50 protein-coding genes (1 of these 50 running past the window's edge) are annotated in these 57,671 nt (G+C 58.2%); 24 read left to right on the forward strand and 26 right to left on the reverse strand.

Going from position 1 to position 57,671, the window contains the following annotated elements:
* Nucleotides 1-88: 88 nt before the first annotated feature.
* Genes G411_RS0111680 through ilvY form a run of 4 tightly spaced genes read right to left on the reverse strand, consistent with a single transcriptional unit; the run spans nt 89 to nt 3,506 of the window.
* The gene (locus tag G411_RS0111680) at nt 89-679 is read right to left on the reverse strand and encodes a protein-methionine-sulfoxide reductase heme-binding subunit MsrQ (RefSeq protein WP_022959393.1); all 591 of its coding nucleotides are present in this window, start codon (nt 677-679) and stop codon (nt 89-91) included.
* A gap of 16 nt (nt 680-695) precedes the next feature.
* A complete protein-coding gene (gene msrP, locus G411_RS0111685) occupies nt 696-1,667 on the reverse strand; it encodes a protein-methionine-sulfoxide reductase catalytic subunit MsrP (RefSeq protein WP_028968376.1) in 972 nt (323 codons plus the stop codon).
* Between the two features lie 51 nt (nt 1,668-1,718).
* Nucleotides 1,719-2,549, reverse strand: coding sequence for a CDP-diacylglycerol--serine O-phosphatidyltransferase (pssA, locus tag G411_RS0111690; protein ID WP_022959395.1), 831 nt, complete (start codon nt 2,547-2,549; stop codon nt 1,719-1,721).
* Between the two features lie 45 nt (nt 2,550-2,594).
* On the reverse strand, nt 2,595-3,506 hold the full coding sequence (gene ilvY / locus G411_RS0111695) for an HTH-type transcriptional activator IlvY (protein WP_022959396.1): 912 nt from the start codon (nt 3,504-3,506) through the stop codon (nt 2,595-2,597).
* A 150-nt stretch (nt 3,507-3,656) separates the two neighbouring features.
* Here ilvY and ilvC point away from each other — a divergent pair, with 150 nt between their 5' ends.
* A complete protein-coding gene (gene ilvC, locus G411_RS0111700) occupies nt 3,657-5,132 on the forward strand; it encodes a ketol-acid reductoisomerase (RefSeq protein ID WP_022959397.1) in 1,476 nt (491 codons plus the stop codon).
* A gap of 68 nt (nt 5,133-5,200) precedes the next feature.
* Here the strand turns inward: ilvC and G411_RS0111705 are convergent, their stop codons facing one another.
* The gene (locus tag G411_RS0111705; RefSeq protein ID WP_022959398.1) at nt 5,201-6,172 is read right to left on the reverse strand and encodes a helix-turn-helix transcriptional regulator; all 972 of its coding nucleotides are present in this window, start codon (nt 6,170-6,172) and stop codon (nt 5,201-5,203) included.
* Between the two features lie 209 nt (nt 6,173-6,381).
* Here G411_RS0111705 and G411_RS0111710 point away from each other — a divergent pair, with 209 nt between their 5' ends.
* Genes G411_RS0111710 through G411_RS21510 form a run of 4 tightly spaced genes read left to right on the forward strand, consistent with a single transcriptional unit; the run spans nt 6,382 to nt 10,975 of the window.
* On the forward strand, nt 6,382-8,571 hold the full coding sequence (locus G411_RS0111710) for a TonB-dependent receptor (protein WP_022959399.1): 2,190 nt from the start codon (nt 6,382-6,384) through the stop codon (nt 8,569-8,571).
* Between the two features lie 14 nt (nt 8,572-8,585).
* Nucleotides 8,586-9,335 (forward strand): SDR family NAD(P)-dependent oxidoreductase, encoded by a 750-nt coding sequence (locus G411_RS20275; RefSeq protein WP_022959400.1) that lies wholly within the window; start codon nt 8,586-8,588, stop codon nt 9,333-9,335.
* Nucleotides 9,336-9,359: 24 nt separating this feature from the next.
* Nucleotides 9,360-10,613, forward strand: coding sequence for an acetyl-CoA acetyltransferase (locus G411_RS0111720; RefSeq protein ID WP_022959401.1), 1,254 nt, complete (start codon nt 9,360-9,362; stop codon nt 10,611-10,613).
* Nucleotides 10,613-10,975: a nuclear transport factor 2 family protein gene (locus G411_RS21510; protein ID WP_022959402.1), complete on the forward strand. Its 363-nt coding sequence runs from the start codon at nt 10,613-10,615 to the stop codon at nt 10,973-10,975. The genes G411_RS0111720 and G411_RS21510 overlap by 1 nt, the downstream gene beginning before the upstream one ends.
* A 66-nt stretch (nt 10,976-11,041) precedes the next feature.
* On the opposite strand, the gene G411_RS0111730 is transcribed toward G411_RS21510, so the two are convergent.
* Nucleotides 11,042-13,195 carry a TonB-dependent siderophore receptor gene (locus G411_RS0111730; RefSeq protein ID WP_022959403.1) on the reverse strand — a complete coding sequence of 718 codons (2,154 nt, stop codon included), beginning with the start codon at nt 13,193-13,195 and terminating at the stop codon, nt 11,042-11,044.
* 215 nt (nt 13,196-13,410) lie between these two features.
* On the opposite strand from G411_RS0111730, the gene G411_RS0111735 reads away from it, so the two are divergent.
* The 3 genes from G411_RS0111735 (at nt 13,411) to G411_RS0111745 (ending at nt 15,770) form a co-directional block, all read left to right on the forward strand.
* Entirely contained in the window at nt 13,411-13,623 is a 213-nt protein-coding gene (locus tag G411_RS0111735) for a hypothetical protein (RefSeq protein WP_022959404.1), read from the forward strand.
* Between the two features lie 81 nt (nt 13,624-13,704).
* Nucleotides 13,705-14,478, forward strand: coding sequence for a ferredoxin--NADP reductase (locus G411_RS0111740; RefSeq protein WP_022959405.1), 774 nt, complete (start codon nt 13,705-13,707; stop codon nt 14,476-14,478).
* Between the two features lie 77 nt (nt 14,479-14,555).
* On the forward strand, nt 14,556-15,770 hold the full coding sequence (locus tag G411_RS0111745; RefSeq protein ID WP_022959406.1) for a BaiN/RdsA family NAD(P)/FAD-dependent oxidoreductase: 1,215 nt from the start codon (nt 14,556-14,558) through the stop codon (nt 15,768-15,770).
* Between the two features lie 4 nt (nt 15,771-15,774).
* On the opposite strand, the gene G411_RS0111750 is transcribed toward G411_RS0111745, so the two are convergent.
* Nucleotides 15,775-16,818: a zinc-dependent alcohol dehydrogenase family protein gene (locus tag G411_RS0111750; protein ID WP_022959407.1), complete on the reverse strand. Its 1,044-nt coding sequence runs from the start codon at nt 16,816-16,818 to the stop codon at nt 15,775-15,777.
* A gap of 146 nt (nt 16,819-16,964) precedes the next feature.
* On the opposite strand from G411_RS0111750, the gene G411_RS0111755 reads away from it, so the two are divergent.
* Together G411_RS0111755 and recQ are read left to right on the forward strand one after the other, a co-directional pair.
* Nucleotides 16,965-17,498: a DUF2058 domain-containing protein gene (locus G411_RS0111755; protein WP_022959408.1), complete on the forward strand. Its 534-nt coding sequence runs from the start codon at nt 16,965-16,967 to the stop codon at nt 17,496-17,498.
* Complete coding sequence (gene recQ, locus G411_RS0111760) at nt 17,498-19,615, forward strand: DNA helicase RecQ (protein WP_022959409.1); 2,118 nt, start codon at nt 17,498-17,500, stop codon at nt 19,613-19,615. Before G411_RS0111755 ends, recQ begins: the two co-directional genes overlap by 1 nt.
* Here the strand turns inward: recQ and G411_RS0111765 are convergent.
* The 9 genes from G411_RS0111765 to G411_RS0111805 form a co-directional block, all read right to left on the reverse strand.
* On the reverse strand, nt 19,605-20,867 hold the full coding sequence (locus tag G411_RS0111765) for a TIGR03862 family flavoprotein (RefSeq protein ID WP_022959410.1): 1,263 nt from the start codon (nt 20,865-20,867) through the stop codon (nt 19,605-19,607). The genes recQ and G411_RS0111765 overlap by 11 nt on opposite strands.
* Before the next feature lie 4 nt (nt 20,868-20,871).
* Nucleotides 20,872-21,270, reverse strand: a complete 399-nt coding sequence (locus tag G411_RS0111770) for a PaaI family thioesterase (RefSeq protein WP_022959411.1) — start codon at nt 21,268-21,270, stop codon at nt 20,872-20,874.
* Nucleotides 21,267-21,767 carry a PaaI family thioesterase gene (locus G411_RS20285; RefSeq protein ID WP_022959412.1) on the reverse strand — a complete coding sequence of 167 codons (501 nt, stop codon included), beginning with the start codon at nt 21,765-21,767 and terminating at the stop codon, nt 21,267-21,269. Before G411_RS20285 ends, G411_RS0111770 begins: the two co-directional genes overlap by 4 nt.
* A gap of 93 nt (nt 21,768-21,860) precedes the next feature.
* Nucleotides 21,861-22,493, reverse strand: coding sequence for a 3'-5' exonuclease (locus G411_RS20290; protein WP_022959413.1), 633 nt, complete (start codon nt 22,491-22,493; stop codon nt 21,861-21,863).
* Nucleotides 22,494-22,505: 12 nt separating this feature from the next.
* Nucleotides 22,506-24,350, reverse strand: a complete 1,845-nt coding sequence (locus tag G411_RS0111785; RefSeq protein ID WP_022959414.1) for a putative nucleotidyltransferase substrate binding domain-containing protein — start codon at nt 24,348-24,350, stop codon at nt 22,506-22,508.
* Nucleotides 24,351-24,384: 34 nt separating this feature from the next.
* A complete protein-coding gene (locus G411_RS0111790) occupies nt 24,385-24,903 on the reverse strand; it encodes a hypothetical protein (protein WP_022959415.1) in 519 nt (172 codons plus the stop codon).
* Nucleotides 24,904-25,048: 145 nt separating this feature from the next.
* On the reverse strand, nt 25,049-26,782 hold the full coding sequence (locus tag G411_RS0111795; protein WP_022959416.1) for a sodium:solute symporter family protein: 1,734 nt from the start codon (nt 26,780-26,782) through the stop codon (nt 25,049-25,051).
* Nucleotides 26,783-26,800: 18 nt separating this feature from the next.
* The gene (locus tag G411_RS0111800) at nt 26,801-27,070 is read right to left on the reverse strand and encodes a DUF4212 domain-containing protein (protein ID WP_022959417.1); all 270 of its coding nucleotides are present in this window, start codon (nt 27,068-27,070) and stop codon (nt 26,801-26,803) included.
* A gap of 74 nt (nt 27,071-27,144) precedes the next feature.
* Entirely contained in the window at nt 27,145-28,455 is a 1,311-nt protein-coding gene (locus G411_RS0111805; protein WP_022959418.1) for a DcaP family trimeric outer membrane transporter, read from the reverse strand.
* 204 nt (nt 28,456-28,659) lie between these two features.
* On the opposite strand from G411_RS0111805, the gene acs reads away from it, so the two are divergent.
* Nucleotides 28,660-30,621: an acetate--CoA ligase gene (acs, locus tag G411_RS0111810; RefSeq protein ID WP_022959419.1), complete on the forward strand. Its 1,962-nt coding sequence runs from the start codon at nt 28,660-28,662 to the stop codon at nt 30,619-30,621.
* 142 nt (nt 30,622-30,763) lie between these two features.
* On the forward strand, nt 30,764-31,417 hold the full coding sequence (locus tag G411_RS0111815) for a response regulator (protein ID WP_022959420.1): 654 nt from the start codon (nt 30,764-30,766) through the stop codon (nt 31,415-31,417).
* 75 nt (nt 31,418-31,492) lie between these two features.
* On the opposite strand, the gene G411_RS0111820 is transcribed toward G411_RS0111815, so the two are convergent.
* From G411_RS0111820 to G411_RS0111835, 3 genes are all read right to left on the reverse strand, one after another.
* Entirely contained in the window at nt 31,493-33,475 is a 1,983-nt protein-coding gene (locus G411_RS0111820) for a metallophosphoesterase family protein (RefSeq protein WP_022959421.1), read from the reverse strand.
* 389 nt (nt 33,476-33,864) lie between these two features.
* Nucleotides 33,865-34,278 carry a GreA/GreB family elongation factor gene (locus G411_RS0111830; RefSeq protein WP_022959423.1) on the reverse strand — a complete coding sequence of 138 codons (414 nt, stop codon included), beginning with the start codon at nt 34,276-34,278 and terminating at the stop codon, nt 33,865-33,867.
* 210 nt (nt 34,279-34,488) lie between these two features.
* Nucleotides 34,489-38,037 carry a PAS domain-containing hybrid sensor histidine kinase/response regulator gene (locus G411_RS0111835; RefSeq protein ID WP_022959424.1) on the reverse strand — a complete coding sequence of 1,183 codons (3,549 nt, stop codon included), beginning with the start codon at nt 38,035-38,037 and terminating at the stop codon, nt 34,489-34,491.
* A gap of 231 nt (nt 38,038-38,268) precedes the next feature.
* Between G411_RS0111835 and G411_RS0111840 the strand changes: the two genes are divergently transcribed.
* The gene (locus tag G411_RS0111840; protein WP_022959425.1) at nt 38,269-40,887 is read left to right on the forward strand and encodes a CehA/McbA family metallohydrolase; all 2,619 of its coding nucleotides are present in this window, start codon (nt 38,269-38,271) and stop codon (nt 40,885-40,887) included.
* A gap of 68 nt (nt 40,888-40,955) precedes the next feature.
* Here the strand turns inward: G411_RS0111840 and trpC are convergent, their stop codons facing one another.
* The 3 genes from trpC to G411_RS0111855 are packed head-to-tail and all read right to left on the reverse strand — an operon-like array spanning nt 40,956 to nt 43,380.
* On the reverse strand, nt 40,956-41,753 hold the full coding sequence (gene trpC, locus G411_RS0111845; protein ID WP_022959426.1) for an indole-3-glycerol phosphate synthase TrpC: 798 nt from the start codon (nt 41,751-41,753) through the stop codon (nt 40,956-40,958).
* Nucleotides 41,750-42,787, reverse strand: a complete 1,038-nt coding sequence (gene trpD / locus G411_RS0111850) for an anthranilate phosphoribosyltransferase (protein WP_028968383.1) — start codon at nt 42,785-42,787, stop codon at nt 41,750-41,752. Before trpD ends, trpC begins: the two co-directional genes overlap by 4 nt.
* Before the next feature lie 14 nt (nt 42,788-42,801).
* Nucleotides 42,802-43,380 (reverse strand): anthranilate synthase component II, encoded by a 579-nt coding sequence (locus G411_RS0111855; protein ID WP_022959428.1) that lies wholly within the window; start codon nt 43,378-43,380, stop codon nt 42,802-42,804.
* Nucleotides 43,381-43,513: 133 nt separating this feature from the next.
* Between G411_RS0111855 and G411_RS0111860 the strand changes: the two genes are divergently transcribed.
* The 5 genes from G411_RS0111860 (at nt 43,514) to G411_RS0111880 (ending at nt 48,069) form a co-directional block, all read left to right on the forward strand.
* Nucleotides 43,514-43,780 (forward strand): Trp family transcriptional regulator, encoded by a 267-nt coding sequence (locus G411_RS0111860; RefSeq protein ID WP_022959429.1) that lies wholly within the window; start codon nt 43,514-43,516, stop codon nt 43,778-43,780.
* Between the two features lie 8 nt (nt 43,781-43,788).
* Complete coding sequence (locus G411_RS0111865; RefSeq protein ID WP_022959430.1) at nt 43,789-45,195, forward strand: anthranilate synthase component I family protein; 1,407 nt, start codon at nt 43,789-43,791, stop codon at nt 45,193-45,195.
* Complete coding sequence (locus tag G411_RS0111870) at nt 45,192-45,851, forward strand: anthranilate synthase component II (RefSeq protein WP_022959431.1); 660 nt, start codon at nt 45,192-45,194, stop codon at nt 45,849-45,851. The genes G411_RS0111865 and G411_RS0111870 overlap by 4 nt, the downstream gene beginning before the upstream one ends.
* 127 nt (nt 45,852-45,978) lie before the next feature.
* Nucleotides 45,979-47,394 (forward strand): alkaline phosphatase PhoX, encoded by a 1,416-nt coding sequence (locus G411_RS0111875; RefSeq protein ID WP_022959432.1) that lies wholly within the window; start codon nt 45,979-45,981, stop codon nt 47,392-47,394.
* 87 nt (nt 47,395-47,481) lie between these two features.
* Nucleotides 47,482-48,069 carry a DUF488 domain-containing protein gene (locus tag G411_RS0111880; RefSeq protein WP_022959433.1) on the forward strand — a complete coding sequence of 196 codons (588 nt, stop codon included), beginning with the start codon at nt 47,482-47,484 and terminating at the stop codon, nt 48,067-48,069.
* 28 nt (nt 48,070-48,097) lie between these two features.
* Here the strand turns inward: G411_RS0111880 and G411_RS0111885 are convergent, their stop codons facing one another.
* Genes G411_RS0111885 through G411_RS20295 form a run of 4 tightly spaced genes read right to left on the reverse strand, consistent with a single transcriptional unit; the run spans nt 48,098 to nt 51,199 of the window.
* Complete coding sequence (locus G411_RS0111885; RefSeq protein WP_022959434.1) at nt 48,098-48,787, reverse strand: phosphoglycolate phosphatase; 690 nt, start codon at nt 48,785-48,787, stop codon at nt 48,098-48,100.
* A complete protein-coding gene (rpe, locus tag G411_RS0111890) occupies nt 48,784-49,452 on the reverse strand; it encodes a ribulose-phosphate 3-epimerase (RefSeq protein WP_022959435.1) in 669 nt (222 codons plus the stop codon). Before rpe ends, G411_RS0111885 begins: the two co-directional genes overlap by 4 nt.
* Nucleotides 49,453-49,496: 44 nt before the next feature.
* Complete coding sequence (gene murU / locus G411_RS0111895; protein WP_211218344.1) at nt 49,497-50,153, reverse strand: N-acetylmuramate alpha-1-phosphate uridylyltransferase MurU; 657 nt, start codon at nt 50,151-50,153, stop codon at nt 49,497-49,499.
* A 5-nt stretch (nt 50,154-50,158) separates the two neighbouring features.
* On the reverse strand, nt 50,159-51,199 hold the full coding sequence (locus G411_RS20295) for an aminoglycoside phosphotransferase family protein (RefSeq protein ID WP_022959437.1): 1,041 nt from the start codon (nt 51,197-51,199) through the stop codon (nt 50,159-50,161).
* Nucleotides 51,200-51,314: 115 nt separating this feature from the next.
* On the opposite strand from G411_RS20295, the gene G411_RS0111905 reads away from it, so the two are divergent.
* The 6 genes in view from G411_RS0111905 to G411_RS0111930 are tightly spaced (at most 12 nt apart) and all read left to right on the forward strand, a layout consistent with a single transcriptional unit that may run on beyond the window.
* Entirely contained in the window at nt 51,315-53,705 is a 2,391-nt protein-coding gene (locus G411_RS0111905; RefSeq protein WP_022959438.1) for an LPS-assembly protein LptD, read from the forward strand.
* Complete coding sequence (locus G411_RS0111910) at nt 53,698-54,963, forward strand: peptidylprolyl isomerase (RefSeq protein ID WP_022959439.1); 1,266 nt, start codon at nt 53,698-53,700, stop codon at nt 54,961-54,963. Before G411_RS0111905 ends, G411_RS0111910 begins: the two co-directional genes overlap by 8 nt.
* Nucleotides 54,963-55,961, forward strand: a complete 999-nt coding sequence (gene pdxA / locus G411_RS0111915; RefSeq protein ID WP_022959440.1) for a 4-hydroxythreonine-4-phosphate dehydrogenase PdxA — start codon at nt 54,963-54,965, stop codon at nt 55,959-55,961. The genes G411_RS0111910 and pdxA overlap by 1 nt, the downstream gene beginning before the upstream one ends.
* Nucleotides 55,958-56,746, forward strand: coding sequence for a 16S rRNA (adenine(1518)-N(6)/adenine(1519)-N(6))-dimethyltransferase RsmA (gene rsmA / locus G411_RS0111920; protein WP_022959441.1), 789 nt, complete (start codon nt 55,958-55,960; stop codon nt 56,744-56,746). The genes pdxA and rsmA overlap by 4 nt, the downstream gene beginning before the upstream one ends.
* 12 nt (nt 56,747-56,758) lie before the next feature.
* A complete protein-coding gene (apaG, locus tag G411_RS0111925; protein ID WP_022959442.1) occupies nt 56,759-57,136 on the forward strand; it encodes a Co2+/Mg2+ efflux protein ApaG in 378 nt (125 codons plus the stop codon).
* Between the two features lie 8 nt (nt 57,137-57,144).
* On the forward strand, nt 57,145-57,671 hold the 5' portion of the coding sequence (locus G411_RS0111930; protein WP_022959443.1) for a symmetrical bis(5'-nucleosyl)-tetraphosphatase. Its footprint extends 280 nt past the window's final position; only the first 527 of its 807 coding nucleotides appear in the window; the start codon lies at nt 57,145-57,147; its stop codon lies beyond the right edge, outside the window.

The raw sequence follows: 57,671 nt of genomic DNA on the forward strand, positions 1-57,671 counted from the left end.
GCTTGCGGGATATTTAGCGCTTCAACCGGTGGCTGAAGGCCTGTCTCTGCAAGCGAGGAGGCGCATTATAGAGACCCGACAAAGAGAGTCAACAGCTTTTTCGAAGTTTTTTAACTCTTTGAAGAAAAAGAGAAAAAATGATCAATCCGTATACAATTGCGTCGAAATAACTAGAGCGCACTTGCCAGGCAATGTGCAGCCAGGCGAGCAGCATGATGGGATACATGAGCATGTGGACACGCCGCCAGCTGCGGCGCAGGCGCCGAACGCTCCAATTGTTCGACGTAACCGCCATCGGCAGCATCAGCAGCCACGCAGAGACGCCCGCAATAATATAGGGCCGCTCCGAAAGCTCTTCTCCGACAACCGCCCAATCCCAGAAGAACAGATAGTTGCTGACCACCACGAGGTGGAGTGACACATAGAAGAAGGCCAGCAGCCCCAGCGTCCGCCTAAAACGCAGCAACCAAGCCGCGCCGAACCACGACCGGAGAGGGCTGACCGCGAAGCAGGCAAGCAACAGCCAAAGCGCCCACTCCCCGGTTTCAACAATCAAGGCCTTTACCGGGTCTGTACCCAGGCCATTGCTCAACGCCGCATAAATGAGTGCCGCCAAGGGCAACATGGCCGCCACTATCAGCAACGGCTTACCAAAACGCAGCAGCGCCTCTTTTGCCATGCTCACACCTTACTGATTAATAGTAACGACGCAGGTTCATATCTTTATATAAGCTTGCCACCTGCTCGGCATAGCCATTAAACATCTGCGTTTTTATTCGCTGAGGGGCAAAGAGGCTGCTGGGCAACCGACGTTCATAGCGCTGACTCCAGCGCGGGTGGTCGACCTCGGGGTTCACATTGGCATAAAAACCGTATTCGTCGGGCGCAATGCGTTGCCAGCTACTGCGAGGCTGCTTTTCAGTAAAGCGGATTTTGGTGATGGACTTGATGCTTTTGAAACCGTATTTCCAGGGAACCACTAAGCGGATAGGCGCGCCGTTCTGATTGGGCAGTACCTTGCCATACATCCCGACACTCATCAGCGTTAGCGGGTGCATCGCCTCATCCATACGCAGACCCTCGGTGTAAGGCCAGTCGATGGTGGAGAACGCCGAGCGCTGCCCGCGCATTTCTGACGGGCGGAATAGCGTTTCAAACTGCACATACTTCGCCTTAGACGTGGGCTCAAAGCGGGCCAGCAGGGTGGATAACGGAAAACCGAGCCAAGGAATAACCATCGACCACGCCTCAACACAGCGCAGACGGTAAACACGCTCTTCTATATCCATGCCTTTCAGCAGATCTTCCAGATGGTAGCGCCCGGGCTTACCCACCTCGCCCTCGACCTCGATTGACCAAGGGTCTGTTGTCAGTGCGGCTGCATATTGCGCGGGATCATCCTTAGCCGTGCCAAACTCATAGAAGTTGTTGTAGCTGGTCGCGTCCTTGAAAGGGGTCTGGGCTTCACCGGTGTAAAAAGGATTGTCTTCGGCAGTCTCTGCGGCGCGGTAGCTGAGCGCCTTCAACTCCGCCGCCGACACGCCACCCGGCAGAAGCGCAGCACCAGCCAAAGCGACAGCCCCCTTCATCAATCCCCGCCGTCGCAGGTAAACGGATTCGGGGGTAACTTCGCTACTGGGAATATCGGCTGGCTTGCGGATTAGCATCATTGCGCCCTCTGTTATCGATATAACTCAGATGCCGCCCCCGCGCTTTTGTTACACCGAGGGCGGTTTTTTGAGTCGTCGGTAGCTGGCCTGTACGGGACCAGAGAGCGCATAGACCAGCGCAATACCCAAGAGAATGCGCGCAGGATCGACGGAAATCAGGCCGAAGGCCAGCACCACCAGAATCATCACGACAAAAGGCACCCGCCCTTTAAAGTCGATTCCCTTGAAACTGTTGTAACGCACATTAACGATCATCAGCATGCCGATGACGGCCATCAGCAGCCCGGCTATTGCCGCCAACTCGATCGGTAATTCCTGAGCGACCCAACCTTCCTGCGCCGACACCCAAACAACCCCCGCCATCACCGCGGCGGCGGCCGGACTGGCCAATCCGGTGAAAAAGTTTTTATCGGCCGTATCGATCTGGGTGTTAAAGCGTGCGAGCCGCAGCGCTGCGCAAGACACATAAATGAAAGCCACCGCCCAGCCAAACTTGCCGAGTTCAGAGACGCCCCAGCTAAACACCACCAGCGCGGGCGCCACCCCAAACGACACCATATCGGCAAGACTGTCGTATTCCGCACCAAACTTGCTCTGGGCGTTCATCAACCGCGCCACGCGTCCGTCAAGACCGTCGAAGACCATCGACACAAAAATAGCAATGGCCGCCGCCTCAAACTGACCGTTCATGGCCGACACAATCGCGAAGAACCCAGAAAACAGCGCCGCCGTGGTGAACAGGTTCGGCAGTAGATAAATGCCCCGCTTGCGAACGGTCTTCCCGTTCTCCGAGATTTCCTCTTCGTGGTCATCGATCAGCAGCAGAGCCTCTTTTTCAAACTGCGGCATCGACTTCTTACCCGCTTGCTCATCAGCCATTTTTCAGCGTAGCTCCAGTAAGGAATGAAAGGCCCACATGATAAATTAATTGTCGCTGCGGTACGATGACTGCGCGCAATCCCAAAACGCACGCACCAGTACATCGGCCAGCCGCTGCCGTCGCACCACCACCCCAATGTCCATACTCGGCAGTTCCGGATCGAGCGTCACCACCCGCACCTTTTCACGCAGAAAGGACGTGTCTAACACCAGATCTGGCACCACGCCGATACCCAGCCCCAGCCCCACCGTCGACACAATAGCCTCATGACCGCTGACCTGCGCATAGACATTCGGCCGAAGCTGGCGATGGCGGAACCACTGCATAATCAAGTCCCGCGCCACACCACGCTCGGGAAGAATAAAAGGCAGACTCGCCAGCAAGGCTGCATCCACATCACCGCCGTGACGTGCAATCTGTTCGGAAACCAGGCAGGGAATATTCGGCACCAGCAACTGCAGCGCAGAACGACTCAACGGCAAGTAGTCCAGGCTCGACGGCAGCTGTGGCGGGCGCACAGTAATACCCACATCTTCCTTGCCCTCCGCGATACGATCCACGGCATCGGCCTGATCGCCGGTATGCAGTTTCAGGTCAATACCCGGATAACGCTGCCGAAACACTTCCAACACGGTATTTAATACACTGTACGAAGCGGTCACCGAGCAAAACAGGCTAATCTCCCCCTGCAAAGCCTCCCCTTGCTGATGCAGTCGCTGATTCAGCGACTGCCAGCTAAGCAAGGTCTGCTCAGCGTAACGCAACACCTCCCGCCCGGCAGCCGTCAAGCGAACCCGGCGGCGGTCCCGTTCGAACAACTTCACGCCCACCTCTTCCTCCAGGCGCTGAATCGCCCGACTCACTGCCGAGACACTCAAATGCATTGCCTCGCTGGTTTTGCCAAAATGCAGCGACTGGCTGAGATGGATAAAGACTTCCAGCTCTTTACTGTTCATTGGACGCCCACCTTTATCCCGATTTACTCAACACTCTATCGATTATATATCAATTTACGCAACACACTTCCCCTGCTAGAGTGCGCGACACTGGGAAAAGACTCCCACCCAATTTTTTTATCTCATCAATACCTAAGCAGGAGATCCCTCATGGGTCAGAACTACTTCAACAGCCTGCCGCTGCGCCTGCAGCTGGAAGAGCTGGGCAAATGCCGCTTTATGGATCGCAGCGAATTCGCTGATGGCTGCAACTACCTGAAAGGCAAAAAGATCGTCATCGTTGGCTGTGGCGCCCAAGGCCTTAACCAGGGTCTGAACCTGCGCGACTCTGGCCTGGACGTTTCCTATGCCCTGCGCGACAGCGCCATTGCCGAAAAGCGTCAAAGCTGGAAGAACGCTTCTGAGAACGGCTTCAACGTTGGCACCTACGAAGAACTGATCCCCACGGCCGACGTCGTAATGAACCTGACGCCCGACAAGCAGCACACCAGCGTAGTTAACGCGGTTATGCCGCTGATGAAAGATGGCGCCTGCCTGGACTACGCCCACGGCTTCAACCTGGTTGAAGAAGGCATGCAAATCCGTCCCGACATCACGGTTGTTATGTGCTGTCCGAAATGCCCCGGCACCGAAGTTCGTGAAGAGTACAAGCGCGGCTTTGGCGTTCCGACACTGATCGCCGTTCACCGCGAAAACGACCCCAAAGGTGAAGGCATGGCCATTGCCAAGGCATTGGCTTCCGGCACTGGTGGTGATCGCGCAGGCGTTCTGGAATCGTCTCCCATCGCGGAAGTAAAATCCGACCTGATGGGCGAGCAGACAATCCTCTGCGGCATGCTGCAAACCGGCGCCATCCTCTGCTTCGACAAGATGGTCGAAGAAGGTATCGAGCCCGGCTACGCCTCCAAGCTGATTCAGTACGGCTGGGAAACCGTCACCGAAGGTCTGAAGCACGGCGGCATCACCAATATGATGGATCGCCTGTCCAACCCGGCCAAGATCAAAGCATTCGAGCTGGCTGACGAGCTGAAAGACATCATGCGTCCGCTGTACGAGAAGCACCAGGATGACATTATCAGTGGTCACTTCTCCAAAACCATGATGGAAGACTGGGCCAACGACGACAAAAATCTGTTGGGCTGGCGCGCCGCCACCGCCGAAACTGCGTTTGAAAAGACGCCCGCTGGCGACATGGATATCAGCGAACAGGAATACTACGACCACGGCATTCTGCTGATTGCCATGTGTAAAGCCGGCGTTGAGCTGGCCTTTGAGTGCATGGTTGCTGCCGGTATGAAGCCCGAGTCTGCGTACTACGAGTCGCTGCACGAAACGCCGCTGATCGCCAACACCATCGCGCGCCGCAAGCTCTATGAAATGAACGTGGTTATCTCCGATACTGCTGAGTACGGCTGCTACCTGTTCGATCACGCCTGTCGTCCGCTGCTGAAAGACTTCATGAGCAAAGTCTCTACTGACGTTATCGGCAAAGGTATTGATGTGAAGGACTTGGGTGTCGACAACCAGGAGCTGATTGCCGTTAACGCCGAAATCCGCAACCACCCGGTTGAAGTGGTTGGTCGCCAGCTGCGTAGCTACATGACGGCCATGAAGAAGATCGTTTGATAATTCTTCCGTCGACAAAAAGGGCGCCAGTGGCGCCCTTTTTTATTGCATCCCGGTTTTTATCCCGGCTAGTGATCTGCCAACCCCGCCAATCGATACTCCCGAGGTGTTTGTGCATATTCCATCTTAAACTGGCGACTGAAATAACCACTGTCATTGAAGCCACTCATTAACGCAATATCGGTAATAGAAACGCCTCTGAAGTTCTCATCTTTCAAATAACGAGCAGCTTGCTCCAGGCGATGACGGCTAATCCAGCGCGACAGACTTTCCGTCTCAGCCGAGTAGATCTGATGAATGTATCGCTTACTGATGCCCAATGCCTGAGAAATACTTGCCACACAGAGGTCCGCGTCAAACAGGTTATTCCGTACGTAATCCTGAATTTCTATCAGCCACTGCTCCCGCCCTCGCTTCTTTTCTAGCTGAAACGCATTCCGCTTACTGATACTGGAGCAAGTCAGCTCAATGACCGGGTTGATAATAAACAGCTCATCACTGATGCAGGTCTTGTGCGCGTTTTTTCTCAGCGTCAACAGTATTGAGCGCAGAATATTGGAGATGGTTTCACTCTCATCAAGAACATAGAGTTTATCTTTGCAGACCAGCTTACCAACGTTAAAAGCCTGCCCGAGCGGAATGAAAATAGAGAGCTGCCGAACGGCCTGTGACGACTCAAAATATATCTGTTGAGACGTATTCCAAACAAACACATTCCCGCGTTTCATCGCGTAGCGATTACCGCAAACATCCAATTGATAGCCATCGCCATCCACCACATAGGAGATGGCCAGATAATTCGTCATCTCAAGCTTTCCTTCACGCCAGCCACTCATCGGCAAGGCCAGAATATCGGTGAGAAAGCTGCTGCCAAAACTGTATTTTTTAACGTAAGCGGGAAGAGCCTGATCCGATGTCACCCCGGCATCGACGCCATTAAAGCTCCAACCCTCATGAGCCTTACTGAGCGCATGGCTAAAATGAGAAAACACCGAGAACGTCGGTGACGCCTGCGCCGTCCATTCTATATCCGGTGTCATAACGCCTCCTTTTTTATGTTTATTTCAGCTCAGTGTTACCACTCTCTCTTCAACAGAGTCAAGAAAGTAATAAACCAGCGTTACGGCCCTTCCCTTTAGTCCTATTTTTGCTTCGCTATTGTGAAAGCAGCCCATTTCAGACGGCGATAGGCTTCATAACCACACTGCCAACACAGTTATAAAACCAATAATTTACGAGTGTAAGAACTATGAACCGTCTGCAAGCTTATTGGAAACCCAGCGCGCTTATCGCGAGCTTACTCAGCACACCGGGGCATTTGGCCTTCGCCGAGCCCAACCAGCACACCAGCCGTCAGGTTGAGGAAGTTGTCGTAACGGCAAGGAAAAAGTCGGAAAGTCTCCAGGATGTACCGATTTCCATCACCGCCTTCACAGGAGACAGCATCCGCGACCTCGGATTCAGCGACACCCTGAGCATCGACGAGAAAACGCCCAACCTGGAGATCAAAACCTTCGGCGGCCAACCCAATATTTTCATCCGCGGTGTTGGCAACAATGACTTCAACGCCACCACTATCAGCCCTGTCAGTATTTACGTCGATGACGTGGTCATGGGCCTCACAGGATCGCAAAGCGCTCAGCTCTTCGACGTGCAGCGGATCGAGGTACTGCGCGGCCCGCAGGGCACACTGTTCGGTCGAAACACCACCGGTGGCGCAATTGCCTTTCACTCGAACATGCCCACCGAAGAAACGGAGGCCGGTGTACGCCTGACGCTGGGTAGCCACAAGCAACGCGATGTCGAAGGCTACGTTGGCGGCAAGCTCAGCCAGCGACTAAATGGGCGTCTGGCGGTAATTTCCACCACCAATGACGGCGACCGACGAAATGACTACAACGGCAAGGATGCCAACGCCAAGGAAGTCCACGCGCTGCGCGGCCTGTTCGATTTCCAAGCGACGGACAGGCTGCAACTGCTGCTTAATCTTCATGGCGCCGTAGACCGCAGCGACTTCAATCAGGGCAAACCCAGAGGTACCAATGCCTTTGGCTACACCGACCCGCACCCCAACAACAGCGGCCGACTCAACTTCAACGGCAAATCGCAGCACTATGGCGATACTCACGGGTTTAGCCTGACAACCACATTCGATACCGATGGTTTCACCCTGAAGTCCATCACCGGCTTCGAAAAAGCCTCGACCGACTATTGCGGCGATATTGATCACAGTCCGAGCTCGCTGGACGAAATCTGCTTCCATACCGACGGCGAGCAAATCACGCAGGAAATCAACATCTCCGGGGATATCGGCGATAACACCAGTTTGGTTACCGGCCTGTTTTTGCTTCGCGAAGATCTTGAGAACCTCACCGAAGCCAATCTGTTCGGGGATGCCCCCGCAGGATCACAACTTCCCGTCGTCGGCTATTCGACACGGGATACAAGCACCTACGCGCTCTACTCCGAACTGAATTACCGCTTCAATCCACGCTGGCAACTGACGGCTGGCCTCCGCTACACCTACGAAGAGAAAGAGGCGCGCCTGAAAAGCGACATGATCCCCAACTACTACAATGACCAAGCCAATGGCGCACCCATTGCCCTGGTACCTGAACGGCACTTATCCGAGAGCTGGGATGCGGTTTCCGGCCGGTTTGTCGTCGATTACCAGCCCACCGACGACTGGATGTTCTACGCCAGCCTATCCCGCGGCTTTAAATCCGGTGGCTTTAATCTGGGCTCCTTCTTCGACCCCAATGAAGTCACTCAAGTGGACCCGGAGTACCTCACGGCGTTTGAAATCGGCTCTAAATCCACCTTGTTTGACCGCAGGCTGCGTCTGAACAGCTCCGTGTTCTACTACGACTACTCGGAGCTGCAGGTCTACACCTATGTATCGGGCAGCACCCCCACCACCCCCGTGGTATTTGCTCTGGAAAATGCCGCTGACGCGAAGATCTACGGCGTAGAGCTGGAAGTGAATGCCCTGATCAGCGAACGGCTTTCCATGAATCTCGGAGGGGGTTACCTGCGCACAGAGTACAAGGACTTTATTTCCAGCGTGGGCGGTGACCTGTCAGGCAATCCCATGCCGGGCTCCCCAAAGGTCAACCTCAGCGTCGAATTCAGCTACGACCTGGGCGATATCAAAGAGTGGCAGGTAGAGGCGAAGGTCGACTACTCCTACACTGACCACCGCTACTTCAACGCGTTTAAAGATGAAGACGTGAGTTCACTCGGCAGTCACGAGCTGATCGGTGCACGCCTGTCCTCAACGTCCCCCAATGGCAAATGGAATATCGCGCTGTGGGGACGCAACTTGACCGATGAAGAGTACATCGTGGACAGCACCGATCTGGAGGGTAATTTCGGGTTCATCTCCGAGTTCTATGGCGATCGCCGCAGCATTGGCATCGACCTCAGCTACACGTTTTAACAGGAGATACACCCATGACTTTCCATCATAAATCCGTGCTGGTTACCGGGGCGAGCGGCGGTATCGGCGCAGAGATTTGCCGCCAGCTCACGACTTCCGGTGCCACGGTGATCGCCGTCGACATCAATGAAGCAGCCCTGCTTTCGCTGAAACAGGAACTGGGGACACAACTCGAAATCGTCGTTTGCAACCTTCGGCACGAGGAGCAGATCAGCGATCTGGCCTCGAAACTGTCAGGGCGATGCATTGACATACTGGTTAACAATGCAGGCGTGGGACGGTTTGTTGATTACAACTTCACCACGGAGGACTTTGACTGGCATTTCCATATCAATACCCGCGCCCCCATGCTGCTGGTCAAGCACTTGATACCCAACCTGAAACACAGCGCGGCACCCGCCATTGTCAACATTGCCTCGGTGGCCGCCCGTATTGAGTGGGCCAACCACTTCCTCTATTCAACCACCAAAGCTGCGCTCGAAAAATTTACCCACCATCTGGTTAAAGACCTGCCTTGGCTGCGCGCCAACGCGGTGCTGCCGGGGGTTATCGACACCGCAATACTGGAAGGTCTGGACAATATGAATCTCGACGAACTACGCGCCTACCTCGCCCAGGAGATTCCCTGCAAACGCATCGGTGTCCCTGCCGACATTGCCAACGCCGTCCTCTTCCTCAGCTCAGACCATGCCTCGTACATCAATGGCGCATCGCTGGTCGTGGATGGCGGGGTGATGCATTCAAATACCTGGGTAGGCCTTTAATCTCTTTCTGACAGGAGTTCATTTATGTCAAACGCAGTATACGTTCTGGGCGGTGCACAATCTGACTTCGCCCGAGACATGCACAGTGAAGGCCTGAGCGTCTTCGATCTGTTCAAGGAAACATTAGCCGAAGCACTCGAGCAATGCGATTTACCCGCGGAAGACATTCAACGCGGGCATGTTGGCAACGCCTCCGGCGACGTATTGACCGGCTATGCGCAGATGGGTGGCTTTTTCGGCATGGCCGATCACCGCCTTGCCGGAATGCCAGCCGGGCGACACGAAGCCGCCTGCGCCTCGGGCAGCATGGCTCTGTTGGGCGCCATGGCCGATATCAGCGCGGGCTACTATGACGTGGTCTGCGCAGCCGGTGTAGAGGTAATGGGGGTCGACACCGCAAACCTGAAAGAGTTTGCCACCGTTGACCAAGCTATTGGCAGCCACGCCTGGCCCTCGGAACGCAAACAGGGCCACTGGGTCTGGCCCTATCTGTTCAGCCAGTTCCTGATCGACTACCGCGAGCGCTATGGCGTTGACTACCGCCACCTTGGGGAAATCACCCGACTGAACTTGGAGAATGCCCGGAAAAACCCCAATGCCCGAGGTCGCAGCTATGCCTCAACGCCAGCCTGCTTTATCGAAGACGACGTTGCCAATCCGAAATCCATGGATGAGTTTCGCAAGCACGATACCTGTCGCACGGCAGATGGCGCCGCCTTTGTGTTTCTAGCCAGTGAAGCCTATGCGCGCAGCTACGCACAGCGGCGCGGTATTCGCTTTGAAGAGATTCCACGCATCAAGGGCTTCGGCCACGCCACCATGCCAACCGAGCTGCAAACCAAGCGGGAAATCAATCAAAAATCGGGTAGCCCGTACTATATGCCGCACCTGCACAACACCATTCAACAGGCTCTTCAGCGTGCCAGCTTCTCAGCAGTCACCGACGTTGACCTCATGGAAGTTCACGACTGCTTCAATATCTCTGAGTACATGATTATTGACCACAGCGGGCTTGTGCAGCCCGGATGCGCCTGGCAGGCCATCGAAGATGGCAGCATCGCCCCCGGCGGTAGGTTGCCGGTCAATCCCAGCGGCGGCCTGCTGGGCGCAGGTCACCCCATCGGCTGTACCGGGGTGCGCATGGCACTGGATGCTTACAAACAGGTCACTGGCCAAGCAGGCGACTACCAAATCGGCGGTGCAAAAAACGCCATGACGGTGAATGTTGGCGGAACGCTCACCACCACGGCAGCCCTCATTATAGGATGTGACGACTAATGACCTCGACAGACACACTCAGCACCCAGCGCAGCACCGAAGAGGTTGTTCGCCATCACCTGGCGTCCCTGCTGGACGGCAACATCGACCGCATTCTGACCGACTACGATGACTGCACCACGGTCTTCACCCCGGACGGCCCGGTCCAAGGCCTGGAGCCTCTGCGCCAGTTGTTCCAGAACTTTCTGGGCCAGCTCCCGCCGGGCAGCTTGGAAAAACTGGAGGTGTCCCGCCAGGATATTCGGGGCGACAGCGCCTATCTGCTCTGGCGCATTCCGGGACTGTTTGCACTGGGCACCGACACGCTGGTCATTCGAGACGGCAAGATTCGCCTTCAATCTTTCGCCATTGCCGCCAACTGAAAAAGGCAAGCAATAACCACCCGTCCGTTTGCGGCCCCCGGGGCCGCCTTTTTATACAGATACCACTCAGAACTGATAGCTCAACGACAGCTTGTAGTTGCGGGGCTGGCCGTACTCAAGCTGGCTATAGAAGCCGATCTGGCTGTAATACGTCTCGTCCAGCGCATTCTCCATATTGAACTGTGCAGCCAATTGCTCAGTGAACTGATAACGCAGCATCATGTTCACCAGGCTGTAGGCCTTTTGCTCCAGCCGTTCCTGCTGGCTCGTCACCGGATTGTCGACATCGGTGTAATTGTCGCCCTGCCAGTTCACCCCACCTGCGACCGTCAGCTTGTTCAACACGCCACCAAAGCGATAGGTCGTGTAGAGCTTCAGCATTTCCCGAGGCTGATCGGTATTCACCTTTTCGCCACTCGCATCCTCCGCGGTGAAACGGGTATAGCTAAAGCTGACATCCCAGCCGTCGGCCAGCTGGCCGACCAGCTCCAACTCCACCCCCTGAGTTTCCGCGCCATCAGCCTCGTAATAGGCCTGACCGAGCCCCCCGGTGCCGGGCACGGTTTCCCCGGCATCCAGCTGCCCCAACTTATCTTGTTCAATGCGGAAGACACTGACCGTGGTATGCAGTGCGTCATTAAAAAAGCGGCTCTTCACCCCAAGCTCCTGGCTCTTGCCGAGAACCGGGTCGAGGAAACGCCCCGTTATGTCCTGGAAATTCTGCGGCTGAAAAATCTCGGTATAGCTGAGGTACAGCTTATGCCTTGAACTCAGGTCGTACAGCGCCCCCGCATAAGGCACCCACACCCCGGACTCAGAAAACGCCACCTTGGTATTGCCAAAGGTATAACCGTCGCGCTCCCAATCCGACACCCTGCCGCCGACAATCACCTTAAACGCGTCGCTGACGGACAGCCGCGTAGCGAGATAGATGCCGGACTGCCGGGTGTCCATATCGACATCTTTGCTGCTGGCACCCCAGCTAGGCTTAGGATAGCGACCATCCCAATCATAGAAACTGCCGACGGGGGGCACGGAATTGACCGCACTCACATAACCGACTTCATTCTGATGGCTGTCGAGTACACCGAGTGTTAATTCATGCTGGCGCGAAAACAGTGTGTACTCACCGCTTAGCTGGGCGCTCAGGCTGGTCATTTCACGCTCGGTATCGGAGCGGCGCGGTGACGCACCCAGGCCATTTCCGGTGGCCTTATCGACTACGCCATAGAGATACACCAGATCAAGGTCGGCCTCATTAACACTGTGGTTAACGTTCAATTTAAGTCGCCAGTTGTTGCTGAAGTCATGGACAACATCGAGATAGCTGTTCTCGACGGTTGATGCCCACGATGTCCAACTTGCCCCCGTCGATGTAGACCGCGCCCAATCGGTTCTGGACCCGTCGCTATACCACACCGGCAGCCCACCCCAAGTTGAGCCTTCCGGCAGATTGTCCTGACGACTGCCCCCCACTCTCAGCAAGGTCTGCTCGGAAATATCGGCATCGACGACCGCATACACCGCCCGCTTGCGTTCGCTGGCGAAATCACGAAAGGAATCCGCATCTTCATACACGACCACAGTGCGGCCACGCAGTGAACCGCTGCGATTCAGCGCACTGCCCAGGTCGACCTCCAGACGGCGTGAGTTCCAGCGTCCGAGCGTCACCGTGGCGTCGCCGCTGAACTCGCGAGCATTGGCATGCTTGCGCACCAGATTGATCGAAGCCGAGGGATTCCCCGCTCCGGTCAACAGCCCGGTGGCCCCCCTAACAATTTCAATGCGCTCATACAGCGCCATATCACTCTGCGTTTCGCCAGCATCGCCACCGGACTGCCAAGTCACCGGCACCCCGTCAATTTGATAGTTGTCGATATCAAAACCGCGCGCCGAAAAACGCTGACGAGAACTGTCCAGCCCCTTGGCAGAGACACCCGCCGCATTATTTACCACGTCGGTCAACGAACGCAGGTCCTGATCTTCAATGCGCTGAGAAGTCATTACACTCACCGACTGTGGCGTTTCATAGAGTGTCAGACCCAGTCCCGTTGCGGTGTCAATTTGCTCGTTGATTGTGTATTTCCCGGTAACCACAATCTCTTCCGGCTTCGCCGGCGATGTCTGATCTGCCGATGCGCTAGCCGCAAAAGCGCTACCACCGGCGAACAGGCCTAATCCCAGAACAATGCGGGAAATCGAATAGCCAAGTTTGGTCATGTGCGAGCCTTATCGAAGGAAAATTTCCCGCACATTAAAGATAAGGATTATCATTATCAATAATAAGATAGCGACCCGCTATTCTCATCGCCCACGTCCAGTAACGTATATCTCCCGATTCATCGGGCTTTCCGCGCGGTTCACATTATATTGCTTGCGCCTTATTAATTTTAATGATAATCATTATCATAAATTCAGCAAAGTGAGACTCCACCATGTTATGCATCGACGCTTGGCTTGAACGGAAAGATCCTCAACTGCGACTGCTCAACAGTGACACCGGACGCGAGCACTGCCGCCTCAGCGGCGAGAGTCTGGAAGAGCTGATCAGCAGTGGTGAACTCGACCCCGCAGAGCTTTCGACGCGACCACTCAATGACCCCGATATCATTGCCACAGTGCTTCGCAGTCAGTGGCGACAACAATAAACCACAAACGCAATTGATAGTCATTATCAACTAATGATACAATGGGCCTCATCGCGCAGCGTCACCCAGCGGAGGCCCCAAGTGTCCAAGTTTATTCAGGAAACCGTCACGCATATCCATCACTGGAACGACTCCCTGTTCAGTTTCCGCACTTCACGGCAGCAATCCCTGCGCTTTGAAAATGGCCACTTCATCATGATTGGCCTGGAGGTTGAGGGAAAACCGCTGATGCGCGCTTACAGTGTGGCCAGCGCCAACTATCAGCCCGAATTGGAGTTTTTCAGCATCAAAGTGCCAGACGGACCACTGACCTCGCGTCTGCAGAACATTCAGGTTGGCGACCGGGTCATCATGAGCACCAAGCCCACAGGCACGCTCATTGCCGGGAATCTGAAACCGGGCAAGCACCTCTATTTGCTGGGTACGGGTACCGGGCTGGCGCCCTTTCTGAGCATCATTCGCGATCCGGACATTTATGAGCGCTTCGAAAAAATTATTCTCGTCCACGGCGTTCGTCATGTCTCCGAGCTCGCGTATCAACAACTGATTGAAGAAGCCTTGCCACAGGACGAATACCTGGGCGACTGTGTTCGCGAACAACTGATTTACTACCCCACCGTCACTCGCGAGCCCTACAAGCATAACGGTCGCATTACTGACCTGATGACCAGCGGCAAGCTGTTTCTGGACATTGGTCTTCCCAAGCCGACAAGCGACGACGACCGCTTTATGCTCTGTGGCAGTCCGAGCATGTTGAAAGACCTTTGCCGCATTCTGGATGAGCGCGGCTTCACTGAATCCCGTCACGGTCATCTGGCCGACTACGTTATTGAGCGGGCATTTGTAGAGCAGTAACACCGACGCGCCGGTGAAGCGGCTGCGTCCAAACTCTGCGATAATAGGCGCCTTTCAGCAGGATTCCGTTACGCGCCATGTCCCAGCAGCACTATGACGTTATTATCCTCGGCGCGGGAGCGTCGGGGTTGTTCTGTGCCTTTACCGCCGCACAGCGCGGACGCCGGGTACTGGTGCTGGAACGCGCCAACAAAGTCGGCAAGAAAATCCTGATGTCCGGCGGCGGCCGCTGCAATTTCACTAACCACTTTGTCGAAGCTGATAATTTTATTTCCGGCAATCGACATTTCTGTAAAGCGGCCCTGACTCGCTTCAACCAATGGGATTTCATCGCCATGGTCGAGCGCTACAACATCGCCTATGAAGAGCGCAAACACAACCAGTTATTCTGCCTCGACTCCGCCAAAGACATTCTCAATATGCTGCTGGACGAATGCGCCAGCGCCGGTGCCGACATCCGCACCCACTGCGAACTGACTCAGGTAACCGCACAGAAAGAAGACGACTATCGCTACGAACTGGCCGTCAGCACGCCGCAGGGTGAGGAGCGCCTGCACTGCGAATCACTGGTAGTGGCCACCGGCGGCCTGTCGATACCCACACTGGGCGGCAGCGGTATTGGTTACGACCTCGCTCGACAGTTTGGCCTGCAGCTCACCCCACGCGACGCCGCGCTGGTGCCCTTTATGTTCAGTGATCAGATGAAAGGCCTTTGCGAGCGCCTGTCCGGGCTTGCCCTCGACGTGGAAGTCAGCGCGAATAATCGAACATTCCGCGAGGCCCTGTTGTTTACGCATCGAGGGATGAGTGGCCCGTCAATGCTGCAGATATCCAACTACTGGCATCCCGGCGACAGCATTAGCATTAATCTGTTACCCGATGACAATGCCGGTGACTGGCTGTTGACGGCCAAACAGCAACATCCCCGCAGCCTGCTGCGCAGCGTACTCGCTCAGAAATTGTCAAAGGGTCTGGTCGCGGAATTGCAGCCGCTGTGGTGGGCGCAACACAGTGAAACGCCGCTGGCCGAGTTCAGCGACAAAGCCCTGCGCAATATTGGCGAGCAGCTTAACCAGTGGCGTTTAAAACCCTCGGGCACAGAGGGCTATCGCACCGCAGAAGTTACCCGAGGCGGGGTAGATACCGACGGTATCAGCTCCAAAACGATGGAAGCCAAACAGCAGCCCGGTCTGTACTTCATCGGCGAAGTGCTGGACGTGACCGGCTGGCTGGGTGGCTTTAATTTCCAGTGGGCCTGGTCGTCCGGCTACAGTGCTGGACTCGCGGTATAACGCATCACTCGGCCGCGTCGCCATCCATGACTAATACCTTAGCCCCACGGACTTGACGGGTTTTCAGGGAGACCAGCGCGCGATTGGCATCGCGCAGTGAAAAACATTCGACCTCGGGGCGAATCCCGGCCTCCGCCGCCAGCCGCAGGAACTCGACAATATCTCGACGCGTAACATTGGCGACCGTCTTGATTTCCTTTTCTCGCCACAGGTCACGGGGATAGTCCAGCGATGTCAGCACCGTATTGTCGCGGTCTTCCTTGCGAATGGCGTTAATCACCAGACGGCCGCCGGGCAGCAGTTGCGACATGGCGGAGACCACCGGGAGCCACGCGGGCGTGGTGTCGATAATGGCATGCAGCGGCTGCGGCGCAGCATCGGTGGTATCCCCTGCCCAGTCCGCGCCCAGCGAACAGGCAAACTCGCGGCTTTGCTCATCGCGAGCAAAGACATATACCGGCGAATCCGGATACAGGTGGCGAGCCAGTGGCAAGACCAGATGCGCAGAGCCACCAAAGCCGGTCAACCCCAACCGCTGGCCGTTCTCAATCCCCGCCAGACTCAGCGAGCGGTAGCCAATGGCGCCTGCGCACAACATCGGCGCCGCCTGAATATCCTCTAGCCCCTCAGGCAACGGTACGGCATAGCGGGCATCCACCACCATATACTCGGCATAGCCGCCATCGATATCCAGACCGGTACCGCAAAAGTCAGCGCAAAGATTTTCCCGTCCGCTGCAGCAGTATTCACACTCACCGCAGGCACTGGCGATCCAGCCTACCCCGACCCGCTCGCCGGGGCGCCGTATGCTCACGCCGTCGCCGACCGAGGCAATGTGCCCAACGACCTGATGCCCCAATATTCGCGGCAGTTCCGCAGGCGACAACCGGCCCTCAATTTCGTCCAGTTCGGTGTGGCAAACACCGCAGGCCGCCACGTGTATGAGCACCTCACCCGGCGCCGCAGCGGGCGTTGGCAACCTTTTAAAAACCAGTGGTTCACTGTCGGCGCTGATGGCCCCCAGCGTTTCCAAACACATCGCATCCATTGCCTGACTCCGATCTTGGTCGTAAACAGCAGCCCAGTCTGTAAACCTACCGCGTCAATACCTCGCTGCAAACCGCTCAGGCGAATCGAAGCGCAGGGCAATCCGCGTTAGAATAGCGCGATCATCATCCACGACCGGAGCGGCACATGGCATCGCTGCAAGAACAACTGCTGAAGGCGGGACTCGCCGACGAGAAAAAGGCCAAGCAAATCAAGAAAGAGCAGCGTCAGGCCAAGAAAGCCAACAAGGGCAAACCCCAGGTCAATGAGTCGCGGCTGGCAGCGGAAAAGGCGCTGGCAGAAAAAGCCCAACGCGACCGCGAGCTGGGGCGTCAGCGCCAGGCCGAAGCTGACAAAAAAGCGATTTATGCGCAAATTGTGCAGTTGGTTAACACCAGCCGTATCGACCGCAAAGGCGGTGAGGTTGCCTACCAGTTCACCGATGGCAAAAAGATCAAAAAGCTCTATGTCACGTCCGCGCAGCAGAACCAGCTCACCAAGGGCATGATCGCGATTAGCAAACTGGGGGAAGAGTACGAACTGGTACCCGCTAATATCGCCGAGAAAATTGCCCAGCGCGATGCCTCGGTGATTCTTGTGCGCAACCAGCCCGGTGCCGATCAGGTCGATGAAGACGACCCCTACGCGGACTACCCGATTCCCGACGATTTGATGTGGTAATGCAAAGCGCGACCGACCACGCTGCACTGGACGTTCTGCGTTCCGTCTTTGGCTACGAAAATTTCCGCAACCATCAGGCCGACATCGTCCGCCAACTGATCGACGGTGGCGATGCGCTGGTACTGATGCCCACCGGCGGCGGCAAGTCCCTGTGCTTTCAAATCCCCGCGCTGGTACGCAGCGGTACGGCGATTGTTGTCTCGCCACTCATCGCCCTGATGCAGGATCAGGTCGACGCTCTGCGCCAGAACGGCGTGCGCGCCGCCTGCCTGAACTCCAGCCTGAGTGGACCGGAAGCCTGGGATGTCGAACAGGCCCTGCTCGCCGGGGAACTGGACTTACTCTACGTTGCTCCAGAGCGGCTGATGATGCCGCGTATGCTGGAACTGCTGGATCGCAGCCCGCTGTCGCTGTTTGCCATCGACGAGGCGCACTGCGTCTCCCAGTGGGGGCACGACTTCCGCCCCGAATATATCCAACTGTCGATTTTGCACGAACGCTTCCCGGCCGTGCCGCGTATTGCCCTCACCGCCACCGCCGATGAACGTACCCGCGAAGAGATTATTCAACGGCTGGCCTTGGAATCGGCGCAGGTCTTCAATAATGGCTTTGACCGCCCCAATATTCGCTACCGCATCGCGGAGAATAACGGCAATGCCCGTGAACAACTGCTGCGCTTTATCCGCAACGAACACGACGGCGATGCCGGGATCGTCTACTGCTTATCCCGCAAGCGCGTGGATGACACCGCCGCCTGGCTGCAAAGCAAAGGACTGAACGCCCTGCCCTATCACGCAGGCCTGCCCACGGAAACACGCCAGCAACATCAAAGCCGTTTCCTGCGCGAAGACGGTGTGATTATTGTCGCCACCATCGCCTTTGGCATGGGTATCGACAAACCCGATGTGCGCTTTGTCGCCCACCTCAATCTGCCCAAGAGCATCGAAGCCTATTATCAGGAAACCGGTCGTGCCGGGCGCGACGGATTGCCCTCCGACGCCTGGATGCTCTACGGCCTGCAAGATGTCATCACCCTGCGGCAAATGCAGGAAAGCTCCGAGGCCAACGAACAGTACAAGCGTGTTGAACGCCACAAGCTCGATGCCATGCTCGGTCTCTGCGAACTGGAAAGCTGCCGCCGTCAGGCGCTGCTGGCCTATTTCGGCGACCATCTCGACCAGCCCTGCGGCAATTGCGACAACTGCCTGACCCCACCTGAAACCTGGGACGCCACCGTAGCGGCCCAGAAAGCCCTGTCCTGTGTGTACCGCACCGGCCAGCGCTTCGGGGTGAACTATCTGGTGGATATTTTGCTGGGCAAAGACAGTGATCGCGCCCAGCAGTTCGGCCACCAGAAACTCGGCGTATTTGGCGTTGGCAAAGAGCTGAACAGCAGCCAGTGGCGCGGCCTCTTCCGACAGCTGATCGCCCGGCGCCTGTTGCAGGTCGACCTGGATGGTCACGGCAGCCTGCTGTTAAGCGAATCTGCCCGGCCAGTACTTCGCGGTGAGCAAGCGCTTACCCTGCGTAAACTCAGCAAGGTCAGCGGCGGCAAGCGCGAACGCCGCAGCTTTGCCGACACCGCTCACAGCCGCCTCTGGGAAGCGCTGCGCGCCCACCGCAAGCAACTGGCCGAAGAACAGGGCGTGCCCGCCTATGTAATTTTCCACGATGCCACCCTCGCCGAAATGGCCGAGCGCCAGCCCCAAACGCTGGACCAGCTCAGCCATATCTCCGGTATCGGTCAACGCAAACTGGATGCCTACGGCGACAGTTTTCTGGATGTGATTCTGGAGAATGCCGACACCCAGCCCAAAACCGATATCGCCGAACAGAGCGTGCAACTGCTCTGTCAGGGTATGAAGCCGCTGGAAATTGCCCATCGCCGCGAACTCACCCTGGCCACCGTATACCGGCATTTGGCCGCGGCAATCACCGCTGGCGAGCTGGAACTGGATGATGTCATCGAACTGGACGACGCCGCGCTGCAGGAAATTCGCTTCGCCTTTGAACACAGTGAAGACGGGCGCCTGAAGCCCGTGTACGAAGCCCTGGGCGGCGAATACGATTACGGCATATTGGAATGCGTGCGCGCCGCAGACGCGGTCAGCGCCTGAGCGGCTCATCAGCATGGTGTTGCGCGGCAATATAGGCCGCCGCCGCACGACCTGCCACCCGACCACTGGCAAAGCAGGCCGTCAGTAAATAGCCACCGGTTGGCGCATCCCAGTCCAGCATTTCTCCGGCGCAGAACACTCCGGGATGCGCGTTCAGCATCAAGCCCTCATTCAGAGCGGAGGACATAACGCCTCCCGCCGTGCTGATCGCCTCGTCAATCGGCCGCCAGCGACTCAGCCGCTGGGGCAACTGCTTTAACCGCGACGGCGTCTTATCGACAGCCTGCATCTCGGCTTTGCTCGTCAGTGCTTTGAGCAAGGCCAGCTTGCTGCCTTTGATACCGATTTTACGCAGGCGATTACTCAGCGACTCACTGCGGCGCTGCGCCCGCCATTTTTCCGTCAGCGCCTCGGCGGTCATATCCGGCAGCAGATCCCAGTGAATATCCGCGTGGCCGTCGCGCTGGATCAAACCCCGCAATGCCGCCGAGGCGGCGTATATCAAGCTGCCTTCCAGCCCATATTCGCTGATCAGCGCATCGCCTTTACGCGTCCAGCGCTGTCCCTCACAAGTAGTGAATGACAGGCCAATATTCTTCAGCGCCTCGCCGGCATGATCGCCGCGTAAAAACGCGGGCCAGGCAACCTCAAAGCCCATATTGCTGGGTTCAAAGGCCGCGCAAGCCACCCCGTGCTGCATCAACAACGGCAGCCACTGGCCGTCCGACCCCAATGCCGCCCAACTGCCGCCACCCAAGGCCAACACCACTACTGAGGCGCGAAGGTTTTTGCGACCTGCCGGCGTGTCGAAACAAAGTTCGCCGCGGTCATTCCAGCCCTGCCAGCGATGGCGAACATGAATATTCACTCCGCTGTTACGCAAGCGACGCAGCCAGGCACGCAGCAATGGCGCGGCCTTTTTCTGCACGGGAAAGACTCGCCCCGAGCTGCCCACAAAGGTTTCAATACCCAGCTCGCGGCTCCAGTCGCGCAGGGCCTCGGCATCGAAGTCATCAAGCCACGGTGCAAGCCATTCCCGCCCGCGGCTATAGCGCTGAATAAATGCTGCGGGCGCGTCGCTGTGAGTCAGATTAAGGCCGCCAATACCGGCGCGCAGAAATTTGCGCGCCACCGTGGCTTTGGCCTCGAAAACGTCTACCGGCACTCCCGCCTCGGCCAGTTGTTCGGCAGCCATCAGCCCTGCCGGGCCAGCTCCAATAACGACAGCGGGGAGTGCGGACGACGTGGTCACGCGTTCAGTCTTTTACCAGAAATTGTGCACGCGCTTTGGCAATCGGCTGGGCAGGATCCTCCTGCCAGGCACTGATGCTGACGTTAATCATCTTGCGGCCCAGATACACCATTTCACAGCGGGAATAGGTATCGGTGAAGCGTCCGGCCCGCACATAGTCGATAGAAAAATCGACGATCTTGGGGGTTTTCTGACTGCCGGTGTGGGCCAGCACATGCACAATCGCCGACATCTCCATAAAGCCCGCGATGGCACCGCCGTGCAGCGCAGGCAGGGTCGGATTGCCGATATTACTTTTCTTGGCAGGCAGCAGAAAACAGCCGTCAGTATCGAGGATTTCGACGCCCAGGGTCTTTGCGTAGGGAATGCGGTCAATACGAGCCTGAAATTCACGAGTGGTCATTGTGCTGCCCTCTTCGCCGCTTCCGAAGCGCGGAACTCCCGCCGCAAGTCTTCAAACAAGGCGGCCTCCATGCGAAAGAAATTTCCCACGGCCGAGGCCACCGGCCGAGACGTATCGCCGTGATGCGCCAAGGCGCGGGTAAAAATCACGCTGGAGCTGACCCGATAGACTTCGGCATCGGCATAAACGGTCTTACCGGGGGTTGCCGCGCGCATATAATCGATGCGCAGATCAATGGTCGGCGTCATGCCCAGATCATCCAGCGCGGTCGCCGCGGCGAAACCACAGCAGGTATCCAGCAAGGTTGTAATCGCGCCGCCATGCAACACCCCGGTATCCGGATCACCGATCAGCTGTTCGCCATACGCCATCGACATGCGGACACGGTGAAGGGCGACGTCTTCCACACGAATACCGAGCGTATTGAAGTGATCACCTTCATTTTGACTGAGCACCACATCAACGAAACGACGCAGCTCTTCCAAATCCAGTGCCATAGTGCTCCCACCCTCAACATCACTTTAGACTTGCGCGGCAGTAACGACGCGCCGTCGGGCAGTTTACCGGGGCGGCCCGCAAAAGGTAAGCAACTAACGACTGCGCATTGCCAGAAACAACTCGGCGGTGGCCAGTGCATCGCTGAGCGCATTGTGGGCGGGATAGGAAGGCAGACTATAGTGCTTGCGGCAGTCGGCCAGACGCAGTTCACCCGGCGTCAAAGCATCCTGGTGACGGAGACGACGGCGGCGTTCCTGTTGCAGGGTATCAACGTAGGGCAGTAGCAGGGGCGCGGCAAAGTAGCGGCGGCTGAGCTGATTCAGAAACGCCATGTCCAGCGTCCCGCCGTGGAATAACAGTGTCCTGCCCCTGGCCGCCAACAGCAGGTCTCGAATCACCGATTCCGCGTCTTCCCCACCCTCGCGATCACAGTCCCGCAGATGGTGAATCGTCGCGCTGTCACCGACGTCGCCCTTGGCCTGCAACAGCCGATGCGCAGCCGAAGACAGATCAATTTCCCCATGGCTCACTGCCACCCAGGCAGCACTGACCACTTCCCCCTCATCTGGCGACAGAGCCGTGGTTTCCAAATCAATCGCAAGGTAATCGGCATTCCGGTCTTGGGATGGGCGAAGTGGGCTGTGTTGCCAGCACTGCCGCAACGGCTCGGCGGCACGCTGACGATGAGACAGACGCTTGATGCGAAGGGCCAGCGCAGAGCACATCGCGTCCACCGCTCAGGCCCCGGCGCGATAGCGCAGCTTGACGATCTCTTCAGCCTGATGCACAACCCGAAACGCCTGCTTCAAATGGTGACGCTGCAAGCGACTGAGTTGGCGGGGATCGCAATAGTTGTCTGGCGTTTCACCCGCCGCAATTTGCGCGGCCTGCTGTTGCAGGCGAATACGATTGATCAGGGTGAAGGCATCTTCCAGATTCCGGCTGTCGAGCAAGGTCATGGCACCCGCTTTCACCAGCGCCTGTAAGCGTCGATGAGTATTCACTTCGCTGACGCCACAGGCCAGAGAATGCAGCCGCGCCAGCTCGATGATCGGCAAGACACCGCGCTTTTTCAGGTCCAGCCCCTGTCGATGCTCGCCACTGCGTTCCAGAATAAATCGTCCAAACAAACTGAGCGGCGGGGAGCTGGACAGGACATTTTCTGCCAAGGCAGCAAGGAAAATGGTATTGCGCTGGCTGTGCGTCAGCATGTGCTGCTGCAAGCGATCAGCGAATTCGCGTTTACCGGCAATGGCGCGCAGATCAAAAAAGATGCTGATGCGCATCACCGCATCGCTGCTGGGACTGCGCATCCAGGCATCGACAGTGGCCTCCCAGTCGCGGGCGCGCTGCCGCCACTGCGGGGATTTTGCCATCACATCGCCAGGACAGAAATCGTAACCGCATTGATCCAGCCCGCTACAAACAAAGTCCGCCAAGCTCGCAAACCAGTCCATATCGGCATCGCTGGCACTGTCGCAAATCAGCAAGCCGTTATCCTGATCGCCGCCCAGCAACTGTTCGCCTCGGGCCTGTGAGCCAAAACCCATCCAGCAGTAATCGCAGGGCGCAGGCCCCAGTTGCTGCTCGGCCAACTGGATGAGGCGACGGGTCAGCGCGTCACTCACAGCAGTGGTCAGCTGGGTAATTTGAACAGCCGGTGTATCGGCCTCCACCCATTGGCGAAACAGGCTGGGAAGTCTTGCCAACTGCGCCTGCAATGCCTCAACACTGTCGAGGCGGGAAAGGCGCTGTACGAAAAAGATCGGGTCGTCTTCCCGAGCCACATTCACATCTGACGTGGTTAACACCCCTTGAAGTTGACCGGCATCATCGACCACCGGCAAGTGGTGAACCCGATGCTCGGTCATGCTCAATACCGCATCAAACAGGCTGTTATCCGGACTCACACGATGGGGTTGGGCGGTCATGATCGTCGCAACAGGCTGCTCGGGACTCAGCTCTGTGGCGATGACCCGACTACGCAGATCGCGATCGGTGATAATGCCTCGCAGCTGCCCGCCCTCAGTGATAAAGGCCGACGACACACGCCGCTCGGTCATCGCCTTGGCCGCCGCTTTAATCGACGTGTCGGCACTGAGCTGCAAGGGGTCCGCACTCATCGTGGCAGTGACCGGCTGCATGAGAAACGACGGTTGTCCCCGGTAGCGGGCAGCCCGGCGCAAGCGGCGCTCAGCGCGGGCATGAAAGAAACGGTCAATATGGCGATGTTGGCGGCGCAGCGCCTGCAGGGCATTTTCCGGCAGGCGATAGACCAGGCAATCCTCGACGGCCAGGTAATAGCGCGAGTCCGCGTCGGCGTCTTTGACGACATTGGGCGAGAAGCTTTCACCGCTTTCCAGACGCTGCAGCAAACCACTCTCCTGCTGCTCGTCCACCATGCCACTGCGCAGGATAAACAAACCGTCGCCATCCGCCGGCCCAAAGCGGTGCTGGCGCCGAAAATAGGCAACTTTCAACTGTGGTGCCAATGCGGCCAGCACCTCATCATCCAGGCTGTCGAACGGCAGGCACTCGGCAATAAAATCCTGCACTAGCGCCAGTTCAGCCATATCGCTCATGATCGGCTCCTTATCGCTTCCGCGACCTCAGCCCTCAGGGCTTCTGATCGCGAAAATCCCGCTCGAAACTGGTTTCATAAACGGTGAAGGCCAAACCGGTTTCACCGTAGTAGAGGCTGTCATCTGCCATTGCCACCACTCTCAACAAAGGCGCGTCGCCTTTGGGCACGGAGCTGCGAATCTGCCAGCGTCGGCCATCATCCGAGATGGGCGTCATGGCCAGCGGTGGATACTCGGTATCGGCGTCGGGGGTAATGGCGATTTTGGCCGCCTGCAGAGGAAATTCCGATTCCAGTGTCAGCCCCAACACATGCTCGCTGCGCATGTCTGCCTGAAAATGCAGTTTGAAGTTGCCATTCTTGAAGGTGCAATGCCCACTCGAATATCGGCAGGACGAACTGGCCGCCAGCTCGTAGCTGCTGCCCGGTTCGGCCTGATGTGGCCGTTCGCTTACCGCCCGGTCAACACCAACGTAGGCAAGAATAGCGAGGATCGGTGTCACGATCATCGCGACAACAAAATGTTTATTCGTGAGTATGGATGTGGCGCTCATTGAAGTTCCCGCAATAGCGTGTCCGTCGTGGAAAACTCGCTGTCACACAGCGTTACAAGGCAAATTTCAGTGTAGCGGTTTTGTTCGGCAGGGTCGCCGAAAAGAAAAAAGGCGGGCAGTGGGGAGCTGCCCGCCGTTGCCACGATCAGTGATCGTGGGCTTCGTTGACACCCACCGGCACACGAATGTGCTCGACGAGTTCCTGCACCTCTGCCGGTGGCTCTTTGGTCACCGCGGAGACGGCAAAGGCAACAATGAAGTTCACCAGCGCGCCCACTGCACCGAATGCGTTGGGCTCGATGCCGAAGAACCAGTTCTCTTTCATGTCACCCAGAAAGGCGGTGCTGGCAACAAACATGATGCCCTTGTGCTGGAACACGTAGAGCAAGGTCACGCTGATACCGGCAATCATGCCCACAATGGCACCCTCTTTGTTGATGCGTGGGCTGAAGATACCCATCATCAGCGCGGGGAAGATGGAGGATGCGGCCAAACCAAAGGCCAGCGCCACCGTTCCCGCCGCAAAGTCAGGCGGATTGAAGCCGAGATAACCCGCACCACCGATCGCGGCCGCCATTGCCACCCGGCTTGCCATCAACTCCGACTTCTCGGAGATGCTTGGCATTAACACCCCTTTCAACAGGTCGTGGGAAATCGCCGAGGCAATCGCCAGCAACAGACCCGCTGCGGTCGACAGTGCGGCAGCCAGACCACCCGCAGCGACCAGCGCAATTACCCAGTTGGGCAGCTTGGCGATCTCGGGGTTAGCCAGCACCATAATGTCGCGGTCTACGGTAACCATTTCATTGGTCGCCGCATTGGCGGTGTACTGAATGCGACCGTCGCCGTTCTTGTCTTCAAACTCCAGCAGGCCGGTTTTCTCCCAGTTTTTAAACCACTGCGGACGCTCCTCGTAAGCCAGATTCTGATCGGCCGTCGGCGGTGCAATGGTGTCGTGGAGGTTCAGGCGAGCCATCGCGGCAACCGCAGGAGCGGTGGTGTAAAGAATCGCGATAAACACCAGTGCCCAACCTGCAGAGCTGCGGGCGTCTTTTACCTTGGGTACCGTGAAGAAACGGATAATTACGTGGGGCAGCCCCGCCGTACCGATCATCAGCGACAAGGTGTAGACGAACATGTTCAGCGTGCTGCCGCGAACATTGTTGGTGTAATCACTGAAGCCCAGCTCCGTAATGACCTGGTCCAGCCGGTCCAGCAGATACACATCCGTGCCACTGATCGTGCTGCCCAGACCCAGTTGCGGGAAAGGGTTGCCCGTCAGGTTGAAGGAGATGAAGATCGCCGGAATGGTGTAGGCCAGAATCAGTACGCAGTACTGGGCAATCTGGGTGTAGGTAATCCCTTTCATGCCACCGACAACAGCGTAGATAAACACGATCGCCATACCGACCAGCAGGCCAGTTTCGTAGCTCACTTCGAGGAAGCGCGAGAAGGCCACACCCACCCCTTTCATCTGGCCGATAACATAGGTCACCGAACAGATAATCAGGCAGATGACAGCGACGATCCTAGCGGTACGCGAGTAAAAGCGGTCGCCGATAAATTCCGGCACCGTGAACTTGCCGTACTTACGCAGATACGGCGCGAGGAACATCGCCAGCAGTACGAAGCCGCCGGTCCAGCCCATCAGGAAGACTGAACCGCCGTAGCCCATGTAGGCGATCAGACCCGCCATAGAGATGAAAGACGCGGCACTCATCCAGTCTGCGGCGGTTGCCATACCATTGGCCACGGGGTGAACACCGCCACCGGCCACGTAGAAGTCTTTGGTTGAACCGGCGCGCGCCCAGATGGCGATGCCGATGTAGATGGCGAAGGTAAACCCCACCACCAGATACGTTAACGTTTGAAGATCCATGATGGCTGCCTCTTAGAATTATGCGTCGTCATCCACGCCGTATTTGCGGTCGAGATCACCCATCTTTTTCGCGTAGATAAAGATGAGCACCACGAAGGTGTAGATAGAGCCCTGCTGGGCAAACCAGAAGCCGAGTTTGAAGCCGCCCAGGCGGATCGCATTCAGCGGTTCAACCAACAAAACGCCGCAGCCGTAGGACACGACAAACCACACCACAGACAACCACAGCATCAGGCGAAGGTTTTCCCGCCAGTAAGCCTGAGCCATCTCTTTCGATTCAAAAGCCATGCTTATTCTCCTTATTGTGACCAGTAGTGACGGCTACGCCATTCAGCAGCGGCCGTCACCGCCGAACGGAACTATCAGAAAACGTATTTGGCGCTGAATTGCAGGCGGTTGAGGTCGCCGCTGTCATCGCCGTTAATGGTGCCTTCAATCTCCTTCTCACCGTAAACCCATTCCCCACCCAGGGTTAACGCCGCAATCGGGGAGTACAGCAGGTTGGCGTGAACACTGCGATACGCTTTGGCGGTACCCGCCGGCGCATCGTTGGGGTTATCCGTTTCAGAAGCAGAAAGCACAAAGCTGCTGCGCCATTTGGGCGCCCAGAAATGGCGATACGCCACATAGCCGCCCACGGTATCCAGCAGCTCGATATCGCCGTTGCTTTCGATAAATCCGTCGCGATAGCTTTGCAGGCCAAGGTAGCGGCCGAGCGCGTTACCCGCGTTCAATTGGGCTTTCACATCGTCCTGACCCAGTTGCCATTTGGCGGCCAGACTGAGGGCATAGCCCATCTCGCTCTCATCACCCTCAATGGGCTGCGCGAGGTTGTTCGTGAAGTTTTCCTTGTAAGCGACTTCGCGCAGCATAAAGGCGGCGCTGTAGCTCATATTCCCGGCTTTACCGTTATAGCGGGCCACCAGATCAGGCAGGCTGTTGTTGTCAAAATCACCGCCGCCCGTCGCACCGCTGGCGCCGCCGTTCAAGCCGCTGGAGGGGTTTTCAATGGCCAACATCACCGAGTTGCCGTTGCCCACACCATGGGTCCAGCGTAGCTGCGCCTGACGCTCAAAGGCGGTGCCGACTGGGCCAACAAAATCCAGGGTCTCAGGGAGGGTGCCCACATTGAAGAAGGTGCTCCAGCTTTGACCCGCAAGCAGAGAGCTGTTGTCGTCGTATTGCCAGTTCACATAGGCGTGGCGAATACGGTTCACCGACGAGTTACTGATACGCTCGTCGCCAATCTGGTTAACACCGAAGTCCATCTCAATATGGGTAGAAATCACCCCGGCGTCGGTTTGCGTGGAGGTTTTAAACCAAATACGGGAATGCTTAGCCTGCATATCAAAGTGCGCATCACCGCTTTCACCGCCGACGGGAATCACCGACGGCACTAAAAAGTCATCGCCTACTGACGAGGTCGCGCGCTCACCGCCGCTGTATTGACTGACCATGGCATCCAGTTTGACGTAGCCACCAAAGCTGTATTGGGTATTTCCCTTGGTGCCGGTAACCGCAGCGGCTTCTTTTTCCGCCAGTGCCGTTTCCAGACGCGCAACGCGCTCCTCTAGGGTTTCTGCAGACACGGAGGCCGCCGCCACAGCAAGAGGCAGCACCGCCAATGACGGCAGCAGTCGAGACGATAAGCGATGATTATTATTGCTTTGCATGAGAGGTTCTCCCGGTTTGTTTTTATCGTGTTACCAGGAGTTATAGGCGTCATTGAAAAGCCTGAGTATTAGCCATTAGTCAAACATAGACTAAAGTCTATATTGGTCTGCGCTCGACCAAGGTCTAATGGCGCAATTCGGCATCGCGACCAATACTGTTCACCATCATAACAGTGCTTAGGACAACACGCCGAGGAACATGCCATGAGCGAGCAACGCTACCCGATCAAGGATTCCATCCGCAAGCAGGCGCATATTTCCGCCGAGCAATACCAAGCCATGTATCAGCGCTCCATCAATGAGCCAGACCAGTTTTGGTCGGAAATGGCCGAGCGCATTACCTGGCACAAGACACCGGAACAAATTAAAGATTGCAGCTTCGCACAGGACGATCTGCACATTAAGTGGTTTGAAGACGGCGTATTGAACGCCTCTGAGAACTGCCTGGATCGACACCTGGAGAGCCGTGGAGATAAAGCCGCGTTAATCTGGGAAGCCGATGAAGAAGGCCAAGCCTCACGACAGTTCACCTATAAAGAACTGCATCAGGAAGTCTGCAAGCTGGCCAATGGCCTGAAGTCACTGGGGGTGGGTAAAGGTGATGTTGTCACCCTGTATATGCCCATGGTGCCCGAAGCCATTTTCGCCATGCTTGCCTGCGCCCGTATCGGCGCTGTTCACTCTGTCGTATTCGCCGGCTTCTCGCCGGAAGCCCTGGCCGGACGGATCACCGACGGCAATTCGCCGCTGGTCATCACCGCTGACGAGGGTCGCCGCGGCGGGCGGACTGTTCCGCTCAAAAAGAACGTGGACGAAGCGTTGGAGCTCTGTGAACCTCAGTGCGTTAAGAAAGTACTGGTGCTCACGCACACCGGCGCCGACATTCACTGGCGCGGCAACCGCGACGTGGAGTACAACAGCCTGGTTGGCAGCCAGTCTCCGGTGTGTCCGCCGGAGCCGATGGGCGCCGAAGATCCGCTGTTCCTGCTGTACACCTCTGGGTCTACCGGCAAGCCCAAAGGCGCCGTGCATACGACCGGCGGCTATCTGGTCTATACCTCGCTGAGCCACTACACCGTTTTCGACTACAAAGAAGACGACATCTACTGGTGTATGGCCGACATCGGCTGGATTACAGGACACAGTTACGCGGTGTACGGCCCGCTGAGCAACGGCGCCACCTGCATTATGTATGAAGGGATTCCAAACTATCCCGACTGCGGCCGACTGGGACGTATCATCGACAAATACCAGGTCAACACGCTGTACACGGCCCCCACCGTGATTCGCGCGATGATGGCCCACCACGACGAAGCCATTGGCAGCAGCAGCCGCGAGTCGCTGCGCCTGCTCGGCACCGCCGGCGAGCCCATCAACCCCGAAGCCTGGGCGTGGTATCACGACGTCTATGGCGGCGGCCGCTGCCCCGTGCTCGACACCTGGTGGCAGACTGAAACCGGCGGCATGATGCTCACCCCCATGCCCGGTGCCACCGAGCTGAAGCCCGGCTCAGCCACCCAGCCGTTCTTCGGCGTGCAGCCCGCGCTGGTCGACAACGACGGCCATATTCTGGAAGGCGCCGCTGAGGGCAATCTGGTCATTATGGATAGCTGGCCCGCGCAAATGCGCACCATTTACGGTGACCACCAGCGCTATATCGACACCTACTTCTCGACCTTCAAGGGCTACTACTTCAGCAGCGACGGCGCCCGTCGCGACGCCGATGGCGATTACTGGATTACCGGCCGCGTCGACGATGTACTGAATGTCTCTGGCCACCGCATGGGCACCGCTGAGCTGGAAAGCGCCTTGATCGCTCACCCCAAAGTGGCCGAAGCCGCCGTGGTGGGTTTCCCCCACGACATCAAGGGCCAGGGTATTTACATCTACGTCACCCTCGGCGGCGACGAGCAGGGCTGCGAGGCGCTGCTGCAGGAGCTTAAGCAGTGGCTGCGCCGGGAAATCGGCCCCATCGCGTCGCCCGATGTGATTCAGTGGGCGGATGACCTGCCCAAAACCCGCAGCGGCAAAATCATGCGACGCATTCTTCGCAAGATTGCCGCCAATGAATACGACGCTCTCGGTGACATCTCAACGCTTGCCGACCCCAGTGTTGTGGCGCGACTCATCGAAACCCGCCGCGGCATCGACGATCGCGTCGCCTGATTCCACCCCTGTGGAAGGTGGTGTCGGCCCCGCTCTCCGCCGACGCCACGCCGGGAACCCCGGCTTTTCCTAAGCGCTTGCCCCGCGATGCGGGGCTTTTTTATACTGCTCGTGACTACAACAATAATGCCAACGAGGCCCCATGACTGCACAGCGATTCCTGATCGCCGACGATCACCCGCTTTTTAGATCGGCGCTTCGCGGCGCACTGATCACCGCCTTCCCCTCCGCCACGATCGATGAAGTCGGTGATATTGAGGCCTTACAACGCCAAGTGTCGGAAGATGCCGACATCGATCTGCTATTGCTGGATTTGAAAATGCCCGGCGCACAGGGGTTCAGCGCCCTGATCCACCTGCAAGCCCAACACCCCGAGATTCCGGTCATGGTGGTGTCAGCCTCGGAAAGCGACGATGTGATGTGCCGCGCCATCGACCACGGCGCGAGTGGCTTTCTTCCCAAAAGCAGTTCGCCGGAACAGATCAGCACCGCCATTGAACGGGTGCTGGCCGGGCAGCGCTGGCTCCCGGAGAATGTCAGTTATCAAGCCATGCGCAGCAATGAGGAAAAGACGATTGCCGACGTGGTTGCCAGCCTGACGCCACAGCAATTCCGGGTAGCCAGTTACCTCGTTCAGGGACTGCTCAACAAGCAGATTGCCTGGGAACTGAGCGTTACCGAAGCCACGGTCAAAGCCCACATCACCGAAATTTTCAGAAAACTCGGTGTGCACTCCCGTACGCAGGCCGTATTACAACTCAGTCAGCTGGATGTGAGCCCCGAAGTGCTTAACTGAAGGCTCGCCGAATCAATACCGCTCAACAAAAAAAGGCCGCGCAAACGCGCGGCCTTTTCGTCGTCAGGCGGGCAATTATCGCGTAATCAGTGCCAGCTCGACATCGCGGTCCAATACGGCCCACCAGGCGCGCTGCGACGCGTCATAGCCCAACAGTTTCTCGTCATCACAGCCATCGGCCAGACTCGGGGGCGCCGTATCGAGATAATCCTGACTCCATGCGCCGTCGACAATACAGGCCTCATCACTCAACGCCTGCCACTGATCTGCATCGCGCGTTGCAAGGATAACCCCGGTCGCCTCCATGCCCTCGGGCATCTGGAATTGAACCGCATAGCGATCCGCCGCGGCGTTAGCAATATTCCAGCTTTGTGTCGCCGTTGCTGGCAATAACTTCGGAGCCTTGGCACTGCCATCCGGCTGCGAGAACGCCAAGCCCGTATCGACATCCATCTGCTTGAGGCCGCCATAGGCGCCCTGATAGACACCGGTCTGATTCTGCATGCCGCTGATAATCAGGCGATCGCTGGCAGTGTCGGCAAGCGCCGGTTGCCAGCTCATGGTGACGTGCTCTTTCAAGTCGATGGTGGTTTCCGGAATGAGCAGAACATTTTCGTTTTCATCCGGCACCACGCGATAGAGGTTGTTCAGGTTCGGCGTCCAGCTCTCGTGGTACTGGTATAGCCACTGATATGCGAGCCGTGTCAGATCCATCAGGCTTTCCGCACGAGTGAACCCCGGTACAAATTCCATATCACGGGTCCGGCTGTCAGTACGGTTAAAGGTGTTATTCACCCCACCCACCAGCTGCGCACTCGACCCGTCATCAGCGAGACAAATGTCAGTGATATATTCCGGCTGGAAAACCAGAACCGACCGCGTCCCTTCCGGAATAGAGTTAGGATAAATCAGTGTTTCGCAGCGATTCTTGCCACGCGAGAATTTATCCATCAACTGCCAGTCAGCCGTGAATGCCTGATCAGGCGCATTGCTCGTAGCCTGATGCTCGGCGTAATAGGCGCGATAATCGACACGGTCTCCTTCAAACTGCAGCAATGCCGAGTTCACGTCGAAGTGGTCAGAACCGTTACCTTCGCTGAAGGTGGCGTTTTTCTGAGCCACGATGGCCTGCACCAGCTCGCGCTCGCCATAGCGGAACTCATAGCCTTTATAAGACGCGTTACCCGCCATAATCTGGGTGTACGCGCCCATTTGATAGTTGCCGCCTGACGGCGTTGAACTCGCAGGAAGCGTCGTCTGCATCGTGGTCGCAGAGACCAGCGAACGCTGGTACTGGTGCTCATGCCCCTGCACATAAATCACGTCGTGCTCAGAGAAAAACTCGCGGATATCTTTCTGAACACTGAAGACCCAATCGTCGCCTTTGGTTCCCTCAACGATTTGCTCGCGAGTTTGACCGTATTTCGCCCCGATAAGCCCATCGTGGCTGGCCACCACAATGTGATCAACACGGTCTGCCGTATCGGCCACAACATCTTTAATCCAGCTAATCGCCAGTGGCAGGTTGTAGTAGGCCAGACCGATAACCAACACATTATCGCGAACAACATAGTAGTTGACCCACTCGTAACCCGGCATATGCACGGCGTCGTCCGGAATGTAGTTGCGCATCGTGGCGATCCATTCCGTGGTGTAGGCATAGTTCATCTCGTGATTTCCCATCACCGGCATGAACTCAATACCCTGATCGCGATAGGTATCGGCAACGGATGTCCACTCAGCCCACTCAATCGAGCTGCCTTTATCCGTAAGGTCACCGACGGCAATAACCATGTCGACACCTTCGTTCGCCTGATGCGCCAACACCGCTTGCATCGGGTGCATGGCAACATGCGCCTGACCCTGTGCGTCAGAGCCACCCTGAGTGTCTGGCAGAAGGCCGATAACAAAGGGCTCTGCGGGCGTGCTCGTCTCGGGTGGATCACCGGCGGCGTCTCGCTGTGAGTTGTTATTATCGTCATCTGAGCTACAGGCGCTGATCGCGGCAGCAAGCAGCAAACCGCCTGCAATATTTCGCTTGCGTGGAGAGAAAATCATAATTTAGTCCATTTAACTGAAAGTGAGGTGCGCTCGAATTTTGCGCTTAGAAGAAAATTTCGCGACCATTACACCGCGCGGTTATGACACTTCAGTTAAAGTTTTCCTGCCTAATGGCGAAGCTTTTATGACAACAGAGCTATGCTGCAAAATTGCAATAGCCCTTCATGAAAGCGCTGAGAAAATATTGTGAAGAGCGCCCCTTAGGGCGCTCAATGAGTCTTAGTCGGCGCTGTTTTTGCGTTTATCACGCTTCTCTTTGCGCTTGTCTTTCAAACTCTTTTGCGGGGCTTTCTTCGCTTTTTCCCTGGACATATCCATCACTCCAAGTGATCCGGGGCAGCCCCTTGCCGCGCCGCTCCACTGGAGCCGCCCCGATTATCATTAACTCAGTTAACTGTTTGCGGCGCAGAGGCAACTGCATTGGCTAATTCTCCTTTATCGGCGGACTTATAAATGTGGATGACGCGGAAAGAGAGGCGCTGGCGACCCAGAAAAACAAGGCAGTCTTGCCCCTGCTCCAGCTGGTAAACCGCTCGACCCAGCGGCGAAAACACGGAGAGCGCAGCGTCTGCAGACACCCCCGGCATGACCAGTTTAAAACTCAGTCGCTGACCATCGCTGAGCGACTCCAGCAATACATGGTCTCCCAGAGACGCACCGGACGAAGGCTGCGCTGCCGCTCTGTCGAGACGACACAACATTGCCAGCAGCTCTACAGGCTGGCTGAAAAGGCTAAGATCAGAATAGACACGACGCAGCGAACACTGCGACGACTTGAAAAAGACGAACTGCGAGAACATCTCGACCTCCCCTGTAAGTGACAAGAATTTGCCGCTTGCCGGAAGGGAGACGCGCTTCCTTCCGGCTTAGGGGAGAAATTTCAGAGGGGCAAATTCAACCTTGCGAAGATGTTTCATTTATGTGGAAGTCCTCGAATGAGAACCCAGCATAGCCTGCAAAAAATAAAAGGCAAGCCCACAAACAACACCTACTAACGATATTACTGAGCCTTACAGCTTAACCGCCAGTGTTCTCATCAGCGAACGCAGTGCTGCAGGCTTCACCGGCTTGGCAAGGAAGCGATAGCCCGCCTCTCTGACCCTGTTGCGCAACGCATCATCATTGTCTGCGCTGATGACAATGGCTTTCAGTGACTGCTCCCAGTGCACACTAAGCGCATTGAGCAAATCCAGGCCAGTCTCACCATGGTCCAGGTGGTAGTCCACCAGCACGAGGTCAGGAGGCTCAGGCTGCCGCCATTGGCTTAGCGCTTCACGCAGCGAAGCCACCGCCAGGGTCTGGCATTCCCACTGAGATAACAGGCTTTGCATACCGGCGCGGATGGCCGCCTCGTTATCCACACAGAGCACGCGCAACCCTGCCAGCTCGGAATGAACGACACTGACAGGCGCCACGCGCTTCTGACGGCGAGCCGAGGAGATCGGTACATTGATGGTGAATACCGTGCCATGCCCCTCTTGCGTCGTAAACTCCATGGCATGCCCCAACATCGCGCTGATACGCCGGACAATCGACAGCCCCAGGCCAAGCCCGCCTTCGGTTTCGCGGTGCGCTGCTTCGGCGGCCCGCTCAAACTCTTCAAAAATACGCTGGCGATCCGCCTCGGCAATGCCCGGCCCGGTATCGAGTACCTGTATCGCCAGGTACTCTCCCCGGCGCCGACAGCCGAGCAGCACCTTGCCCTCCGGCGTGTAGCGCAGGGCATTGCCCAACAAATTCTGAATAATCCGCCGCAACAGGTGTTTATCGCTGTACACCCATTCGGAACAGGGCGCCACGCGCAAACGGAGCCCGGTGCGCTCGGCAATAGCCGAAAACTCGCGCCCCAAGGTATCCAGCAAACCCTGTACCGGAAACTCTTCACGCTTCACCTGCAGGCGGCCGGAATCGAGACGTGAAATCTCCCGCAGGGAGGTAATCAAGGTTTCCGCACTCGCCAATGCCTCATCGATATGAGAGACCTCATCGCGCAGACTATCGTTGTCACTGGCGTCCACTTTATGCGCCAATGCCGCGGTAAACAGCCTCGCGGCGTTGATGGGCTGCAACAGGTCGTGACTGGCGGATGCCAGGAAGCGGTTCTTACTGGCGTACACTGCGTTCAACTCTCGTTCAATGCGTGCCCGGGTGGCATTTTCCTCGGCCAGAGAGTCATTCACCGCTTCCAGCTCTGACGTGCGCGCCGCCACGCGCTCTTCCAACTGGGCTTTGGCTGACTCCAGCTCATTGAAAATAGCGCGGTACTCACTGATGTCGGTATAGGTGGTGACATAGCCGCCATTCGCCATCGGCGTGCCACAAATCTCGACCACCAAGCCATTGGGCAGGTTGCGCTCGAGTCGGTAGGGTTGCGCGCCCTGCAGCAGCGACAGTCGGCGCGTAATCGCGGCATCGATATCGGCATCGGCATCCTGTAAATAGCCGCGCTCGGCGTTGTACTGATAAATACGGGCTATTGGGCAGCCGACATACAACAGCCGCTCAGGGAAATTAAACAGATCCACATAACGCTGATTCCAGGCCACCAGATTGAGGTTGGCGTCGACCACACTGATCCCCTGAGGCACGGTTTCCAGAGTGATCTGCAGCAGATCCTGGCCGAACTGAATCTGCCGAGAGGTATTGCCGATCAGGCTGACAAATTCGTCGATATCCAACGGTCGGCGCTTGGCCAACAGCTCTAAGGTACGGTGGGCCGAGACCGCGCCGACAATAGACGCCAGTGATTCTTCGACATCTTTCACGACGAAACGAGGAACCCGGTCGCTTTGCAGCAGGCGGTGACCGAGCCGCTGCTCGAATCGCTGCCACATTTTTTCACAGCGACGCTCGCCGAACAGCGGCACCAGCAAGCGGTGCAATTGCCAGGCTTCGACTGACGTCAATTCCAACTCGGCTTCGCGCTGACGTAACTCCACCCGCACTTCGGTAAAGCTCCGGGCCTGCCGGAGATCGATGCTGCTGAAGCGCGAGCGCCGCGACACCAGAATCATGAGCAGCGCATTGACGGCAACACTCCAGAACACACCGTGGCTCAGGCTATCCCCGAACTCGAAGCCGAACAGCGCTTCCGGGCGCAGTGCCGTGATCCCCATGGGACCGCTGACCACCAGAGCGTGCTCCGCACCGAGAATAGCGGGCAGCAGCAGGGTATATGCCCACAGCAGCCCGCCGACCAGCAAACCGGTCACCACACCGCGGGCGTGAGCCCGGCGCCAGTACAAGGCCGCCACCAACCCAGGCGCCAACTGAGAAGCGGCGGCGAACGACAACAGGCCCAGCGAGGCCAGTCCGCCCCGCGCACTGAGCTGCTGCTCCAACAGCCAGGCGGCAAATAACACCGCCGCAATGGCAATACGCCTTACCTGCTGCAACCAGCGGGCGTTAATTTCATGCCCCTGCCGCAGATACTGCCACAGGGGCACCAGCCACTCGTTACACACCATGACCGACAGCGTCACACAGGCCACAATCACCATACCGGTCGCCGCCGACATGCCGCCCAGCAGGGCCACGACTGCCAGCTCCTGCTTGTCGTGATAAAGCGGCATGGACACCACCAGCATGTCGGCGCTGCCGCCAAAATGCGACAGCGCCTCCTGGGCAACAATCGAAATCGGCGCGATCATCAGGCAGAACAGCAGCAGATATATCGGGAAAATCCAGCGCGCGAGACGCATGTCGCGGCGGCTGTGATCCTCAATCACCATCACATGGAACTGGCGGGGAAGACACACAATTGCCGCCATCGCCAGCAGCACCTGTGTCGTAAACTGACTCCAGTCCGGCCACTCACCCAGTGGCCCCAGAGGAACGGCAACCCCGCTCTTGTAGCTGGACCAGAGCAGGCTGATGGCAAAGGCGCCCACCATGACAAACGCCGCCAGTTTAACGATGGACTCCATCGCAATGGCCGCCATCAGGCCGCGGTGGCGATGCCGCTTGTCGGCGACCCGTGTACCGAAAGCGACCGTGAACAACACCAGAATTAAGGCCGCGACAAAACTCGTGCTGCCGGGATCCGGACTGAGATTGACGCCACCGAAGAAATCGCTGCCAAAACGCTGGGACCCAAGGTCAGCCGCACGCTGATCCCACAGTTGCTCAACACTGATCCACGCCTGGGTGATGGCTTTTAATTGCAGGGCGATATACGGCAGACTGCCGAAGACCGCCAGAAAGGTGACCAGTGCCGCCAGCATCTGGCTTTTGCCGTAGCGCGAACCCATGAAGTCGGCAATGGAGGTCACCCGGTTGCGGGTACTCATCACCGACAATCGACGCAAAAATGGCCAGCCGAACAGGAACAGCAAAATCGGGCCGATGTAGATGGGCAGGAAGGTCCAGCCATCGGCAGCGGCCTGTCCCACCGCACCGAAGAAGGTCCAGGAACTGCAATACACGGCCAGGGAAAGACTATAGATCAGCGGGCGAAAACGGCGAGGCCAGGCATCACGGCGGTCAGCCCACCAGGCAATCAGGAAGAGGATTCCAAAATAGAGGAAGGCCATTAACATGACCCACTGATTCGCCGCCACCGCAAACCCCGTTATTCCTGAGAGATGCCCGCAGTCTACCCCAGCCACCCTCACAACGCATTCGACGAAAGTCGAAGCAAATCATCATCTACGTGACGGGAATCGCGAGCAGGGAAAGCACAATGTCACACCGGGCAGCGCAACATAACAAAATCGTCACTTCCAAACGATAGAATGCGCGCCTTTCCAGTGTCACACATCGCTTATCACCACCCCGAAAGGAGGATATTTGTGGTCCATTTGCCCACGCCCGTTGCCCGTTTTTACGCACTGCCAGCCGCCGCTCTCTGTTTGTCACTCGCGGCCTGCGGGGGCAGTGGCTCATCATCCAATGATTCGGGCTCGGGGCAGGAACCGCCGGTAAGCACCCCAAGCTATTTCACCACCGACTGGCAGCCGGGGCCGCTGCCCAGCGCATCGCTGTCAGCCCCTCAGGGCCTGTGGCTGGCTACCGATACGCATGTCCATACCGATCACTCTTCCGACGGCTCCATATGGCGGCAAGCCAGCGATGACGCCCTGCCGGGCAATGTCGCGGTCAGTGACCAGATTGGCGAAGCACAGCGCCAGTCTCTGGATTTTCTGGCACTGACCGATCACCGTACCTACGATCAGCACTGGGACCCGGAATGGACCTCCGAGCAACTGCTGCTGATTCCCGGTGAGGAAGCAAACGGCCGCCCCCACGCCAATATTTTTGGTGCAACAGATACGGTGCTCGACGGCCTCAGTCAGGGTAGCGGCATGGAACACAAACCCACCCAGCAGAGCGTATGGGATGCCCACGGTCAGGGCGCAGTGTGGCAAACCAACCACCCCAATCGCGACTGGACCGACGACGACAACAGCCCCAACGACCACGCCAGCACGCTGGGCGTAAACCTGATTGAGGCCTGGAATGTCGCTCAGGATATCGACCTGCAACTGGCCTATGCCGAGCAACGCTGGAATCGCGGCTGGGAAACCGGCATTACCGCCAGCTCCGACAACCACTTCCGCGAACTGTGGCTGGGTTTTGGTCCCGGCACAGTGAAAACCCATGTATTCACGTCTGCCATCACCGAACGCGGCATTCTCAATGGCCTTCGCGACGGCCATACCGTCCTCAGCGAAGGCGGTAACGCCCCCTTCTTAACCTTGACCGCCGATGGACAGGGCGACGGTATATTTGAAGCCCTCCCCGGCGATGCCGTTACCGTCGCCGCCGGTGACACCGTCACCCTGAAACTCACCGTAACCGGCAGCAACAGCCTGCAACGCCTGCGTCTTTACGCCGCGCCGGGACGCGACAGCGGCGCCATCAAGGAATTCACGCCGTCTTCGAGCGGCAATAGTTTTAACTTCGACCTTCCCCGCCCAGACACCGACAGCCCCTATTGGGTTTACGCAGAACTGAGTTCGCCGCTTGGTCGCAGACTGGCCCTGACCTCACCCATTTTTATCCGCCGCAGCGGACTGAACAACGCGCCCCAGCCCGAGCAAACCGTGCCCGACACACTCCTGTTGGAAGACAACGCCGCTCTGGTCATGGGTGATCGCGGGCGCTTCTCCGGCTTTGCCGATATCGCACTGGATGGCGACGACATACCACTGGTTGTCGCCGAACAACACAGTGAAGAAGGCACCAACATCCTGTTTCGCCGCGGCGATAGCGAGACCTTGCACCCCATCAACACCCTGCCCGGCAGCGCCCGCTTCCCACGCATTGCCGCTAATGGCGACACTGTATGGGTGATTTGGGAAGACGAGCGCCGAGGCCAGATTCCCCGCCGCCCGGAAATTATGCTGCGCGGCTCGATCAACGGCGGCCGCAACTGGGATGCAGAGCACCGCCTGACGGCGGACAGTCAGCGCGCGATACGCCCCGCCATCGCGGTACTCCACGACGGCACTCCCGTTATGGCCTGGAGTGACAATCGCCGTCGCTGTTTCGACCTCTACGTGCAAATCGGCTTGAACAGCGAAGCGGAAAACCTGAGCAGTGAGAAAAGCTGCGAAGGCGCCAGCGCGCTGGACACGCGCAGCAGTAGCGATCCCGCCTCACTGCACCCGGCGATTGCCGTGCTGTCCGATGACACCGTGGTCGTGGCCTTTCAGGACAATCGCTTTGACATCAACCCCGGCTGGACCGGCCAGACCGGCTATCACGACGGACTGGAAGGTCTGGACCGCACTGACCCGGATAACTGGGAAATTCTCAGCCGCCGCCGCGACCCCGCCAGTGGCACATGGTCGGAGGCCGTCCGGGTATCCAACAATGGCAGCCCTGACGACGCCTTTCTCGAAGGCAGCCTCGCCGATCGCCACCCGGCAATTATTGCCGATGGCGAGGACCGGCTGGTCGCCATATGGGACGCCAAAGTTCTGGAAGCAGCCGGGGTGAACAGCGGCATTTTTGCCAGCCATTCCGACGACGGTGGCCTGAACTGGACGCCCGCGGTGTCAGTCGGCTCGGAGGACACTGCCATGAGTCAGCGCCCGGCACTCGCGCTGTCTACAGACGGCAGCGTTCAAGCCCTGTGGATGGATAGCCGCGACAGTGACTGGCGTCACCGGATATGGGGAAGCCAGTGGCAGAACGGTGGTAGCTGGGCAGCCGCTCGCCGCCTGTCTGGCACTGGCAACGGCGTATGGCCGCGTGCTGCGGGCAATAACCTGGTGTTTGGCTCAGATCGGGGCGCTGACGCGCAAGGCGACCCAACATGGTGGATCCTCCACCGCACGCCGGACACCGTGGGACACACTGAGTCGGAGACTCCCAGCCTCAACGTGAGTGACTGGATCCGCCGACAGTGGCAGAACCTGACGCAGACCGGACGCGAAAGCGACCACAGTCTGCCAATGCCGTAATCGTGATACCGGCGGGGCCAAACGCCCCGTCTGTCGATAAAGGTTTTCTGGCCGGTCGATTTTGCCGCTTAGGAAAAGAACAGCTCTGACAGTCGCTCGCCGGGCTCATCGGCGCGCATAAACGCCTCGCCCACCAGGAAGGCATCGACGCCATGCTCGCGCATCGCCGCCACATCGTCGGCGGTGTGGATGCCGCTTTCGGTGACGACAATGCGCTCATCGCCAATCTGCGCCAGCAGCGAGTACGTCGTCTCAAGGCTGGTGTCGAAGTTGTGTAAGTTGCGGTTATTAATGCCCACCAGACGATTGCCCAGTGGCAGACTCCGCTCCAGCTCCTCGGCGTTATGGACCTCAATCAGCACATCCATACCCAGCTCGACCGCCAGCGCATTCAGCTCGGCCATACGCGCGTCGTCCAGCGCCGCCACAATCAGCAGAATACAGTCTGCGCCAATCGCCCTCGCCTCGTAGACCTGATAAGGGTCGACAATAAAGTCCTTGCGAATTACCGGCAGTGAACAGGCCGCACGGGCCTGCTGAAGATAGGCTTCGCTGCCCTGAAAGAAATCGGCATCAGTGAGCACCGACAGGCAGGCCGCACCGCCGCGCTCGTAACTGCGCGCAATCTCGGCGGGACGGAAATCTTCGCGAATCACACCCTTGGAGGGCGATGCCTTTTTCACTTCGGCAATGACCGCCGACTGTCCGGCAGCCAGCTTGCTGGCCATGGCCTGGACAAAGCCGCGCGGGGCAGACGCCGACGCAATGTCATCACGCAGCGCCGCAACAGATTTGCGCGCCTGACGCTCAGCCACTTCTTCATGTTTACGATCAATAATTCGGGTCAGAACCGTCGGCAGGCTCATTGCGTCATTCCTTGGGTAAAGGCGGCTAACTCCTGCATTTTTTCCAGAGCCCGGCCACCGTGAATCACATCTTCCGCCAGCGCCACACCGTTCTTCAAACTGCTGGCAACACCGGCCACATACAGCGCCGCACCGGCATTGAGAGCAATCATATCCGCCGCTTTTTCCGCCGCTTCGTTGTCGCGCTTGCTCAGCGCATTGCGGATCAGCGCCAGCGACGCCTCGCTGCCGTCTACCGACAGACCGATCAGGCTCTGGCTCTTAATGCCGACATCTTCCGGGGTCAGCGTGTACTCGGTGATCTCGCCGTCCTTCAACTCCGCCACCTGCGTCGGCGTCGCCAGACTGATTTCGTCGAGGCCCTCCGAGGAACACACCACCATCACATGTTCCGCGCCCAAGCGGCGCATGACCTCTGCCAGCGGACGACACAGCTCGGGGGTGAAGACGCCCAGCACCATGCGGGTCACCCCGGCGGGGTTGGTCAGCGGGCCGAGAATATTGAAAATCGTGCGCTGGGCCAGGTCCCGGCGCGGGCCGATGGCGTGGCGCATGGCGCTGTGGTGATTCACGGCAAACATAAAGCCGAGCCCCACGTCGCGAATACAGCGCTCCACCTGCTCGGGACTGAGATCGAGCACGATGCCAGCCTTTTCCAGCAAGTCCGCACTGCCACTTTTGGACGACACCGAACGATTGCCGTGCTTGGCCACGCGCGCACCCGCCGCAGCTACCACAAAGCTGCTGGCCGAGGACACGTTGAACAGGTTCGCGCCGTCGCCGCCTGTACCGACAATATCCACCACGTAGTCCAGGCCGCTGACATCCACCGGCGTGGCCAGCTCGCGCATGACCCGCGCCGCACCTTCAATCTCGTCCAAGCTCTCGCTTTTCATGCGCAGGCCCATCAGAAACGCGCCAATCTGTGCCTCGCTGCACTGCCCGGTCATAATGTCGCGCATCACCGACTGCATTTCCTCGGTGGTCAAATCCAGTTGTTTGATGACCCGCGCCAGCGCGCCTTTGATATCCATGGTTTCGCTCATTATTAGCGCTCCAGAAAATTCTTTAACAATGCGTGACCCTGCTCGCTCAGAATCGCCTCGGGGTGAAACTGCACGCCCTCGATATCCCATTCGCGGTGGCGCAGCCCCATAATCTCGTCGACCTCGCCATGCTCGTCCGCCGTCCAAGCGGTCACTGCCAAACAGTCCGGCAAAGCAGCTGACTCAACGACCAGCGAGTGATAGCGGGTGGCGGTAAACGGCGCGGGCAAGCCACTGAACACACCCTCACCGCGATGGTGAATGGCCGAGGTTTTGCCGTGCATCACCCGGCGGGCGCGAACCACGCGACCGCCAAATACCTGGCCGATACACTGGTGGCCCAGGCACACACCGAGAATCGGTATTTGCCCGGCGAAGGCCGCAATCGCCGCCATCGATACGCCCGCCTGGTCCGGTGTGCAGGGACCGGGCGAGATCACCAGGTGACTGGGCGCCAGCGCGCGAATCTCGTCAACGCTGATCGCGTCGTTGTGCACCACCTCTACCGCCGCGCCCAGCTCGCTTAGATACTGCACCACGTTATAGGTAAAGGAGTCGTAGTTGTCTATCATCAACAGCATTGCGGCTGCTCCCGCCTGAAAGCCCCGGACCGACCGCACCGGATGCGAAGCGGCATTGTACGCAAGCCCCGCCGTGAAAACATCTGCGACACCGCGCTTGAACTTGGCGCGATTTGTGATAGTGTACTAGTACATGAATACATCGCGCAACACTATGGATAAACACTACCAGCGGGAATTGATCGAACACCTGCTGACGGCCCGTGATCCGGACAGCCTCGAACAGCTGCTCAGCGACCTGCTGACCCCGTCCGAGCTGCTGGAGATCAGCAAGCGCCTGCAGATTTTCAAACTGCTGGCCGCCGGCTTGCCGCAACGCCAGATTGCCGAACAGCTCGGCGTTGGGATTGCCACCGTGACCCGTGGTTCCCGCGCCCTCAAACAACATTCACCGGAATAAGCGCCCTTATGAGCCAGACACCGCCGCGCATTTCACTGCCGCGCAAACCCCACTACACCACGCTGACGGCAGACTGCGATTTCTTCAGCCTGTTTAAAAAGATCGAGCGCCGCTACGACAACTGCTTTTATCTGGAGTCGCTGGGCGAAGACAGTCACATTGCCCGCCATTCGATTATCGGTTTCGATCCGGAAAAGCTGCTCTACGCCAACGGCAATACCCTGACCATTGAAGAGCGCGACGGCAGCAAGGTCGACTACCCCAGCGAGAATCCCTACCAGCTGCTGCGCGAGATCGTTCCCCAGAACATCATCTCGCGCAAATACGCAGGCGGCCTCACCGGCTATCTGGGCTACGACGCGATGAACTACTTCGAACCCAGCCTAAGCATTCAGCACAGCGAGCTGTTCGATGCCTTCCGCTTCGGCCTGTTCAAAGACGGCCTGATTCTCGACAAGATGACCGGCGAGGTTTTCTACTTTTACTACAGCGACAGCCGTCTGGCAGAAATTGAGGCCCTGTTGAGCGCCAACGACGTGGTGAACGGCCCGTTGAAAATCACCGCCATGGGCGAAACCATGAGCCGCGAAGATCACCGCTCAGCAGTGATGAAAGTGAAGCAGGATATTATCGACGGCAAAATCTTTCAGACCGAAGTGGGCTTTAAAAAGCGCTTCAAGCTGGAAGGCGACACCATCAATATTTACGAGAAGATGCGCGAGATTAACCCTTCGCCGCAGATGTACTACGTAAAATTCGGTCAGCAGAAACTGATTGGCGCCAGCCCCGAGTTGCTGTTCCGCCTGCGCCAGGGCGAGATGGAAACCTTTCCACTGGCGGGCACCACCAAGCGCGGCGCCGACGAAAAAGAAGATACCGCGCTGGCCCGCACCCTGCTTAACGACCCCAAGGAAATTGCCGAGCACAATATGATTGTTGACCTGCACCGCAATGATATCGGCCGGGTCGCCCAGTTTGGCACGGTGAAAGTGCGCAGCCTGATGGACATCAAACGCTTCAGCCACGTGCAGCATATTTCCAGCGAAATTGTGGGCATTATCGCTGAGGGTGAAGACATGTTCTCGGCACTGGCGAGTAATTTCCCGGCGGGCACCCTCACCGGCGCGCCCAAAATCGAGGCGATGAAAATTATTAATGCCCTGGAGAACGACGGTCGCGGCCCCTACGGCGGCGCGGTCGGCCACTTCTCCTTTAACGGTGACTGCACCTTTGCCATTCCGATTCGCACGGTGTTTGCCAACGGTGAGGAGGCCTACGTGCAAACCTGTGGCGGCAACGTCTACGACTCCAACCCCGACGATGAGTACGAAGAAATCGTGCGCAAATTTGCTGGCACCAAAAAAGTCTTGGATGCCTTTATGGACCACAGCGCTGACCAGGGGGCCGCATCGTGAAAGTACTGATTATCGACAACTACGACTCCTTTACCTACAACCTCTATCAGTACATCGGCGAAATTCTCACCTCCGAGAAAAACCGTGGCGCGGTGGACGATTTCAGCATTGTGGTGAAACGCAACGACGAGCTGAGCCTTGAGCAAATTCGCGACATGCAGGCCGACCGGATTATTGTATCGCCCGGCCCGGGCTCGCCGGATGACGAGCACTACTTCGGTGTTTGTGCGCAGGTGATTGCCGAACTGGGCAAAACCACGCCGCTGCTGGGCGTCTGCCTGGGTATGCAGGGCATTGTCCATGTGTTCGGCGGCAAGGTCGTTAAAGCCCCGTTGCCCATGCACGGCAAAATCAGCCCCATCAGTCATAACCGTCAGGGCATGTTCGCCAACATTCCCGATCAACTGGAAGTAATGCGCTACCACTCACTGATGGCCGAGGCCGAATCCTTCCCCGAGTGCTTGCAACTGACAGCGCTGGTCGGCGACTTCCCGGCCAGGGAATTCGATAATTTATCGCGTATCCGTCAGGGCGGTGATTTTGAAATTATGGGAATTCAGCACCGTGACTACCCTATCTTCGGCATTCAGTTTCACCCGGAATCCTTTGCGACAGAGGGCGGCAAGGAGCTGATTCGCAACTTTCTATTCGCTTGAAGACGACCGTTAGCGGGTGACGTTTCACACCCGCTAGCTGCACCCGCTACATCACACTTTCATCAAACTGCCATACTTTTCCTCTAGCGTATTCGGCTTTGTCTTTGGCCGTTTACAGGAGGATGTCGTGACGTCAAAAAAACTCATCAGCAGTCGCCGCCAAGTACTGCGATCCATGTTTCTGGGCTCAGTTGCCCTTGGCATATACGGCTGTGGCGGCTCGTCCAGCTCATCCAACAACAGCTCCACCCCTGACACCCCGGACGTTCCAGACGTGCCCGATGTCCCCGACGTTCCCGACCCGGTAGTTCCGGCCACCGAACTGCCGCTCCAGGCCGGCCCCCTTGCCAATATCGGCAATCTGGTTGAATCCGATGTCGACGGCACGCTGATTCCCGAGGGTTTCTCTATTCGCCGTGTGGCGCGAGCCGGTTTTTCGCCGTCCTTTAACTTCACGCTCTGGCACAGCAACCCCGATGGCGGCGCCGTGTTCCAGGCCGATGACGGCGGCTGGGTCTATGTCTCCAACAGTGAATCCACCCCCGGTGGCGTCGGCGCGCTGCGCTTCGATGCCAACGGCGATATCAGTGACAACTACCGTATTCTTCGCGACACCCGCAACAACTGTGCAGGCGGCGCGACGCCCTGGCAAACCTGGCTGTCCTGCGAGGAAGTCAGTGACGGTCAGGTTTACGAGTGCGACCCCTTTGGCAGTGCCGACGATGCCGTTGCCCGCCCCGCGCTGGGCATCTTTAATCACGAGGCCGTCGCCGTCGATCTGCCAACGCGCACCCTTTATCTGACAGAAGACAGCGGCAGCGGACGCCTCTACCGCTTTACCTCGATCGGCGCCAAGACGTCGATCAATGGCAAGGAAGGTCTCGACCTGGACAACGGCCTGCTGGAGGTTCTGGAAATTGAGGGCTTCGAGGCCGGTGGCTATCAGGATGACCTCGCCGTCGCCCGCAAACTGCACAAGGTGAAATGGGTCGCGGTACAGTCCCCGGAGCGTACTCAGGCCGAGGTGCGCAGTGAAATTGAAGCCACGGGTGTCGGCGCACCCGGCACCGTATTCAAAGGTGGCGAAGGCATCTGGACTCAGGAATTCCCCGAAGGTCAGCGCCAGACCGTCGATGGCAGCGACCACCCCTTGCGCGCGGTGATCTTCTTTGCCTGTAAAGGCGACAACCGCGTGTATGCGCTGGACGTCGACAACGAGCTGATCGAAGTCGTGTTCGACAACGAGCAATTGACGGCCGTCGACGAACTGCCCTACGACGATGTCGACAACCTGGTCGTCAGCCCCGCTGGCGATGTGATTGTGGCCGAAGACGGCGACGCCATGCGGCTGATGGTGATGATTCCCAACCAGCCCGCGAAAATCCTGCTGCAGGTGCCGGGTGGCGAAAGCGAGCTGACCGGACCGGCGTTTACCGCCGACGGCAGTCGCCTGTACTTCAGCTCGCAGCGCGGCCCGGTCAATCTCGGCATCCCTTGGTTTGGCACGACCTACGAGCTGACCATCCCCGAGGAGTACCGCTAGTCACGCAAGCAACTCAGGGCAGACGCCACGCCCTGCGTTGCCGCCATAGCCGGTGTACAATGCTGCGCTTTGCACACCGACCTGCCCATGCCCGAGCTGTTCTCCATAGGCTATGCCACCAAACCGCTGGATACCTTTCTGGCGCAACTTCGCCAGCATCGGATTGATGCGATCGCCGACGTGCGCTCGGTGCCCTACAGCAAGGCCTTCCACAACTATCACCGCGAGCCCCTGGCCGCTTCGTTGCGCGCAGCCGGTATCCACTATGTGTATCTGGGGGAAGAACTCGGCCCGCGCTCCAAAGACCCTGCCCATTATGATGACCGCGGACAGGTGCAGTTTGACCGCCTGCAAACCGCCGAGCTGTTTTTGAACGGCATCGAACGGGTGTTTGCCGGAATGAAAAAATCCCTGCGCATTGCGCTGATGTGTGCGGAGAAAGACCCGGCGACCTGCCATCGCAGCCTGCTGATCGGTCACTACCTGCTGCACCAACGACAGCAGGCCGTGCTGCATATCGAGCACGATGGTGGATTGGAGGACGAAGCCGCGCTGGAGCGGCGGCTAATGCAAATTCAGAATATTCAGCCGGATATGCTTACCCCGGAATGCGACTGCCTGCCGCTGGCCTGGCAGGCGCAGTGTCAACAGCACGCCTACCGCAAACCCGACTGAATTCGCCGGGAAGCGACAGCGTGACGACTTAGACCAGGTCGCTGAAATGATCGACCAGCAAGTCGGCACCCGCCTCTTGAATCGGCGCGCCGTGGTTATAGCCGAAACTGACACAGGCCGCGGGCATGCCGAGCGCATGCGCCGCCTGAATATCGTTGCTGGAATCACCGACCATCACCGCATTTTTCGGCGACACCCCGAGCTGCTCACAAGCCAGAACCAGCGGCGCAGGATCAGGCTTTCGAGTCGGCAGAGTGTCCCCGCCGACCACGACCGGCAGCAACTCCTGCAAATCAAAGGTGGCGAGGATAGGATGGGTGAAACGCTCGGGTTTATTGGTGACACAGGCCAGTTTAATGCCTGCCGCCTGCCAGTACTCCAGCGCCTCGCGTACCCCGTCAAACAGGCGACTGCGCGAACTGCTGTCTTCGGCGTAGGCGTTGTAGAACGCTTCCAGCAACACGCGCTGCTGAGCCTGTGGTGCCTGCTGCTCACTGACTTCCAGTGCCCAGGTCAATGCCCGCTCAACCAGTTTAGGCGCGCCATTGCCCACCCATGTCCGCACACGCGCCTCGCCAGCAGGCGGGTAGCCGCAAAATTCCAGAGCGTGGTCCATCGCCGCGGCCAGATCGGGCACGCTATCGACCAGCGTGCCGTCCAGATCGAACAGCAGTGCCTGCAGCGGTGCCTCGCCCAACAGCGTTTGCAGACGCATCATACGCTGGCCAGCTCGCTGCGCATGTTGTCGATCACCGCGGTGTAGTCCTCGGCGTTGAAAATTGCCGAACCCGCAACAAAGGTGTCGGCACCGGCCGCCGCGATTTCAGCAATATTCTTGGCGGAAATCCCGCCGTCCACTTCCAGACGGATGTCGTAGCCGCTGGCATCGATCATGGCGCGAACTTCACGCACTTTATCGATGGTTGAAGGAATAAACTTTTGCCCGCCAAAGCCGGGATTCACCGACATCAGCAGTACCATGTCGAGTTTGTCCATCACGTATTTCAGTACGTCAGGGCCAACGGCAGGATTCAGTACCAATCCGGCCTTACAGCCCGCATCGCGGATCATCTGCAGAGAGCGGTCTACGTGAATAGAGGCATCCGGGTGGAAGGTGATAATACTGGCACCGGCCTCGGCAAAGTCACCGATCAGGCGATCGACGGGCGACACCATCAAGTGCACATCAATGGGCGCTTTCACCCCGTGATTGCGCAGTGCCTTGCACACCATCGGGCCGATGGTGAGATTGGGCACATAATGGTTATCCATTACATCGAAGTGAACAATATCCGCACCGGCTTCCAGCACGGTGTCCACTTCCTCGCCCAGGCGGGCAAAGTCGGCAGAGAGAATTGAGGGGGCTATCCAGTAGTCGGCCATGGTCGATCCCGTATGCAGTGTCGCGGCAGAAAAGAGTGCGTAGTTTACGCAGAGCGCAGCTCGGCATCCAGCGCAGCGAGGCGTTCCGGCGTTCCGATATCCCACCATTGACCGCGATGAAGACGGCCGCGCAACTGCGATCGAGCCATTAAGGCCTGCATAAGAGGTTTCAGAAGGCGGCGCCCTGGCGCCAGTCCCGCAAAGCATGCCGGCTGCCAGACACTCACCCCGGCAAAGGTGTAGCGCGGCTCGCCCTGTTCACTAAGCAGGCCGTCGTCGCCCAGTGCAAAGTCACCAGCGGGGTTGTGTGCGGGGTTGTCCACCATCAGCAGCTCTGCACCGGCTGGCCGAATCGCCCGCAGAGGCGCAAAGTCGATATCGCTCCACACGTCACCGTTAAGGAGGAGGAAGGGCGCGTCGCCCAGCAGAGGTAACGCCCGCACAATGCCACCGGCAGTTTCCAGCGGCTGTTCCTCCACCGAATGCGTGATCTGCAAACCGTAGCGCGTGCCATCGCCGAGATAATCCACAATCTGCTCAGACAGCCAGGCACTGTTGACCACCACCTCGTTAAACCCCGCAACGGCGAGCTTCTCCAGGTGATAATCGATCAAGGGTTTCCCCGCGGCGCGCAGCAGTGGCTTGGGGGTGGTCTCGGTCAGCGGGCGCATGCGCTCGCCAAACCCGGCGGCGAGGATCATTGCCCTCACAGGCGCAGTTCCCGATACCAGGGCTGCGCTGCCGCCAGCGGCAACAGCCGTGTTTCAAACCAGCGCACAAATTCATCAAATTCGGGATACTGCCGCGCCACCGTCAGGGTATAGGCAATGACCAATGGCAGATCGTCGAGGTAGGCCGATTTGCCGTCACGCAGTTTAAGACGGGCAAAAATTCCCAGCACTTTGATGTGCCGTTGCAGCCCCATCCAATCCACATCGCGGGCAAACTCGGCGGCATCCGGCATCGACTGCCCGGCCGCCAGTGCCTGCTGGCGATAGGCCTCAATCCACTCGCTGACACGGGTGGCAGGCCAGTGGATATAACAGTCGCGCAGCAGTGACACCAGGTCGTAACTGACCGGGCCGCGCACGGCATCCTGAAAGTCGATCAGTCCCAGTTCGTCATTCTCCAGCAGCATGATATTGCGACTGTGGAAATCCCGGTGCACAAAGCCCTGCGGCTGGGACATCGCCCGCTTGGCGAGCGCATCAAACAGTCGCGCCAGCATCTGCCACTCCTCGTCGCTGAGGGTATAGCCCAATAGCCGCTGTACGAACCAGTGGGGAAAGAGCGCCATCTCCTCCAACAGCCGCTCGCGGTCGTAATCGGGAAGATCGCCATCTTGTAAGGGCATAGCCTGCATTTTCAGCAGGCTATCGAAGGCCTGAAGATAATAGCGATCAGCCGCATCAAGATCAGACAGCGCCGGGCGCAACAGCGCATCGCCAAAGTCTTCCTGCAACATGAACCCCTGCTGTAAATCCCAGCCCAATAGACCGGGAACCCGCAAATCGGCGGCCATCATTCGCTGCTGAACAGCAATAAAGGCAGGGTTGTTTTCTTTATCCGGCGGCGCGTAGACCGCAATAAAGGCCTCACCACTGTCCAGCGTCAGGCGATAGTAGCGGCGAAAACTGGCATCACCAGAGACCACTGACAAGGTCGCGGGAGTGGTTTCTGGCAGCCCCAATTGAAGCAGGCCCCAGCGCGTCAAGTCACGGGTCGGTGTCGGATTTTCAGCAGTCATGGAAGGCAGGAAATCGGTCAATCTCAACGGGAAACGGGCATCCTAGCAGAGAATGCTTTATTATGCGCCTTCGCTAATTCAGGCCAATCGCCACACGTAATTAAGCCATTATCGAATGACTGCGTTTCGCCCATTTTTCACACTGCTGCTGTGCGGCTGCAGTGCCGCCAGCCTGGCGCAGACTGCGCCCGTGGAGCAGTGCGGCCCGATCAGTGGCCAGGCGATGCAATTCGATATGTCGCGACTCCCCGCCTACTACCAACACTGGAACTGGGTACCGCTGGACAAACTGCCGGAAAGCGCCCGCTGCGAACTGTCGCCGGGGTGTGCCGGACGCTTTGTCGAGCCGCCCAGAGACTGGAGCGGATCAGACCAGGACCCGGCCACAGCCCCGCTGGTCGTATCCGCTGACACAATCGAATCGGTCGGCGACAGCGCGACGATGCAGGGCGGCGTAGAACTTCGCAAGGGTAATCTCAGTCTCGACGCCGGTTACGCGCGCTACCGACGCAGCGACGGCAGCGTCATGCTGCGCGATGCCGTGGTCCTGCGTCAGCCCGGTTTTATGCTGCGAGGCCAATCGGCCACCCTCGACACGAATGCCGGATTGGGCGAACTGACAGAAGCGGAAATTCTCAGCTATCAAACCGGTGCCCGTGGCAGCGCCGGACGCATGGCGCGCCCGGCCTTCGGCCGCTTTGAACTGGAAAAAGCCAGCTACACCCAGTGTACGCCCGATAAGGAAACCTGGTCGCTGCACGCAGACAGCATTGAGCTGGACTACGAAACCGGCCGCGGCATCGCGCGCGGCACCAGTGTTCGTATCTATGATGTGCCGGTCTTTTACACACCGTATTTGAACTTCCCGGTCGATGATCGCCGCACCACCGGATTCCTGTTTCCCACCGTGGGCCTGGCCGACAACAGCCTCGACATCTCGGTGCCCTACTACATTAATCTGGCACCCAATTACGACCTGACCGTGGTTCCGCGCTATATCGAAGCCCGCGGCGAAGCCCTCGGCGGCGAATTCCGCTACCTCAACAAGTACTCAGAGTGGGCCATCAACGGCAGCTACCTGCCCAACGACCAGCGCGAAGATATCGACCGCTGGCTGCTTGGCATCGCCGAAGAAGGCTACATGGGCGACAACTGGAGCACAGAGGTCGACTACACGCGGGTCAGCGACAATGATTATTTCTCAGACCTCGGGCTGGCGAACCTCAGCGTAAAACGCAGCACCCACCTGAACCAACAGGCCAAACTGGGCTACCTCTCTGACAACTGGAGCGGGCGCCTGGAAGTGCAGCGCTACCAGACCATTGCCACGGTCGACGACCCCTATCAGAAGCTGCCCCAGCTCGCGCTGAGTTATCAGTCACCAGCTCGCAATTTCCAGCTCGAACCGTCCATGGAAGTCGAGTACACCCGCTTCGACCACCGCGACGCCATTCAGAATGGCGGCACCCAGGTTACCGGGCAGCGTTTTTATGGCGCAGCGGGCCTGAGCCTGCCGATGCGCTGGCGCTGGGGCTTTGTAGAACCCACGGTGAAGAGCCGCTATGTCGGCTACTCGCTGGACAAGGCAGACACTGTCGGCCTGGATAACAACCCCAGTGCGGCCTCCAACCAGTTCAGCCTGGATGCCGGTCTCTTCTTTGAGCGACCGCTGGAGCTGGGCGACAGCAGCCTGACCCAGACCCTGGAACCGCGCATTTACTACCGCAATGCCGAATATGCGAATCAGAGCGATCACCCGGACTTCGACAGTGCGGCGCTGACCTTTTCATACCAGCAACTGTTCCGCGATACCCGCTTCACCGGCCACGATCGTCTCGGCGATGCCGACCAGCTTGCGGTGGGTGTCAGCAGCCGTTTTATCGATAACGAAGTCGGCCGGGAATTTCTCAGCGTGAGCGTCGGTCAGCTCTATTACTTCGACGATGGGCGCGTACAGCTGCCCGGCGATCCGGTGCGCAAAAGCAGCAATTCAGACGTTGCCAGCCAGCTTCGCTGGTCACCCAACCGCTATCACAGCGTCGATGCCGACCTGCTCTACGACGCGCGCCAGGGAAAACTGAATCAGACCAATCTGCGCTACCACATTGAAACCGAGAACGGCAGCATGATTAATCTCGGCTACAGTATCCGGCGCGAGGGCAATGAATACGGCGGCCTCGACAATGATGTTCGCCAGGTGGATGCCTCGGCGGTGATTCCGCTGAACAACCAGTGGAAACTCTTTGCCAAAACCCAGTACGACTTTGAGGACAACCGTCCGCTGGAGAACCTGGTTGGCGTGGAATACGAGAACTGCTGTTGGCTGACGCGCTTTGTCTACCAGCAGGCACTGGAACCCGAGAACGATAGCGCGTCTAATACCATTGACACCCGAACCAACTCCGCCTACCTCGTGGAGTTCCAACTCAAGGGGCTGGGCGGCCTGGGCACGGCCGTTACCAGCGTACTGCAAGAAAGCATTTTTGGTTATCAAACAAATGAATAAACGTCAGACAACACTCCTCGCCGCTCTGTTTGCCCTGTGCCTCAGCACAGTTGCACGAGCCGAAACCCAGTGGCTGGATCGCATCGTCGCCATTGTTGACGACAATGTCATTCTAGCCAGCGAAGTGAATGACCGCGTTGCCACCATCGAGCAAAACATTGCCCGCGCCGGTCAACAGTCACCGCCGCAGGAACAGCTTCGCAAGGAAGTGCTCGACATGCTGATTCTGGAGAACATCCAGTTACAGATGGCCGACCGCGTCGGCCTGCGGATTGACGACGAACAGCTCAATCAGGCCGTTGGCCGTGTTGCTGCGCAAAACAAGATGACACTGCCGCAGTTCCGCCAGGCACTGATCGACAGCGGCGCCTCTTACAATGAGGTCCGTGAGCAAATCCGCCGTGAAATGCTGCTGCAACGCGTGCAGATGGGCAATGTGAACCAGCGCATTCAAATCTCCGATCAGGAGGTCAACAACTACCTCGATTCGGAAGAAGGCCGCGCCCGCACCTCGCCGGAATACCGCCTCGCTCACCTGCTGGTGCCGGTCGACTCGGATGCCAGCGACAGCCAGCGCGACGCAGCGCTGCAACGCGCCAAGCAACTGGCAAACCGCCTGCGCAGCGGCAGCGACTACCAATCCCTGGCACAGGGCGGCATCAAGGCCAACGATCTGGGCTGGCGCAAGGAAACCGATCTGCCCTCACTGTTTGCCAATGTGGCACCCGGCATGAGCGACGGCCAGGTCTCGGAGCCACTGAAAAGCGCCTCGGGTTATCACGTGATTCAACTGCTGGAGAGCCGCGGCCTGAACGAAACCATCGCCCAGACCCGCGCTCGCCACATCCTGCTCAAGCCCTCGGCAATCCGCGATGACGCCGAAACCCGCGCGCTGGCAGTCAAGTTGCGCCAGCAAATCATCGACGGTGAGTCCTTCCGCGACCTCGCCAAGGAATATTCCGAAGACATCGGCTCGGCGCAAGAAGGCGGCGACCTGGGCTGGACCTCACCCGGCCAACTGGTGCCAGAATTCCAGGAAGCGATGGACAACGCCAAGATCGGCGAAGTCACGCGTCCGGTACAAAGCCAGTACGGCTGGCACATCATTCAGGTGGAAGACCGCCGCCAGCAAAACGTCAGCGGCGAACTTCGCAAACGCATGGCCCGCAACGTACTTCACGAGCGTAAATACCAGGACGAGCTGGACATCTGGCTGCGTAAAATCCGTTCGGAAGCCTACGTCGACATCAAGAACTGATGCTGCCGAAGATCGCCATCACTCCCGGTGAACCAGCCGGGGTAGGCCCGGAGCTGCTGCTGCGCATCGCGCAGCAAGACTGGCCAGCGATGCTGGTCGCTTACGCCGATCCGGCGCTTTTGCAACAACGCGCCGAGGCGCTGAGCATCCCGATTGAACTGCTTGAAGTGAGCGACGATAGTCCCGCTCAAGCCCACCGGCCGGGACAGCTATTTGTCCGCGCGGTTTCCCTCGACAGCCCGGCAAAAAGCGGGCAGCTTGACGTGCGCAACGCGCCCTATGTGGTCGAATGCCTGCGCACCGCGACCGACGCCTGTCGACGCGATGACTGCCAGGCATTGATGACCGGCCCGGTACAGAAATCCATTATCAATGACGCCGGCATTCCCTTCTCCGGCCATACGGAATACCTGGCTGAGCGCTGCGGTGTCGACAAAGTGGTTATGATGCTGGCCAGCGACGCCATGCGCGTGGCACTGGTGACCACCCACCTTCCTCTGAGTGCCGTGCCCGACGCCATCACCGACACCGAGCTGACGCGCACGCTGGAGATTCTCCATCACGACCTGCGCCACCAGTTTGGCTGTAATGAGCCGCGGATTATGGTGCTCGGCCTCAACCCTCACGCCGGAGAAGGTGGCCACATGGGACGGGAAGAAATCGAGGTGATTGAGCCTGTGCTCGCCCGCTTCCGCCAGCAAGGCTGGCAACTCACCGCCCCGATGCCCGCCGATACAGCCTTCTCTCCCCGCCATCTCCAGCAGTGTGACGCCGTGCTGGCGATGTACCACGATCAGGGTCTGCCGGTGCTCAAGTACCAGAGCTTTGGCCAGGCGGTAAACATCACGCTGGGCCTGCCCATCATCCGCACTTCCGTCGATCATGGCACTGCGCTGGATCTGGCGGGCAGCGGCAACGCCGACCCCGGCAGCATGGCGACCGCCCTGCACTATGCCATCGATATGGCCCAGAACGCCTACAGCGACACCACACTATGACAGCACACCGCGCCCGCAAACGCTTCGGTCAGAACTTTCTTCATGACCGGGGCATCATTCAAAGTATTGTTCGCGCCGTGTCGCCCCGCGCCGACCAGCGCCTACTGGAAATCGGCCCCGGTCAGGGCGCGATTACTGCCGAGCTGCTCGCCAGCGGCTGCCGCTTGGATGTGATTGAGCTGGACCGCGACCTGCTGCCCATTCTGGATGACAAATTCGGTGCGCTGGAGAATTTCCATCTGCACGAAGGCGACGCGCTCAAGTTTGATATTGCCGGGCTGGCAGGCGACAACGCGCTGCGCGTTGTCGGCAACCTGCCTTATAACATTTCAACTCCGCTGATTTTCCATCTGCTGTCGGCGCAGTCCTGCATTCAGGACATGCACTTCATGCTGCAGAAAGAGGTGGTGGATCGCCTTGCCGCCCAGCCGGGCAGCAAGGCCTATGGTCGACTGGGGATCATGGCCCAGTATTACTGTCAGGTGGAATCGCTGTTTGACGTTCCCCCGGAATGCTTCTCACCGCGCCCCAAAGTGATGTCGGCAATCGTCCGCCTTACCCCGCATCGCGAGCTGCCGATTGTTGCCGACAACGTGGACACCCTCCAGCGAGTGCTGCGTGAAGCCTTCAATCAGCGCCGCAAGACCCTGCGCAACAACCTGAAGAACCTGCTCAGCGGCGAGCAGATTGAGACACTGGGCATTGATCCCGGCATTCGTCCGGAACAGCTCGGCCTTACAGAATTTGTTACCATAGCCAATTTCCTCGAGCGCCAGGCGCGCTGAACCCGGGTATTCATGAGCCACACCGAAAACGTTGAAATTCAAGTCGACACGCAGTTTCTGCCGGAACAATCCAGCCCCGAGGAATCGCGTTTCGCCTTTGCCTATACCATCACCATTCTCAATCACGGCGACGAGGCTGTTCGCCTGCTGAACCGCCACTGGATTATCACCGATGGCGACAATCAGGTGCAGGAAGTTCAGGGCGAGGGCGTGATTGGCAAGCAACCGCTGATTGAACCCGGCGAATCATTCACCTACACCTCGGGCGCCGTTATCGACACCGCTGTCGGCACCATGGAGGGCAGCTACGAAATGATCAGCGCCTCCGGGCGCCCATTTATTGCGCCCATCGGCGTGTTCTCGCTGGCCCAGCGCTCCGCGCTGCACTGAGCAGAGACATGAGCCGCTACGCTGTTGGCGATTTGCAAGGCTGCCTCAAGCCCTTGCGCTGCTTGCTTGACGCGGTCAATTTCGATCCCTCGGCGGATCAGCTCTGGCTGGTTGGCGACCTGATCAACCGCGGCCCCGATTCCCTGGATACCCTGCGCTACCTCTATAGCATTCGCGACAGCGTGCGTATCACCTTGGGCAACCACGACCTGCACTGTCTCGCCCTTGCCCAGGGCTATACCGATCGGGGACGCCATCCCACATTGGACGCGCTGCTCAACGCCCCTGAGCTGCCCGAGCTGATGCACTGGCTGCAACAGCAAGCCCTGGTGCTACGCTCGGAGGACGGGCGCTACCTGGTGAGCCACGCAGGCATTCCGCCGATCTGGAGCAGCGAGCAGGCACTGGCGCTGAGCGCCGAACTGGAATCGGTACTGCAAGGCCCGCAAAGCGAAACCTTCTTTAAGAACATGTACGGCAATGAGCCTCTGCGCTGGCGGGATGACCTGGAGGGCGTAGAACGCTGGCGCTGCAT

The sequence above is a fragment of the Spongiibacter tropicus DSM 19543 genome (genome assembly GCF_000420325.1).
Taxonomy (GTDB): Bacteria; Pseudomonadota; Gammaproteobacteria; order Pseudomonadales; family Spongiibacteraceae; genus Spongiibacter; species Spongiibacter tropicus.

Coding starts and splice junctions, on each gene's coding strand:
- rsmA (WP_022959441.1), top strand. CDS start 55,958: ATGACAGCACACCGCGCCCGCAAACGCTTCGGTCAGAACTTTCTTCAT.
- recQ (WP_022959409.1), top strand. CDS start 17,498: ATGCAAAGCGCGACCGACCACGCTGCACTGGACGTTCTGCGTTCCGTC.
- pdxA (WP_022959440.1), top strand. CDS start 54,963: ATGCTGCCGAAGATCGCCATCACTCCCGGTGAACCAGCCGGGGTAGGC.
- apaG (WP_022959442.1), top strand. CDS start 56,759: ATGAGCCACACCGAAAACGTTGAAATTCAAGTCGACACGCAGTTTCTG.
- G411_RS0111800 (WP_022959417.1), bottom strand. CDS start 27,070: ATGGCTTTTGAATCGAAAGAGATGGCTCAGGCTTACTGGCGGGAAAAC.
- G411_RS0111785 (WP_022959414.1), bottom strand. CDS start 24,350: ATGAGCGATATGGCTGAACTGGCGCTAGTGCAGGATTTTATTGCCGAG.
- G411_RS20290 (WP_022959413.1), bottom strand. CDS start 22,493: ATGTGCTCTGCGCTGGCCCTTCGCATCAAGCGTCTGTCTCATCGTCAG.
- G411_RS0111745 (WP_022959406.1), top strand. CDS start 14,556: ATGTCCCAGCAGCACTATGACGTTATTATCCTCGGCGCGGGAGCGTCG.
- G411_RS0111710 (WP_022959399.1), top strand. CDS start 6,382: ATGAACCGTCTGCAAGCTTATTGGAAACCCAGCGCGCTTATCGCGAGC.
- G411_RS0111880 (WP_022959433.1), top strand. CDS start 47,482: ATGCCCGAGCTGTTCTCCATAGGCTATGCCACCAAACCGCTGGATACC.
- rpe (WP_022959435.1), bottom strand. CDS start 49,452: ATGGCCGACTACTGGATAGCCCCCTCAATTCTCTCTGCCGACTTTGCC.
- pssA (WP_022959395.1), bottom strand. CDS start 2,549: ATGGCTGATGAGCAAGCGGGTAAGAAGTCGATGCCGCAGTTTGAAAAA.
- G411_RS0111855 (WP_022959428.1), bottom strand. CDS start 43,380: ATGCTGTTGATGATAGACAACTACGACTCCTTTACCTATAACGTGGTG.
- G411_RS0111755 (WP_022959408.1), top strand. CDS start 16,965: ATGGCATCGCTGCAAGAACAACTGCTGAAGGCGGGACTCGCCGACGAG.
- G411_RS0111865 (WP_022959430.1), top strand. CDS start 43,789: ATGAGCCAGACACCGCCGCGCATTTCACTGCCGCGCAAACCCCACTAC.
- G411_RS0111885 (WP_022959434.1), bottom strand. CDS start 48,787: ATGATGCGTCTGCAAACGCTGTTGGGCGAGGCACCGCTGCAGGCACTG.
- G411_RS20275 (WP_022959400.1), top strand. CDS start 8,586: ATGACTTTCCATCATAAATCCGTGCTGGTTACCGGGGCGAGCGGCGGT.
- G411_RS0111705 (WP_022959398.1), bottom strand. CDS start 6,172: ATGACACCGGATATAGAATGGACGGCGCAGGCGTCACCGACGTTCTCG.
- G411_RS0111790 (WP_022959415.1), bottom strand. CDS start 24,903: ATGAGCGCCACATCCATACTCACGAATAAACATTTTGTTGTCGCGATG.
- trpC (WP_022959426.1), bottom strand. CDS start 41,753: ATGAGCCTGCCGACGGTTCTGACCCGAATTATTGATCGTAAACATGAA.
- G411_RS0111730 (WP_022959403.1), bottom strand. CDS start 13,195: ATGACCAAACTTGGCTATTCGATTTCCCGCATTGTTCTGGGATTAGGC.
- G411_RS20295 (WP_022959437.1), bottom strand. CDS start 51,199: ATGACTGCTGAAAATCCGACACCGACCCGTGACTTGACGCGCTGGGGC.
- G411_RS0111830 (WP_022959423.1), bottom strand. CDS start 34,278: ATGTTCTCGCAGTTCGTCTTTTTCAAGTCGTCGCAGTGTTCGCTGCGT.
- G411_RS20285 (WP_022959412.1), bottom strand. CDS start 21,767: ATGGCACTGGATTTGGAAGAGCTGCGTCGTTTCGTTGATGTGGTGCTC.
- G411_RS0111820 (WP_022959421.1), bottom strand. CDS start 33,475: ATGATTTTCTCTCCACGCAAGCGAAATATTGCAGGCGGTTTGCTGCTT.
- acs (WP_022959419.1), top strand. CDS start 28,660: ATGAGCGAGCAACGCTACCCGATCAAGGATTCCATCCGCAAGCAGGCG.
- murU (WP_211218344.1), bottom strand. CDS start 50,153: ATGATCCTCGCCGCCGGGTTTGGCGAGCGCATGCGCCCGCTGACCGAG.
- G411_RS0111815 (WP_022959420.1), top strand. CDS start 30,764: ATGACTGCACAGCGATTCCTGATCGCCGACGATCACCCGCTTTTTAGA.
- G411_RS0111680 (WP_022959393.1), bottom strand. CDS start 679: ATGGCAAAAGAGGCGCTGCTGCGTTTTGGTAAGCCGTTGCTGATAGTG.
- G411_RS0111910 (WP_022959439.1), top strand. CDS start 53,698: ATGAATAAACGTCAGACAACACTCCTCGCCGCTCTGTTTGCCCTGTGC.
- G411_RS0111905 (WP_022959438.1), top strand. CDS start 51,315: ATGACTGCGTTTCGCCCATTTTTCACACTGCTGCTGTGCGGCTGCAGT.
- G411_RS21510 (WP_022959402.1), top strand. CDS start 10,613: ATGACCTCGACAGACACACTCAGCACCCAGCGCAGCACCGAAGAGGTT.
- G411_RS0111750 (WP_022959407.1), bottom strand. CDS start 16,818: ATGGATGCGATGTGTTTGGAAACGCTGGGGGCCATCAGCGCCGACAGT.
- G411_RS0111860 (WP_022959429.1), top strand. CDS start 43,514: ATGAATACATCGCGCAACACTATGGATAAACACTACCAGCGGGAATTG.
- trpD (WP_028968383.1), bottom strand. CDS start 42,787: ATGGATATCAAAGGCGCGCTGGCGCGGGTCATCAAACAACTGGATTTG.
- msrP (WP_028968376.1), bottom strand. CDS start 1,667: ATGCTAATCCGCAAGCCAGCCGATATTCCCAGTAGCGAAGTTACCCCC.
- G411_RS0111720 (WP_022959401.1), top strand. CDS start 9,360: ATGTCAAACGCAGTATACGTTCTGGGCGGTGCACAATCTGACTTCGCC.
- G411_RS0111770 (WP_022959411.1), bottom strand. CDS start 21,270: ATGACCACTCGTGAATTTCAGGCTCGTATTGACCGCATTCCCTACGCA.
- ilvC (WP_022959397.1), top strand. CDS start 3,657: ATGGGTCAGAACTACTTCAACAGCCTGCCGCTGCGCCTGCAGCTGGAA.
- ilvY (WP_022959396.1), bottom strand. CDS start 3,506: ATGAACAGTAAAGAGCTGGAAGTCTTTATCCATCTCAGCCAGTCGCTG.
- G411_RS0111805 (WP_022959418.1), bottom strand. CDS start 28,455: ATGCAAAGCAATAATAATCATCGCTTATCGTCTCGACTGCTGCCGTCA.
- G411_RS0111735 (WP_022959404.1), top strand. CDS start 13,411: ATGTTATGCATCGACGCTTGGCTTGAACGGAAAGATCCTCAACTGCGA.
- G411_RS0111795 (WP_022959416.1), bottom strand. CDS start 26,782: ATGGATCTTCAAACGTTAACGTATCTGGTGGTGGGGTTTACCTTCGCC.